The following is a 57,671-nucleotide window of genomic DNA, read 5'->3' as shown; positions in this document are numbered from 1 at the left end:
AGCGACAGCGCGTTGCGGATGCCCGACAGTTCGGCATGGAACTCCTGAAACATCGACAGCAGCGAGAGGGCCCCATTCGGCGCCTCGTCTGCTTGCGGTCGCGTCATCAGGGCGATGGTCATGCTTCGTCCGCCGCAGTGGGGATGAACAGAAGGATGTCGCCCGGCCTTGACGTGGCCGTCCGGTCCAGCGGATTGACGATCAGCAGCATCTCGCCGGCCTTCACATACTCATCCTCGGCGATGCGGAACAGAACCATGTCGCGGCTGGTGGCAAATCCCGCCGCCTCGTCCGGCATCAGGGCGGCGCGCATGGCACCGCGCAGGCGGTAGGACAGCAGTTCCTCCACCCGCCCGTCGGGCACGATCAGGGCGGCATCGATCCAGGCGGAGACATCGTCCGGCCCCTGCCCTCCCTTCATGCGCAGGCCCACGACCAGGCCCCGGCCCGTCAGCCAGGCCTCTTCGATCCGCAGCTTGAACCCATCTGCGACGGCCTGGAAACTGACGGCGGAGAAGGCCTGCGTCACCAGATCGACGACACCGTCGATCTGCGCCAGCAAGGCCCCGATGCAGCCACCCGGATTATCATGGTCATAGGGTTCGGTCAGCGGCGGCGCCATGGCGGGACGCAGCACCGCCGTATGGCCCGCCACATTCTGCAACGCCATATACAGATCGAACGGATGCACCTGCGGTAGGCGCAGCAGGGTTTCCAGCGCCGGCAGACCTGCCACCAGACACATGACGGTGAACCGTGCCTCGCCCCGGTTCACCTCCTGCCCCTGGCTTTCGGCGACATAGGTCGCCTTTTCCCGCAGCTTCGCCACCAGTTCACGGCATTCGCGCGACAGCGGGTCATCGGGTTCCAGGGCCGGGGTCGGCGGCTGATAGAGGGTCAGCTGGAAGCCCTGGTTGCGGAATTCGATCTCCGCGATGGGCAGATGCGTATGGCGCGGCGGCACATCATCGGCCAGCAGCAGGCGGGGCAGCGGCCGCAGGCGCGGAACCGACACTTCCTGCTGGCCCGTATTCTCATCCACCACGCTGCTGTCATAGGACGCCCAGCGGGCCAGATTGTCGCGCGGCTTGGCGGCACCCGGATGATATTCCGGCACCACCAGATGCAGGCGCTGCGGCACCCGCAGCTTGTCCTTCACGGCGGCCAGATTGAAATCCAGTTCCGCCTCGAACCCGTCGGACCAGACCAGAAGCCCGTCGGGCAGCACCGCCTCCAGCGCGATGATGCGGAACCGGCCCGCCGCCAGCTGCGCCCGGTCGATCTCCAGCCGCGTCACGCCATAATGAAAGGGCGACAGGCGGCGCAGGTGATAGGCCAGCTGCGCCTCGCCATGCAGCCAGGATTGCTGGAGATGCTGCGGCGACAGCAGCATGCCCTCGTGCCATTGCACGGGATCGGGAACAGGCTGGCTCAAGCGCTTTTCGTCCTTGGCCATGATCAATTTCCTGCTTCCACGGAAAAGGCGCTGCGGCCCAGGCGGGCCACCGGGTTTTTCAACCGGTCGATGCGGGCGCGGTGCGTGCCGGGGGTCGGATAGGCGGCGAAGACGAAGGCGCCCACGGCATCCTCTTCCTCACCGGTGACCGTGTATTGAAGGGTGCGCTGCGGGGAGAGTTCGAAGGAACGCACCCGCACACCGGTGGGCAAGGCCAGCATGATCTGCGACTTGTCCTTGAACCATTGCGCCGATGCCAAATTGGAAACAGCGGCCAGCGCATCCTCATCCATGGCAAAGACCAGATCGACGGCGACAGGCGCGTCGGCATTGGCGTCCATCGCCGCGGAAATCTTCACCTGCTGGGTATCAATGGTCGGTAATCCGCTGCCGCACCCGCCCAACGAGAGGCCGAGAATCAGGATTACCGCCGTCGTCGCAGCTTGTGTGAAAGACCGGCACCGGGCAGCGGTCAAAACCACAGCAATCCCCTTGTCGCCCATTCGGGACTATGGCTTCCGACCTCTCCGGAAGCGGTAATTCATAGTACCCCAATGAAATTCTGAATCTCCAGAATATTGGCGAAACAAGGGGTTCGCGCGTTCAACCTAAGGCCGTCTCAGGCGGGGTCCTTGGGCGTGGTTTTCGACTTGGGCTTCAAGGTTTTGATGGTTTCCATCAGTTTCTGCCCCAACACCTTGATTTCCTCACGCAGAGTCCGCAGCAGACGTTTTTCCATCGCCTGCATGGCATCGGCCTGACGGCGCTGCTCCTCGGCCAACTGGCCGATCTTTTCCATCAGCTCCGCATGATTTGGGGCGGGAATCGGAGAGGTTGTGGCGGAAATCCTAGGTTCTGTGCTTGCGACGACCGAAAGCCTGGGAGGGTTGACCGCAATCGGCAGCGGCTCTACCGCTGCGCGAATCGGAGGGTCGTCCAACCAGACCTGAATCGTAGCATATGAGACTGAAAGCGCATCGGCGATGCGGCGATAGGACCATCCCTGCTTACGCAGCCGTTCGGCGATCTCACGCCGGCGGCTGACGGTCGCATGACCATCCACCTTGACGCCATTGGCCTCGGGCAGGCCGGCGACGATGGTGATATTGCCATTGGTGCGTTCGCCCATGGATCAGGGTCCATTCCATATCGGCGCACCCGTGGCGCGCCTTTGGCATCGTATCAGAAACAGACCGATGACCGCAGCCAAAGATCGCAGAAAGGCGATCATGCCTTCTGGCAGTTGGCCTTATCCTCGCTCAACCCCCGGCAGATCAGGCCGGTGCTGGTCTTGAAGCTGTTATCCGGGTTGCGGCGCACGGCGACGCGGTTGGAAAACTGTACCCATCCAGCGCTGCCCCAATGGGACCGGATGCCGTTGGAGAAGGCCAGGGTCCCATCCGGAAACTTCACGACGGAGGTTCCGTCCTTGAAGGTGATGCGATCCCTATCCAGGGTCACCACCTGCTTGTTGGAACAGAGCACCATTTCCTCCGTCCCCTGCTGGCGCGTACAGACCAGCGGTTCATTGCCGCCCGCCAGCACCATCGCGAAGATCGTCACTTCCAGCACATTTAACGGCATCGCCGCCTCTCCCCCTCTGCACCCCTGGGGCCACTATCCTAAATCCGGGCCAGAATGAAAATACGCCGGAAGGGGAAGAGGGTACTGCCATCGGCCTCCACCGGATAGGCATCGCGCAGGGCAGCACCATAGGCCGCATGGAAGGTTATCGCCTGATCGGGCGGCAAACGGCTGGTCACCGGCAGCAGGGCCGTGGCCGACACCCATTCCAGTACCGGATCATCGCCTTCCAGCACCTGCAGGTAATCGCTGTGCCAGATATCGATGCTGCGGCAATGCGGGTGCAGGACGCGCCAATATTCGTCAGGCCGCAGCACGGTGCCATGGTCCAGCGCGCCCGCCAGGGCCTCGCGCCACGGTTCCCGCCCCGCCAGACCGGCCAGCAGCCGGTGCGACGGGGCCGCGAAATTGTCCGGCATCTGCACCGCCAGCACCCCGCCCGGTGCCAGAAACCCCGCCAGCCGCGCGAACAGCCTGGGATGATCAGGTAGCCAATGCAGGGCGGCGTTGGAAAAGATCAGGTCGGGCGGTGCGTCGGGCTGCCATTCCCCGATATCGCCCTGCCGCCAGAACACGCGTGAGGCCGCGCCCGCCGCCTTGGCCAGCATGGCGGCATCGCTATCCAGACCGGTGACGGTGGCCGCCGCAAACCGGTCGGCCAGCTGCCGCGTCAGATAGCCGGTGCCGCAGCCCAGATCGGTGATGGTGTCGGCCATGATGTCGGGAAGGGCCGACAGAAGGTCCTGCCCCGGTCGTTCGCGCAGGGCGCGATAGCGTTCATAGAGATCGGGGTTCCAGGCCAAGGCATCCTCCCGCTTCGCATCAGGCCGCCATGGTGGCGCGAAGCGGGAGACCCGGCAAGCACTCCCGAATGCTCAAGCCGCCGCCGCTTCCGCCACGGGCATCTGACGCGCCAGATGCGCGCCCAGGCGCAGGGACAGGGCCACGATGGTCAGCGTCGGGTTGGCCCAGCCGGAGGTGGGGAAGATTGAGCTGCCGGCCACGAACAGGTTCTCCTTGCCCCAGACCTTGGCATTGGCATCGACCACGCCGGTGGATGGATCGGCGGACATGCGGGTGGTGCCGATATGGTGATGGCCGCCTTGAAGCACATCATGATGGTCGCCATCATCCGCACCCGTGGGCCAGGCATCGGTCCCGTCCAGCAGCCAATTATCCAGGGTGATACGCCCCAGGCCGGTACGGGCCAGTTCCGCCCCCACCAGTTCGGTGACGGCATGGGCCGAGCGCTTGTCCAGCGGCGACAATTGCCAGTCCAGATCGGCCCGGCGCTGTCCCAGCATGTCGCGCGCCTGCGACAGGCGCACGCGGCTGTCGGGATTGGGCGCCTGCTCGCCGCGCACCAGCAGATAAAGCGCCTTGGGCTGCGCGATCAGGGCGCGGCGGCGGACATAGCGGCGGAACAGGTTGCCCGGCACCGTGGGCAGCACGGGCAGCAGCCGCATCAGGTTGCGCCCCGCCCCTTCCGGCCACCATTGCCCCTTCTTCCAGGCGGCGTTCAGTTCGGTGGCCGCATCCGTCACGCCGGCCAAGGACCGGTAATAAAGCGCGATGGAACTGTTCAGCACGCCCAGTTCCGCCTGCTTTTCCGCCGACAGGACCAGGGAGGGGCAGAGCGGGGGCATGTGGCGCGGATAGGTGGTGCGCAGCTGTTCCAGCAGCCGGACCGGATTGTCGGTCTGCACCCGCGCCGTCCGGCATTTGGGATGCTCCATGAAGAAGCGGCCGACCAGATCGCGGCCATTGCCGATGCCCGCCTTCTCCACATCGGTGGAGGCCAGAAGCAGGCGCGCATTCTCGATCCCGCCGGCGGCCAGCACATAATGGCGGGCCCGCACCCGGTGCCGCACGCCCGATGGCGTTGCCAGACGCAGGCCGGTGACACGGCGGGCGTCGCCAGCCACATCGATATTCACCACGGTGCCACGCAGCAGGGTGCGCACGCGCGGGCTGGCCTCCAGCTCGGCGCGGAATGCCTCCCCGAACCGTTGCGCCTTCATGCGCCAGAACCGGGTCTGCACCAGGGCCGGATCAAAGCCGGGATCATCCAGCCCCGCCTCCAGCCACAGATCGTTGAACTTCGCCTCCCCCACGCCGCACAGTTCGGCGGCCAGCTGGTAATCGCCGGCCAAGTCCGTCGCGGTCACGGGCCAGCCACTATGCGGGACCCAGGCACGGCGTTCGAAATCGATGGGGTCCAGCGGCACGCAGCGCCCCGACCACGTCGCCGTGGTCCCGCCCAGCACGCGGTTGCGCGTCACATCCAGCGGGTAATAGGGCAGGCCCACATTCTCCCCGCTGTTCAGGCTTTGCAGTTCCGCCTCCAGCGTCGGTCCGCCGCTTTCGATCAGGCAGACATCGGTGCCCGCGCGGGACAATTGCAGGGCCAGCGCAATGCCGGCGGCACCCGCACCGACGATGGCGACATCGGCGGCGAATTCCTGGTCGGGCGGCAGGGACAGCAGATCGATCAACATGATGGCACGTCCGGGTTGGCTCTATCCTGTTGTTTACGCGCCAGCACCGGCCTTATTCCCTGCGTTGCCAAAATTTTTGCGGCAGCGCAGCATGACACCCCATCCCAGGAAAATTTTGCACGGCGCGGGAATAGGTGGGGCCAAGCGGCGTATATGCTTGAAACACCGCAAACCAAATGATGGGTCCCTGGCCGTGCTTCCCGATATCACCCGCCATATACCGGCCCTGCGCCGCTATGCGCTGGTGCTGACCCGTGATCCGGGGCAGGTGGAGGATCTTGTCCAGGAAAGCCTGGCCCGCGCCCTGGCCGGCAGCCGCACCTGGCGGCCCGGATCGGACCTGCGCGCCTGGCTTCTGTCCATCACCCACAATACCTTCATCTCCGGCTGGCGGCGCGAGCAGGTGGCGCGCACCGGCCTGGAACAGGGGGCGGAGCTGGTGCCGGCACCCATGGCCGCCGCCCTGCCCGACCTGCGGGTGGAGGCACGGCAGGTGGTGGAACGGCTTCTGGCCCTGCCCGATGGCATGCGCGAAATCCTGTTGCTGGCCGTCGTGGAGGAGATGAGTTATCGCGAGATCGCGGATATGCTGAACATCCCGCTGGGCACCGTCATGTCCCGGCTGGCCCGGGCCCGGCAGGCCCTGCGGCAGCAGGCGGGCGACGGCCCCGCCACGCCCGCCGAACGCCGTGCATCCTTCAAGCTGGTGGAGTAGGCCGATGCATCCGTTCGACCCGATCACCGAGGATGACCTGAACGCCTATATCGATGGCGGCCTGGACACGCGCCGCCGGGCGGAGGTGGAGCGCTGGCTGGCCCAATACCCGGACGAAGCGGCGCGGGTGATGGCGGAGCTGGGCGATGCCGACCTGCTGCGTGAGGGGCTGGGCGACAGCGGCTTCAGCACCCCGCCGGATGGGGAGACACGGCATCTGGCCGGGCGTCTGCGCCGCCGCCTGATCTGGCGCGGGGCGGAGCATGTCATGCAACGCGCCCTGGTCATCGTCCTGTGTCTGGCCGCCGGTTATGGCATCAGCTGGCTGCCCATCGGCGCACAGCACTCGGCAGAGGCGGCCCATATCGTGCCCCTGTTCGCGGATGAAGCGGCGGAGGCCTTCCGCACCGCCATGAAGGAAGTGCGCACCGACCAAAGCTTGGCCTATCCCACACCCGAGGTGCCGGCCCGTCTGGCCGCCATCGATGCGGCCCACCCGCTGCCCATCCCCGATCCGCCCAGCCAGCGCTGGCGTCTGCTGGGCGCGCAGCTGGCGGCCTGGGACCGGGGCGACGCGGTGCAGGTCTTCTGGCGGCACGAAACCAAGGGCACCGTCATGCTGTTCGTGACGGAGGACGGGGTGGACCCCGCCGAACCGGCCATGGCCCCCACCCTGGGCCATACGGAGGAAGGCGACGTCATCTATTGGCGCTCCGGCCCCTATCTCTACGCCCTGCTGGGCACCGCCGACACCAAGGCCCTGGAACGCCTCGCCAACCTGATCGCCCGGCCCAGCCCGCAATGATGGCGGGGATTGGCCCCTTCCAAAAGTATGATAAATAGGCGCAAACTGAATGGTGGGGCTCCCAATCCCCCGCCCTACCCGTGCCTATTGCTGATGGAACCGCAATGATCCCCGCCCCGTTTCAGACCCTGGTGCGTGTTGCCAAGGATACGCCCGGCGTGCCGGTGACCCTGGCCGATTTCAACCCCACCTTCCTGCCGCGTTTCTTCGCCTTCGCGGCAGAAAAGGCGCGAGGGCGCTATGCCTTCTGTCTGGTCAATCCAATGGGCCGCGTGGTGCTGTCCTACGCCGACCCCTGTACTGTCCTCACCGCCGACCGCACGGCCCTGGGCAAGGCCATGACCGCTGTCCAGATCGGTTATGGTTCTGACATCTGGGGCGATGGTTTCAACCCGCAACTGGCCGGCATGCCGGGCCTGTGCGCCTATAAGGGATCGCGCGCCTTGCTGGTGCCGGCGAGCCCTTATCCGCTCTATCTTGGTTGCCTGGGTGTCAGCAGCGGTGCTGCCGGCGATGACGACCCGCTGTGCCAGATGCTGGCCGATTTCATCCTGACAGAAGCGGCACGGGGGCCGGGCAGCGTCGTGGCGCTGCAATAGCCTCCCCACGACCTAGAACCAGCCCGAAACAGGCCCCGCCCCCGAAGCGGGGCTTTTTTTGCGCTCGGCAATCGCGTGGCCCACCTTCCCGCTTTTCTAATTATGAAATTTGTTTTATTTATTCTTCCCGCCGCCCCATGCACCATCGCGCACCAGGGGCCGGACAAAAGCAGCCCCGCGAAAGGGGCCGATCCATGGGAAGGAAAAATCAATGAAGCAGGCAGTTGTCCGCCGTCACGTCCGCGCCGCCCTGTTGACAGCGCTGGCGCTCGGTTTTGCCACCCAGGCTGGATGGGGACAGGCGCATCAGGGGCTGGGCGGTTCCGGTGGCCTTGGACCCGGCGGCTACGGTCCCTTCGATGCACAATTCCCCGCCGGCGGCGACGGTCTTGCCAAGCCCAAGCTGGACGAAAAACAAAGCCCCGGCGCACCGGTGCCGGCGAACGCACCCTGGACGCTTTATGGCTGGGTACAGGCCGAAGCGGCGGGCAAGGGCCTGTCGCTGTTGGGCGGGTTCGCCACCGCCGACGGCACGGCCCCCGCTTGGTTCCTGGCTTTGTCCGATGGCAAGCCGGCGGTCGTGGCGGGGTTCAAGACCATAAGTGGCGGCAAGGCACTGTCCCCCGGCCAATGGGCCTTCCTGGCCGCCAGCTTTGACGGGGCCAAGGTCCGGCTCCATGTCGATGGACGGGAAGTCGCCTCGGGCGATGCCGCCACCCCGGCGGCCATGGCGCAGTTCATGCTGGCCCCGCGCCGCAGCCGCACCGCCGCCTTCGTGCCCGCCGGCACCATGCCGTTCGCGGGCCGTCTGGCCGGCTTCTCTGCCCTGCCCCGCGCCCTGTCGGCCAGCGATATCAAGGCCCTGGGCGGCAGCGCCCCCGCTATCGACCTGACCAATTTCGAAACCGGCGCCCCCAGCTGGCCCGTGCAGGTGCGGCAGATGTATGGGCAGGTGGCCCCGCAGGACCCCTGGACCCGGCCCAAGGCCAAGACAGGGTTCAGCCAGCCTGTCGCCAAACCCATCATCGATACCCCGGCCCTGGCCTCGCTGGGCAATGGTGAATGGGTGCTGGGCGCCTGGAAGCTGGTGGAGGCGCCGAAGCTGCGCGATGGCGGCCCCGCCCTGTCACGCCCCGGCTATGATGCCAAATCCTGGTATGCGGCGACGGTGCCGGGCACGGTGCTGACCACCCTGGTTGATCGCGGCGTCTATCCCGATCCTGACTTTGGCCTGAACAACCTCGCCATCCCGGAAAGCCTGAACAAGCAGGATTACTGGTACCGCAGCGAATTCACCGTCCCCGCCGATCAGGCCGGCAAGCGCCTGCAATTGTCCCTGAATGGCGTGAATTATCAGGCGGAAGTCTGGCTGAACGGGCAGAAGCTGGGCAGCATGAAGGGCGCCTTCATCCGCGGTCGCTTCGACGTGACGGGCATCGCCAAGCCGGGCCAGGCCAATGCGCTGGCCATCCGGGTCAGCCCCCCGCCGCGCCCTGGCCTGCCCCATGAGGAAAGCCTGACCTCCGCCGTGGGGGAGAATGGCGGCATCATGGCCCTGGACGGCCCGACCTTTGTGGCGTCCGAAGGCTGGGACTGGATACCGTCGGTGCGTGACCGCAATACCGGCCTGTGGCGCAACGTCACCCTGTCGGCCACGGGCGATGCCCGCCTGGGCGATACGCAAGTCATCACGTCCCTGCCCAAACAAGATAATTCCGTCGCCGATATCAGTGTCAATGTCCCGGTGGAAAACCTGTCAGGTCAGCCTTTGTTGGCCAGCGTCACCGCCAGCTTTGACGGGATCAGCGTCACCAAGCAGGCGACCATTCCCGCCGGGGGCGGCACCATCGCCCTGTCGCCCGCCGAATTCCCGCAATTGTCGGTGAAGAACCCGAAACTCTGGTGGCCCAACGGCTATGGCGAGCCGGCCCTGCACCAGATGAAGCTGGCGGTGTCGGTCAATGGTCAGCCATCGGACAGCCAGGAACTCCGCTTCGGCATCCGCGAGGTCACCTACGAATTCTCCTTGATGGATCAGAAGGGCGCGCTGCGCCGGGTAGAGGTCGACCTGACCGACGCCCATTCACGCGGGGAGAAGATCATCGACGTCACGCATGAGGGCATCCGCAAGGTGCCCGACGGCTGGGCCGCCTCGCTCTATCCCGGTGCCGAAAACTCTCCCGCGGTAAAGCCGGTGGACGCCGCGGAACTGTCGCCGCACATGGTGATCAAGGTGAACGGTGTGCGCATCGCGGCACGCGGCGGCAATTGGGGAACGGATGATTGGCGCAAGCGGGTGGCCAAGGACCGGCTGGAACCCTATTTCCGCCTGCACCGCGACGCGCATGTGAACGTCATCCGTAACTGGGTCGGCCAGAATACGGAGGAGGAATTCTTCGAACTGGCTGATGAATATGGCCTGATGGTGCTGAACGATTTCTGGGCCTCGACCCAGGATTATCAGCTGGAGCCTCAAGATGTGCCGCTGTTCATGGCCAACGCCACCGACACGGTCCGCCGCTATCGCAACCATCCCTCCATCGTCCTCTGGTTCGGGCGCAATGAAGGCGTGCCGCAGCCGATCCTGAACGAGGCACTGGACACCATGATCCGGGCCGAAGATGGCACCCGCCACTATACCGGCTCGTCGAACCGCGTGAACCTGGCCGGCAGCGGCCCCTATAATTACCGCGAGCCCGACAGCTATTTCACCGAACATGCGCAGGGCTTCTCGGTGGAGGTGGGCACCCCCTCCTTCCCCACCATGGAATCCCTGCAGGCCGCCATGCCGGAGACGGAGCTGTGGCCTATTTCCGACAGCTGGGCCTATCATGACTGGCACCAGACCGGGAATGGCGCCACCCAGACCTTCATGGATGCCATCAGCGCCAAGTTCGGCCCCGCCAGCAGTTTGGCGGATTTCGAACGCAAGGCGCAGATGCTGAACTATGAGGGCTACCGTGCCATCTTCGAGGGCATGAATGCCGGTCTGTGGACCAAACATTCCGGCCGCATGCTGTGGATGACCCAGCCCGCCTGGCCCAGCACCATGTGGCAGATCCTGTCCCATGATTACGACACGCACGGCGCCTTCTACGGCATGAAGAAGGCCTCTGAACCGGTGCATGCGCAGCTGGACCTGCCCGACCATCGCATCACCGTCGTCAATAATACCCGTGATGGTCTGTCGGGCCTAACCCTGACGGCCCGCACCCGTTCCTTGTCGGGCAAGGCGCTGGGCGACCGCACCGCGACCCTGGATGCCGGGGCCGGCGCTGTCGCCCATCCCTTCACGCTGGACCTGAAAGGCCTGCTGGCCACGGAAAAGCTGGTGCTGGTCAGCCTGGAACTGACCGATAAGGCCGGCAAGACCTTGTCGCGCAACGATTATTGGGTCGCCGCCGACACCGCCTCACACCAGCGCCTGAACGAGCTGCCCACCACCCCCGTCACCCTGTCCGCCAAGGGCAAGGTCGGGGCGAATGGGGAGGTGGCGCTGGATGTGACCCTTTCCAATGGCGGGAACAGCCCGGCCCTTCTGGCCAAGCTGACACCGCAGAAGGCGGGCGGGACCCGCATCCTGCCGGCCTATGTCAGTGACAATTACGTGACCCTTATGCCGGGTGAGACGCGGCACATCGCCGTGACCTACCCGGCCAGTGCCGCGGGAACGGGCGCACCCACCCTGTCCCTGCGCGGCTGGAATATCCAGCCGGCCAGCGTCAGCGTGACGATCACGCCCTGACGCGCTTTGACGGGGCCCGGCCTTCCATCCCGGTCGGGCCCCGCTTTTTTTAAGGATTCTGCTGTCCCTGCGGGGACCTGGAGATGTTGTTTCGATGATCAGGATCGGTGTGGATTTCGGCGGCACGAAAATCGAAGTGGCCGCCCTGTCGGAGGAAGGGGAATTCCTGTCCCGTCTGCGGGCCCCCAATCCCGGCGCCTATGATGCCGCCATCGAGACGGTGCGTGACCTGATCGCGCAGACAGAGGCGGCCATCGGCCCCGCGACCAGCATCGGGCTGGGCGTGCCGGGCAGCGTCAATCCCGCCACCGGCCTGATGCGCAACGCCAATTCCACATATCTGAACGGGCGCGACTTCGCCTCCGACCTGTCCGCCGCCCTGGCCCGGCCCGTGCGGCTGGCCAATGATGCCAATTGTCTGGCTTTGTCTGAGGCGGTGGACGGCGCCGCCGCCGGCGCCGCTGTCGCCTTTGCCATCATCATCGGCACCGGCTGCGGGGGCGGGCTGGTTGTGAATGGCAGGCTGGTGGAAGGGGCCAATGGCATTGGTGGCGAATGGGGGCACATGCCCTTGCCCTGGCCCACGGCGGCGGAGCTGCCGGGTCCCGATTGCTGGTGTGGGCAGCGTGGCTGCCTGGAAACCTGGGTATCGGGTACCGGCCTGCGCCGGGACCATGCCAGTGTCACCGGCCACGACCAGCCCGGCGAATGGATCATCGAGGCGGCACGCCGCGGCGATGCGGGCGCCAAGGCGGCACTGGACCGCTATATCCACCGGCTGGGCCGCTCCATGGCGGTGATCGCTAATATCGTCGATCCGGATGTTTTCGTGCTGGGCGGCGGCCTGTCGAATGTGGCGGAGATCTATGAGGGCCTGCCAAGGGTCATCGCCGCCCATGTCTTCTGCGACACCTGGAGCGCGCGGATTCTGCCAGCCCGCTGGGGCGACAGCTCCGGTGTGCGGGGTGCCGCCCGGCTCTGGCTTTCCTGACAAAAAGGCAGGTATCCCATGACCCGTTCCCTCGCCTGTGATCAGGCCACCCTTCGTCGCGACCGGCTGGTGGCCTGGCTGGTCGACCATGCCTATCCGCTTTGGTCCCGGAAGGGACAAGGACCGGATGGCAGCTTTCATGAAAAGCTGGATCAGGGGACGGGTCATCCCGTTCCCGGCGCCCGCCGCGCGCGGGTACAGCCGCGGCAGGTCTATGCCTTTGCCATGGCGCCATCTTTCGGCTGGACCGGTCCCGCCACCGATCTGGTGCGCCGGGGCCTGGATGCCTATCTGGCACAGTATCGCCGGCCCGACGGCCTGTTCCGGGCCTCCGTCACCATGGATGGCAGACCGCTGGATGACGGCCCGGCGCTCTATGATCAGGCCTTCACCCTGTTCGGGCTGGCGGCGGTCGCACCGGTCTTGGGCGATATTGCCCGTCTCCATGGCGTTGCCGTGGGCTTGCGTGATCTGCTGATCGCCCAGTGCCGCTATCAGGGCGGCTTCACGGAGTTGCCGCAGGGCACGCTCCCCTTGCAATCAAACCCCAACATGCATCTGTTCGAAGCGGCCCTGGCCTGGGAAGCGGTGGGGGGTGACACAAGCTGGACCCGCATGGCCGACGGCATCGCCGAACTGGCGCTCAACCATTTCATCGATGCCGATACGGGTGCCTTGCGCGAATTCTTCGACGCCGACTGGCACCCGGCACCCGGTGTGGCGGGCCGCATCGTGGAGCCGGGGCATCAGTTCGAATGGGCCTGGCTGCTGCTGCGCTGGGGCCAGGCACGGCAGCGGAACGATGCGGTGCAGGCCGGCCTGCGACTTTTGGAGATCGGAGAAAGACACGGTGTCGATCCCGCCCGCAATGTAGCTTTCAACAGCCTGCTGGATGATTTCTCCATCCATGACCATACCGCGCGCCTCTGGCCGCAGACGGAGCGGCTGAAGGCCGCCGTGCTGGCGGCGGAAATCATGGGACAGACCGATTTCTGGACCCTGGCCAGCCATGCCGCCGATGGTCTGCTACGCTATCTGGACACGCCGATACCGGGCCTGTGGTGGGACAAGCTGTCTGCCGATGGCCTCTTCACCGATGAACCGGCCCCGGCCAGCAGCTTTTACCACATTGTCTGCGCTGTGGCGGAGTTCGACCGGGCTGTGCGCGCCGTAGGCAACTAAAGTATTTATGTAAGCGAACAACAAAAAGCCCCGGTGGATTTCTCCAGCGGGGCTTTTGATCATAAACTTGGATGCGGGGGCGCGCCTCGACCGATGGCATGACAATTTATCCGTGAACATTTGACCCGGTAATTCATCCTCATGGTTATCACCTTATGCCCGGATTGGGGCTGGAAGCGGACGGACAGGTTTTGGCGAACGACCCGCGCAGAGCTGACACCCGTAACGCGCTGGCTACAACTGGGCCGCTGGGCGCCCGGTCGCTTTCGACGCAGCAGGGAGCTTTGCCTACTTCAAATAGTATCTTTGCCAAGCCCCCATTTGGAATGCGAGCGGAAAGCTCCACTTTCGGCACAGCCGAACGCGCGGTGAGATTAGGCCATCAACAACCCTGGGGGGTAGACGTGCATTTGGCGGAACTCAGGATCAGGAACTTCAGGCGAATCTCGGACGCTACGCTGAAATTCCGGCCCGGCATGAATGTCATCGTCGGCCCCAACAACATCGGCAAGAAAGCAGTGGTAGATGCGCTGCGAGCGTTATTGGCGGGCGCTGACGATCCCTATCCGAGTGAATAAATTGTATCGGAAAGGCGTACTTAATGTGGCGTTCATCCCTCCCGTATTGAAGCTCCAAGCCGCCGCCAGCTTCTGACATCGGCGGCCTGGCCTCGATGAATATCTCGAACCGGCTCAGCAGCCAAAGTCGTCGAACGCAATCCGGTCGCGGGGAATGCCCAACCTGTGGAGCACCTCCAACGTCGCCTTCAGCATGGCTGGCGGACCACAGACCAGGAAGTCGCAGGATCGCAGGTCGCGGTGGCGGGCCAGGTACTGGGCCCGGACAGCCTCGTGCACCATGCCTCGGTGCCCATGCCAGTCGTCACCGGGGGTCGGCTCGGAAAGCACGACGTTCCAGGTGAAACCGGTATGTTCCTGCTGCAACCGTTCGAATTCCTCCCGGTACAAAATGTCCTTCACGGAGCGGGCACCGTACCAGTAGGTGATCCGGCCCTTGCAGTCCTTGCGGAGCAGTTCGTCACGAATGATCGCCCGCAGCGGGGCCATACCGGCCCCGCCCCCGATCGCCACAATCTCCCGGCTGCCTTCCCGTGCCGCAAAGTTGCCGTAGGGGCCGAAGAACCGGACCTCGTCGCCGGGTTGAAGTCCGAAGACATAGCTTGATCCGGCGCCGCATGGGATCGCGGCCGGATCGGGGGAGGGCATGAAGCGCACGTTCAGGACGATCTCGTTCAGCAACTCGCCTGGGTGGGTCGCCATGGAGTAGGACCGGCGAAGGCCGCCCTGGTGACTGATGGCCTCCGGAACGGCCAGTTGTCGCCAGTCCGCCCGCCAGCACTCGGGTACGCCGAACCGGTCCGGTCCGGTGCTGTAGGCCGGGATCGCCAGTTGGATGAACTGGCCGGCACGGTAGGTGGGCATGGTCCCAGCCTTCATACGCAGCCTCACTTCCTTGATCGTGGGGCTGAGGAAGCGGGTGCCGGCGACCTCCGCCCGGAAGCCTTCACCATCAAGCGCCTGGTCGGGAACCGTGACGGTGCTGCCGGGCACGACCTTGTGCCGGCAGGCAAGGCGGCAGCCTTGCTCCAGGGCACGAAGGGGGATGTGCTGGCGGTCGGCATCGCCCACCGGCGCACCGGCAAGGGTGACCTGGCACAGGCCGCAACTGCCGCCGCCGCCGCAATTGGACGGCAGGGTGATGCCCGCACCGGCAAGAGCGTCGAAATAGGACGCCCCTTCCGGCAGCGTCAGCGCCCGGACGGTGCCCGACGCCGTGCGCAGCGAAACTGGAACGCCCTGTCTGCGCAGCCGGCGCGTCACCCGCGATGGTTGGAAATCCTGCCGTCCGAAACTGTCATAGACCAGGAACAGGCCGGTGACCGCCAGCCATGCCGTAGCGACAGCGGCCAGGATGATCAGGGGGTGGTTGAAGCTTTCCCGCTCCCCGTAATCCATGATGTGCAGCATCCAGGCGATGTCCCAGAGCCGCCAGGCATCATTGCGCCGTTCCAGCAGCCGCCCCGTTTCGGCAGAAATATAGAGCGTGGTGTTGTCGGCATCGGCAAAGGCGACGCGCCATATCGCCCCTTCATGTTTGCGGGTTTCCAGGTTCGGCCCGGCCAACCATTCCACGCCTGCGACAGGGGCAGCACCGGCATAATCAGCCGTCGCGACGCGGCGTGCCACGTCCTCAGTTACAGACACGCGCGACCCATCGCGGGCCGAGAGGAGGTGAACGCCTTTGGCGGTGTGAACCTCATAGACGAAATCGTCCAACAGCGGCCGCAGGCGCAGGGCGACGACCGCGCTGCCGGCAAGGTGCGACCGAACGTCCGCCAATGGCAGAAAAGGCGTGTCCGTCGGCAGAAGCAGCGGTGCAGCGGCCCGGCGAGTGTGGTCGCCCATGACGTCGTGATGGTTGATCAGGGCCATTGTCGCGCCGCTTGCCGCCCATAGCGCGAACTGCAAGCCGATCAGCAGGCCGACCCATTTGTGGAACCAACGGAGAGTCTGAAGCATCAACGCCTCCCCATCTGGGCCATGGTCGCCTTGCGGCGACGAAAACTGTAGAAGAGCAGCCAGATACCGCTGCACATGGCGACGACGGCCGTCAGCGTCGCGACCCGCAGCAGCGTGTTGTTGACGTCCTCGCGCTCTACATAGTCCATGATGTGGAACATCCAGACGAAATCGAAGAGCCGCCAGAGATTGTGCCGGCGTGCCAACAGGTCCCCGGTCGTTGGTGACAGGTAGAGGGTATGGTCATTCCAGCCATCGAACCGCACCTGCCAGACCGGCGCGGCCCGGCCCCGGATTTCCGATGGCGCCTCCGGCAGCAGGCTGGCCGACTGGATGTCCGAACGGCCCGCATAGAGGCCGAGTGCCACCTTGCGCGCCGCCGCCTCGTCCAGGGGTGGGTTCTCCACCCCTGTGACCGCACTCACCAGTACGGTGCTGGCGGACCGTTCGACCACGTAATAGGGCTGGTCCAGCAGCATCTTCAGCCGCACGCCGCGGACATCGCCGTACGTGTGGCGGATATCGTCCATCTCGACGCGCACCCGGTCCAGCGGCAGGGGTGCCGCGCCATGCGGGCGGATGAAATGGTCACCATGGATGATCTCGATCGGAACCGCGACCATGTACAGGCCGCTGACCGCCCAGATCACGGCCTGGATGCCGATCAGCAGGGCCAGCCACTTATGTGTCTTCCTGGCAATGGAAGCCGGATGCATTCACGCCTCCAGGGACGTTTTGGGGTAATACCAGATCCCGGTGAGTAGAACTCATCGGGATCAGGTAAGGCGGCGACTGCCGCCGCGCGCCTCGGGGCGCGTAGCCAAGCCAACGGATGTTGGCGCCGGCGACTGAGGTCCTGGGGATCGGTTGCGATCACCGGGACATGGTACAATAGGGGGGCGCGGCTGACGCCGTGCGCCGATACCGGGTCAGAAGTTGTACGTCACGCGCACGTATCCGCGGCGACCGAGGAGGTCGTAAGTCATGGTGTCGGTATTGCCGTCCGTCCAGCTTTGGATGAACGGTGCATCCCGGTCGAACAGATTGTCGATACCGATTGCGATGCGGGCGCTATCCATTACCGAATAGCCGGCTTGAATGTTGTGATAGAAGACATTCGGCGTCCGGTAGCCGATCGCCGTCGGCGCGGCGTTGAAGTCCGTCGCCTTGCCGATCCATTGCACGGAGTAGGTGGCGTTCCACTTCTCGTCCGACACAGTGCCGCTGAGATTGGAGCGCCAATGCGGGAAGCCACCATTGCCGCCGCCAATGAACCCGTCGAAGATGATCGGTGCCGCACCCTGGAACGGGGTGATGGTATATTTGTCGAGATAGGTGGTGTTCCAGTCGATGACCACACCCAGATCGGCCAGATCGAACTGGTACAACAGGCCGACATCGATGCCGCGCATCTTCTCCCGACCCGTGTTCACCGGCTGGGCTGACAGGTAGTTGATCTCGCCGGTCAGGGTGTTGCGGGTGAAATGCTGCGCCCCGCAGAACGGGTGGGTGAGGCCGGCAGAATTGTAGCAGACCGACAGCTTGGTGGAACCGGGGATGGACCTGATGGCATCCTTGATACGGATGTCGAACAGGTCCGCCGTGACGGTCAAACCCTCGACGAAGCCGGGCTGGAGCACGGTGCCGATGGTGAAGCTGTCGGATGTCTCCGGCTTCAGGTTGCTATTGCCGCCGACGGTGGTCAGCACCGTGTTGCCAAGCTGACGGAAGCCGGCGGGAACGCCGCTGGCCCGGCAGTTGGCCGCCACGACGGAGCCCGACGGCAAGGACGAATAATTGCTGCACGGATCGGTCGTGGTCAGGTTGCCCTCTGACACGCCGCCGAACAGCTCCGGCACGTTGGGGATGCGGAACGCGGTTCCATAGGTAGCGCGGAACCGCAGGCCGTCGACCACCTGCCAGTCCAGGCCAGCCTTGTAATTGTCGGCGCTGCCGAACAGGTCATAGTCGGAATAGCGGGCGGCCGCGTTCAGTTCAAGCCGCTGGGCGAAAGGCAGGTCGGCCAACAATGGCACCTGCAGTTCCAGGTAAGCCTCCTTGGCTTTCACCCGACCGGCGATCGGATCCTGCTGGTTGGTGTTGGCGATGCCCAGAACAGTCAGCGCGTCAGGGTCTCGCCATCCCTTTTCCTCCCGGTAGACGATGCCGGTGGCAAAGCCCAGGTCGCCCGCCGGCAGTTCAAGCAACGTCCCCGTCAGGTCGAAAGTGCCGCTGATCTGCTCGTTCCCGCCGCTGTCGCGGCTGGTATAGAGGATATAGTCCAGAACCTGCGGGGTTAGGTCGCCCACCCCCAGATAGTCGCCGCATGGAATGGCGGCACCGGCAGCACTGCTGCAGGCGCTGGCGTTCAACGTCTGACGGACACGATCCAGGTTAGCAATATTTGTGGAACCGTCCACGCCCTTGTTGCGTCCCCAGTTGAAGGCGGCTTCCCAGCGCCAGCCGTTCCCCAGCGTCCCGTCCAGGCCCAGCACGGTGCGCCAGGTATCGACGTCCTGGTAGAATTCGCGCGGTCCCGGCTCCACCAGACGCCGGCCCTGGATGACCAGCGTCTGCCCGGTCGGGTTGGTGGGATTGTTCGCCGCTACCGTCAGGTTACGCAGCGTGCCCGGCGTGGCGATCTGGTTGGACTGCCGGTTGGTGAACATCAGCTCGCTGAACAGGCGCACATCGTCTGACACGTTCAGGTGCCCGAACATGCTCGCCGATACGCGCTCGATCGGGTTCACCGCATTCAGGAAGGGGTTGGAATTGAAATTGTGCTTGGCGCTGGAATAGGGCTCGTAGAAGTTCCCGTTGCCGCCGGGCGTCTGGTTGAAGTTGATGCTCTGGCCGTTGGGCAGCAGCGCCCGACCGCCGGCGGTGGATGAACTGCCGACGCAGACAAGCTGCCCGCCGCTCTCTCCCAGGCCGCAGGGCTCCCGGTCGGCAAGGTTGACGGAGCCGGACTTGGCGTAGCTGAGTGACGTAACGATGGAACCCTTGTCGCCGGACACCCCCCATGTCAGGTCCGCACTCTTCTCCTCCCCATCGCCTTCGTCGGTGATCCCGTACTTAGCCGAAACCTCGACCCCGTTGAAGTCGGTGCGGGTCACGATGTTCACCACGCCGGCCACGGCATCCGCACCATAGATGGCGGATGCGCCGTCCTTCAGCACGTCAATGCGCTGAATGATCGATACCGGGATCGTGTTCAAGTCGGGTGCGGAGTTGGCGCCGGTGCCGCCGGCCACCACCCGGCGACCATTCAGCAGAACCAGGGTGCGGTTGATACCCAGACCGCGCAGATTGACCTGCGCCGTGCCATAGCCGTTATTGGCCCAATAGGCGTTGGTCTGGTTGCCGGCAAAGCCGGCGCTGGACGGCAGCCTCTGCAGCAAGGTCTCGATGCTGGTCACGCCCGTATTCGCGATGGCCTCCTGCGTCAGCACGGTTGCCGGGCCCAGGCCGGTAATGTCCTGCCGCGCGATGCGGCTGCCGGTGACGACGATTTCTTCCAGCGTCTGCTTGCTGTTCTGCGCCATGGCCGGCACCGTCATGACGCCCGCGGCCAGCGCGGTGGCAAGAAAAAGGTTCCCCGTGAAGTTCTTCATTTGATGTCCCCGTTCCAGGTCGGGCACGGACCGGCAGCCCGTTCTTTGGGGTGCCGGCAATGTCCTTGCCCGTAGAATTGGATGTCTGTCCCCCATGACCGGTGGTCCCCGCCGCGACCGTGATGGCCGAAGCGGAGACGACCCGGCAGTCCCCGGCCCTTATTGTCTTGTTATGATCGGGGCATTTCCGTGGATCGGGCCATACCAGGGCGGAACCCGTCCCTTCGCGCACCGGGTTGCGATGCATCGAACGGGCGGACCATCCGTGGATGACTGCCGAGAACTGGAAATGGAGGAATGTTGGCAGCAAAGGCCTGAACCGGTGCCGCCAGGGCACACCGGTCCTATGCTCAGGCCGCTACAGGCGGTCTGAGGTCGGGCGCATGCCCAATGCCGGCAGGCACGTAGCCTGCCACCGGCTTCTTCACGTCACCCGTTACCGTGACGGACAGCGCCGTGTCGCTGGAAGGAAGGCCCGACAGCATGGTGAGGCAATGGATCACGCCGCAACAGGCGCCGCCGCCGGAACAGTCGGTCGGGCAGGCATCGTCCGACATCGCGTCCGCCGCCGAAAGGCCCGACATGGCCATACCGTGGCGGGCCGTTTCGGATTGTCCTTCCACCTTGACTTGCCCATGCGCCGCCACAACGGTCGCACCGTCCTGAACCGACCGGGCCTGAGACGCGTTGGAAACGGCAAAGACCAGCGTCATGGTCAGGGCGAAGAACCCCACCAGGCACAGTCGCCGTATTGTTTCCAACTGATCCACCAAATCATGCCTCCGGCAGGATCCGATCTCGGTTATCTTTGTATGCTAAGTACGGAAGCAATGACCGTCAAGCGCTACATCGACCGAAATGTCGAAGCTTTGGGAAACGGTTCTGGCGGCGGCGGAGCAAGCCGCCAGAACCGTTTCCCCTTTCCCAGCCTATCTGAATGACCGCAGGCGCAAGGCGTTGCCCACGACGGACACCGAACTCAATGCCATCGCGGCGGCGGCAATGACCGGACTGAGCAGGAAGCCGAACAGCGGGTACAGGACACCGGCCGCCACCGGCACACCCAGCGCATTGTAGATGAAGGCAAGGAACAGGTTCTGCCGGATGTTGCGCATGGTAGCGCGGCTGAGCGACCGGGCCCTGGCGATGGCCGCCAGGTCGCCTTTCACCAAGGTGACACCAGCGCTCTGGATCGCGACATCCGTGCCCGTTCCCATCGCGATGCCGACATCGGCCTCGGCCAGAGCGGGGGCGTCGTTGACCCCATCGCCGGCCATCGCCACCACCCGCCCTTCGGCCTTCAGGCGCCGGACGATACTGTTCTTGTCCGCTGGGCTGACCTCCGCCACGACCTCGTCGATCGCCAGATGCCGCGCAACCGCTGTCGCCGTGGTCTTGTTGTCGCCGGTCAGCATCACCACCCGGATGCCATCGGCGCGCAGTGCCTTCAGGGCGTCAGACGTGGTGGGCTTGACGGGATCGGATACCGCGATGATCCCGGCCGGGCGACCGTCCACAGAAGCGAACATGGCCGTGGCCCCGTCGGCCCGCAGTCTTTCCGCTTCCTGGGAAAGCTGGCCAAGGGATACGCCCATTTCCGCCATGAGCCGCGCATTGCCCAGGACGACGCGACGCCCCGCGGCCACGCCCGTCACGCCGCGACCGGTCACAGAGCTGAATTCCGTAACCGTCGTCAAGGCCGCGCCCTGTTCGGACGCGGCGGCCAGGATGGCAGCGGCAAGCGGATGTTCGCTGCCTTGCTCAAGGCTGGCCGAAAGCGACAGCAATTCCAGTTCACTGAAGCCTTCGGCCGGCACCAGGGCCGTGACCTTGGGCTTGCCGATGGTAAGCGTGCCGGTCTTGTCCACCACAAGCGTATCGACCTTCTCCAGCCTTTCCAGTGCTTCGGCATTCCTGATCAGGACCCCCTCGGTCGCCCCGCGCCCGACCCCGACCATCACGCTCATCGGTGTGGCCAGACCCAGCGCGCAGGGGCACGCGATGATGAGCACCGAAACGGCGGCCACCAGCCCATAGGCAAAGGAAGGGCTTGGCCCCCACATTGCCCAGGCGGCGAAGGCAAGCAGGGCGATCAGGATCACCGCCGGCACGAAATAGCCGGAAACCGCGTCCGCCAGCTTCTGAATGGGCGCGCGGCTGCGCTGTGCGTCGGCGACCATCTGCACGATGCGTGACAGCATGGTCTCGGCCCCGACCTTGTCGGCCTGCATCACCAGTCCGCCGGTACCATTGACGGTTCCACCGATCAGCTTGGCGCCCGGTTCCTTCTCCACGGGGATGGATTCGCCCGTCACCATGGACTCATCCAGCGACGACCGTCCCTCGATGACGATCCCATCAACGGGCACCGCTTCGCCCGGCCGCACTCGCAGCCGGTCACCGGGATTGACCTGCTCCAGGGGGACCTCCTGGTCCTGGCCGTCAGGGGTCAGGCGTCGCGCGACCTTTGGCGCCAGGTTGAGCAAGGCCTGGATCGCGCCGCCGGTCTGTTCACGGGCGCGCAGTTCCAGCACCTGCCCCAACAGGACAAGAACCACAATCACCGACGCCGCCTCGAAATAGACGGCCACCGAGCCGTCCACATCGCGGAAACCGTCGGGAAACACCTGGGGCGCCAGAATGGCCGTGAGGCTGTAGAGGAAGGCCGCACCAACACCCATGGCGATAAGGGTGAACATATTGGGGCTGCGAGCGAGGATCGATGCCCAGCCACGGGCAAGGAACGGCCATCCCGCCCACAAGACGACCGGGGTGCCCAGCGCGAACTGCAACCAGCTGTTCAGCGTTGGCGACAGAAGGTGCGCCAGGCCCAGGCCCGGAATATGCCCGCCCATTTCCAGCAGCAGGATGGGGGCTGTCAGGACGCCGCCGATGACCATTCGGCGCTGCATGTTCCGAAGTTCCTCACTGGGTCCGGCGTCGGGCGCCGCCACCTCAGGCTCCAGCGCCATCCCGCAGATCGGGCAATTGCCCGGACCTTCCTGTCTGACCTGCGGGTGCATGGGGCAGGTGTAGATCGCCTTCTTGCCCGGCGCGGTCGCCTGTTCCCCGGTGCCGCGCAGATAGGCACCCGAATCCTGCACGAACTTTTCCTGGCAGCGGGAGGAGCAGAACCAGTAGGTCTTCCCATCCTGTTCAAGCCGGTGCGTCGCCGTTGCAGGGTCGACAGACATGCCGCAGACGGGGTCTTTCTCAAGCACAGACCCCGCGCCATGGGACGCGTGGCCATGGTGGGAATGACCGCAGGCCGCGTGGCTGTGATGTGGAGCTCTGCTTTCGTCTTCTTGCATCATGACCTCCTACAGAGAGTAGGTACAATCCGTCGGGTGGATTTCCCGCCCTGCCTTAACAGGGTGCGAAAAAGGCTTTCGCGTCGCGAGGGTGGGGAATTTTCGGCAAGATTAGGAAAATTCGAAGCAAGATACTGGTGGTATCTTACGAGGATTTGACGCGAGATTGCCGAAAATAACCCGACCGCAGCAGCGAAATGGTTTTTCCGCACCCTGTTAAAGGGGGGAAGACAGCTGGACACCCCCGCGTGGTTTGGGGCATCCGACCGCGTCTGCCCTAGAACCAGAAGCGCACGCCCGTCACGAGGGCGACCTGGCTGGCCCTTTCCCCCTCGTCCCGCGCGATATCCGCCGCGTCTCCCAGCTTGCGTTCCCACTGGACGCCGACGTAGGGGGCGAACTCCTTCACGAACTCATAGCGAAGGCGCAGTCCCAGACCAACGTCGTTGACGCCTCGGCCGACTCCGAGCGCCTCCACCCTCTGCACCGCGACGTTCAGTTCCACGCTCGGCTGGAGGATCAGCTTCTGGGTCAGGAGCAGGTCGTACTCAGCTTTCAGCCGGCCGGACACGTCCCCGTCCTCGCTGACGAAGGCTTGCGCCGTCACGTCGAAGAAGTAGGGTGCAATGCCCTTCATCCCGACCACACCGTAGGCGGTCCCGGGCTGGGGCCGGACGTCGTAGCGGACACCGGCCTGCACGTCCCAGAACTCGGACGTCATCCGGCTGTAGAGGAGCTGGAACTCCGCCTCCTCAAGGGCCCCGCCGTTGGGCTTGCTGCCCTCCGTCATGAACCAAAGCCTCTCCATGTCCCCACCGGCCCAGCCTTGCGCTTCCCAATTCACGGAATCGCGCCCGTCTACCCAGCGGCGCTCGACCTGGTCGACTTTGAAGGTGCCGAACAGCGGTGCCTCATGCTCCGAAGCACGGTGCTCGACATAGTCCTCCTCGGCCTGGGCCGTGGTGGCCGGCAGGGCCAGGATCCCGACCGCGAGCGCGGCCAATCCCAATCGCATCAGTTTCTCTTGCATTTGCCACTCCACGGTCAAAGGCTGGCTGTTTTCGGTTCGACGATGAATCTCGTCATCATTCCAGACGCCATGTGGAACAGCAGATGGCAGTGGAACGGCCATTCGCCGGGCTCGTCCGCCGTCAACTGCACGGATTTGGACTGTCCGGGCGGCACCAGCACGACATGCTTCCTCGGCATGCGGTCGGACTGCCCGTTCTCCAACTCCATGAACATGCCATGAAGATGCATGGGGTGCGCCATCATGGTCGTATTGACGAACTTGATGCGCACCCTGTCGCCGTAGGCGACGCGGATGGGTTCGCCCTGGTCGAACTTCATGCCGTTCAGGGTCCAGATGTAGCGTGACATCATGCCGGTGAGTTGGACCTCGATCTCGTGCGTCGGCTCCCGCAGGTCCTTCGCCTTGGTCAGAGACTTGAGGTCCGCGTACGAGAGGGCCTTGGTGCCCGGGGGCGTGCCGGCATCTCCCCAGCCCACGGCGCGGCCGGGCTCCGCCGAAGCCGGCTTCGCCTGGTCCATCCCCGCCATAGAGCCATGGTCCATCCCGGCCATGCTCGGCATCGAGCCACGGTCCATGCCTTGCATTCCCGCCATGGCGGACATGGAACCATGGTCCATTCCCTGCATCGCCCCATGGTCCATGCCAGCCATGGAGCCCCCGCCCATGCCGGCATGGGCCATGCCCATGTCCGCCATGGTCAGGATGGTGCGGGGCCGGCGCTCTGGGATCTCCCCCTCGGCGCCTTCCACGGTCGCGATGGTCGCCCGTGCATAGCCGCTGCGGTCGATGGGTTCGGCAAAGAAGGTGAAGGGCTTGTCCCCCGTTGGCATGACGACGACGTCGTATGTCTCGCCGACGCCGAACCGGAACTCGTCCACCTTGACCGGCATGACGCTCTGCCCGTCCGCCGCCACCACCGTCATGGGAAGGCCGGGTATCCGCACGTCGAAGATGCTCATCGCCGAGCCGTTGATGATGCGCAGGCGTATCCGCTCGCCCGGCCTGTAGACCGCCGTCCAGTTGTCTTTCGGGCCCTTGCCGTTCACGAGGAACTGGTAGCCGGTGACATCCGCTAGGTCCGTCGGATCCATGCGCATGTCACCCCAGTCCTTCCGGTCCTGGATGGCGGCGCGCCATCCGTCGCGGCCGGCATCGGACAGGAAGTCCGACAGCGTGCGCTTGCCCTTGTTGTAGTAGCCCTCGCTGACCTTCAGCTTGTTCAGGACCGCCACGGGGTCCTCCGCGGTATGGTCGGAAAGCAGGACGACCAGGTCGCGGTCGGCCCTGACCGGGTCGCGGTCCGCAGGGTCGATGATGATGGCGCCGTACATGCCCTCCTGTTCCTGGGCGGCAGAGTGGCTGTGGTACCAATAGGTACCGGCCTGCCGCAGCTTGAAGCGGTAGGTGTAGGTCTCCCCCGGTTTGATTGACACGAAGCCGTTGAAGCCGGGAGAGCCGTCCATGACGCCCTGCAGCAACAGGCCGTGCCAATGGATGGAAGTGGGCTCATCCAGCCCGTTGATGACCCTGACCACCACCTCCTGGCCTTCGCGCCAGCGGAGGATGGGCGCCGGTACCGTGCCGCCGATTGCGATGGCGTCGGTGGTCACCCCGTCCACTGTTATGCGCGTCCGCTCGACGGCCAAGTCCAGTGTCTGGTCGGCGGAAGCAAAGCTGACCCGGCCGGGGAAGACGGTCACGACCCCCGCCATGCCCGCCACTCCAGCGAGGCGCAGGATGTTGCGCCTGGAAAGCGTTGTTGGATTGTTCATTTTCCGCCTCCGATCACTTCTGGATGACGATCTTGCCGGCCATGCCGGACTCGTAATGGCCCGGGATGTTGCAGGCGAACTCCAGGGCGGCGTCCTTGGAGAAGGTCCAGGTCAGCTCCTTCGTCTGCCCCGGGCCAATCAGCACGCTGTTGGGATCGTCGTGCTTCATCGGTGCCATGTCACCCTTGGAATGGCCCATCTTGGAATGGTCCATGCCCGACATCTCGTTCATCCCGGTCGGGGTCAACATGCCCTGGTCCGCCATCATCTCCATTTCCTTCTGGTGGGCGGCGTGCATGTCCGTCGTGCCGATATTGAACTCGTGCAGCAGTTCACCCTTGTTGGTGATCACGAAGCGAACGGTTTCGCCTTTCTTCACCTCGATCTTCTCGAGGTTGAAAAGGTTGTCGACGGTCTCGATCCGGACCGTCCGGGTGGCCTTCGCGGCCTCCCCCGGCTGGCCGATCTCGACGGCATGGGCGTGTCCGGCCTCGCCGACGCCGGCCATGGCGCCCCCCGTGATGCCGATGATGCTGACCCCAGCCAGAATGGCGGCGACGGCGTGCGCGATGCGGAAGTTGACGTTCATCTTGGAATGTCCTGTCGATCTGCCGGCCTCCTCGGAAACGATGGAGTCCGGTCGTGGGCCTGGCGAAGACGCTCTTCGCCTTGAAAAGTCGTGTGCATGGATGACGCTGGCGAACATTCCTGCGGAAGCGGCGGCACGACGTGCGGCACGGCATCGCGGAAGTGGACGGGCACGAAGGCGCTACGCCCCGGCATGGAGCGCTTGCAGTCGGGGAACCGATCATAAATTCGCTTTTCAGTCCCGTGCAGCCTAAACCGCAAGCAGGCTATGCCCTTTGCCCAAGCGCGTCACTTGGGTAGGCGTCAGGCTGCCAGCCTCGGCGGGCGCAGCATGGGGGAGACGGAACGGCCCTTGACGAGGTCGTCGACGACCGGCAGCAAATCCGCCAGTTGCCAGCCGGCATAGCTGAAATCGATCTCGTGGGCCGTCAGTATCGATTGGCCACAGGCCACGACGCAGCACCCCGCCTTGGACGCCTTGGACGTCGCGTCGCCGTGATCGGCGTACTGTGCGTATTCCTGCGCATCGTGGCATTCGGCGGTCGACCCTGCGGGCACGTCCATGGCATGCACCGCCGGCGACATGTGCGCCATCGCGGTCGCGCCGCCAAAGCCCGATAGTCCCCCCCATCCTACAAGGAGGCCGATCAGCAACACAGCAAGGGTGCGGGCGATGGACATCTGGAGGACGATACCCTACGAGTTGCAACTGCGACCGGCGCGCGGGCAGCTGCTGCATGCAAGTAACATATATATGGCCGAACGCAGCCAAGGCGCAAGGTATTTCTTCGTCTGGACCTAGAGAGTTGGGTGAACAATTTTTCATGAAATCTTTTCCATCCCAGTAAAAGGAACACAGTGTAGTTTTGGCCCCACACTATCCGAACGTATACAGGCTGGCTTCTACATGCTAAATATCATCGGAATGAGTCCCGTTATCGAGGCAGCGGCACCCGCGTTTCCCTAGAGGACCATCACGCAACGACCTCGGTTGGCGAGTTGTTAATAGGAACAGTGAAGTTGCGGCTGGCGTGTTAAAGTCGACGATGGTGATGGGGCAAGTCCGCTGCTGGATTGCGGCATTCGTCCGGAAGAAGACCAGCCCATCGCACTCGATAACACAGAGTTGCAGTGACGTACTGCTCTTGCCAACCGCAAAGGGCTGTGGGAGGGTTGGAGCATGAAGCTCTGGACCGCCCTTTGCCGCCTGCTATCGATCCTGACGGTGGCCGGCCTGATGACCGCTTCGATGGCGCCGCCGTCGATGGCGACGGCGGGCACTGCTTATCCTTCCGTCACGGACATGGCCTCCCTGCCGGACGACATGCCCTGCTGTCCCGGCGGGAACCAGGCGCCCGACTGCGGCAAGGCCTGCCCGCTGGCCCTCCTGTGCCTGGGCATGGGTGTCGCCCAGGCCCCGGCGCCGGGTTCGATGATCGCGCGGCTGGACCCCATCGCCGTGATGCTGCCCGGCTGCGACAGCGCCTATCGCAGCCGCGCGGCCCCACCGCCCCGCAAGCCGCCCCGCCTCTGAGGTTCATCGCCGGCATCGATTGAGGCCGGTTAGCCGATCCCGTGCGGGCCTATGCCCCGCGCGGCCCTTTCCGATGGACCTTGGAAACTCCGCGATGATCTCGCCCCTGATGAGGCGGGCCGCCGGCCCGCTCACCCTCGCCGCCATCCTGGCGGCGGGAACCGGCGGCTATTGGGCCGGGCGGCAGGACGCCCCGCCGCCGACCGCTGCCGGCACCGATGCTCCGGCCCGGCGCATCCTCCATTACCGCAACCCAATGGGCCTGCCCGACACCTCGCCCGTGCCCAGGCAGGATTCCATGGGCATGGATTATATCCCCGTCTACGCGGACGAGGCGGACGAGACAGGTACCGTCACCGTCTCCACCGCCAAGCGGCAGCGGACGGGCGTGCGCACCGACATCGCCGTGGAACGGGTGGTGGCCGAGCCCCTGTACGTGCCCGGCAGGGTGCAGCTGGACGAGCGGCGCGTCACCGTGCTGGCGCCGCGCGCCGACGCCTTCATCGAGAAGGTGGCCGATGTGACGACGGGCGGGCGGGTGGCGGCGGGCCAGGTGCTGCTGCATTTCTACGCGCCCGACATCGCCGCAGCGGCGGCCCTGTTCCTGGGCGAGCTGAATGGCGGCGCCACGCGCGGCGGCGCCCGCCAGCGGCTGGCCAACCTGGGCGTCCCGCCAGAGACCATCGCCGAGATCGAGCGGACGCGGCAGGTGCCGTTGCCCATGACCTGGCGGGCGCCGCGCGACGGCGTCGTCGTGCAGCGCAACGCGGTGGAGGGGATGAAGGCCGCGGCGGGCGACGTGCTGTTCCGGCTGGCCGACATTTCCGGCCTCTGGATCGTCGCCGACGTGCCGGAGGCCAGGCTGGGCGAGCTGCGCACGGGCGCCACCGCCAGCATCCGCCCGCGCGGCCTGCCGGGACGGGTGCTTCAGGGCCGGGTGTCGGTGATCTATCCGCAGGTCATGGCCGACACCCGCACCGTCCGCGTGCGGATCGAGGTCGCCAATCCCGACGGCGCCCTGCTTCCCGACATGTATGCCGATGTCGAGATCGCCACCGGCGACGGCATGCCCGTGCTGGCCGTGCCCGACAGCGCAATCATCGACAGCGGCCGGCGGCAGACAATCATCCTGGACAAGGGCGACGGAAGGTTCGAACCGCACCCCGTGCTGCCGGGCCGGCGCGGCGGCGGCTATATCGAGATCCGCTCCGGCCTTGCCGCCGGCGACCGGGTGGTAACGGCCGCCCATTTCCTGATCGACGCCGAAAGCAACCTGAAGGCCGCCCTGGACGGCATGCGGGACGGGGAGGCCACGCCATGATCGCCCGCCTGATCGCCTGGTCGGCCCGCAACCTGCTGCTGGTGCTCATCGGCACCGCCTTCACGGTGGCCGCCGGCCTCTACGCCCTGAAGACCCTGCCGCTGGACGCCATCCCCGACCTCTCCGACGTGCAGGTCATCGTCTATACCGATTATCCCGGCCAGGCGCCGCAGGTGGTCGAGGACCAGGTGACCTACCCGCTGAGCAGCGCCATGCTGACCGTGCCCCGGTCCAAGGTGGTGCGCGGCTTCTCCTTCTTCGGGGTGTCCTTCGTCTATGTGATCTTCGAGGACGGCACCGATCCCTATTGGGCGCGGGCCCGCGTCCTGGAATATCTGAACGCCGCCGCCCCCCGCCTGCCCGAGGGGGTGAATCCGGGCCTGGGCCCGGACGCCACGGGCGTGGGCTGGGTCTACCAGTACGCGCTGGTGGCGCGGGAGATGACGCTGGCCGAGCTGCGGTCCTTGCAGGACTGGGTGGTGCGTTTCCCCCTGTCCCGGGCCAATGGTGTGGCGGAGGTGGCCGGCATCGGCGGCTTCGTCAAGCAGTACAGCATCATCGTGGACCCGCTGAAGCTGCGCGCCCAGGGCGTCACGCTTTCCATGATCCGCGACGCGGTGCAGGCCAGCAACCGCGATGTCGGCGGCCGCACCCTGGAACTGTCGGAGGTCGAGTTCATGGTGCGCGGGCGCGGCTACCTGCGCTCTGGCGACGACATCGCCGACATCGTGCTGCGCAGCATGGGGGGCGTGCCGCTGCGCATCCGCGACGTGGCCCGCGTGGAGATCGTGCCCGACGAGCGGCGCGGCATCGCCGAGCTGAACGGCGAGGGCGAGGTGGCGGGCGGCATCGTGCTGCAGCGCTTCGGCGCCAACGCCCTGACCGTCATCGACAATGCCAAGGCCCGCCTGGGCGAGATCGCCGCCAGCCTGCCCGACGGCGTGGAGATCGTCCCCGTCTATGACCGCTCCCGCCTGATCAAGGCGGCCATCGACACGCTGAAAGGCACGCTGCTGGAGGAAAGCCTGATCGTGGCCCTGGTCTGCGTGGTCTTCCTGCTGCATCTGCGCAGCGCCCTGGTCGCCATCCTGATGCTGCCGGTGGGCATCCTGATGGGGTTCGCCGCCATGCGGGCCATCGGCCTGGGTGCGGACATCATGAGCCTGGGCGGCATCGCCATCGCCGTCGGCGCCATGATCGACGCCGCCATCGTGATGATCGAGAACGCCCACAAGCACCTGGAACACAGCCCGCCCGACAAGCCACGCACCCAGGTGCTGGTCGAGGCGGCGACCGAGGTGGGACCGGCCCTGTTCTTCAGCCTGCTGGTCATCACCGTCTCCTTCCTGCCCATCTTCACGCTGGAGGCGCAGGAGGGCCGGCTGTTCGGCCCGCTGGCCTTCACCAAGACCTTCGCCATGGCGGCGGCCGCCCTGCTGTCGGTGACGCTGGTGCCGGCGCTGATGGTGCTGTGCGTGCGCGGGCGGATCGTCCCGGAGCATCGCAACCCCGTCAACCGCCTGCTGGTCCGGCTCTACCGGCCCGTCATCGCCGCCGTGCTGCGCGCCCGCGGCACGACCATCCTGCTGGCCCTGCTGGTGCTGGGTGCCAGCGTCTGGCCGGCCCGCCAACTGGGCTCTGAATTCATGCCCGGCCTGGACGAGGGCACGCTGATGTACATGCCCACCACCCTGCCGGGCCTGTCGGTGACCAAGGCGGCGGAACTGCTGGCCATTCAGGACCGCATCATCCGCTCCTTCCCGGAGGTGGCGTCGGTCTATGGCAAGGCCGGTCGCGCCGCCACGGCCACCGACCCAGCCCCGACGGAGATGTTCGAGACCATCATCAACCTGAAGCCAAGGTCCGAATGGCGGCCCGGCACCAGTATCGACAGCCTGAAGGCGGAGATGGACAGGGCGCTGCAATTCCCCGGCGTGTCGAACGCCTGGACCATGCCCATCCGCGCCCGAATCGACATGCTGGCCACCGGCATCCGCACGCCGGTGGGCATCAAGCTGTTCGGTCCCGACCTGGCGGCGATGGAACCCATTGCCCGCCGGATCGAGGCGGTGCTGCGCACCGTGCCGGGCACGACCAGCGCCTATGCGGAGCGGGTGATCGGCGGCTATTACCTGGACATCGTGCCCGACCGCCAGGCGCTGGGCCGCTATGGCCTGACCGTCGGCGACGTGCAGGATGTGGTGGCCACGGCGCTGGGCGGGGCCATCGTCACGACCATGGTGGAGGGGCGGGAGCGCTACGGCGTCTCCCTGCGCTATCCGCGCGACCTGCGCGACAGCCCGGCCACCATCGCCACGGAGGTGCATGTGCCGCTGCCGGGCGGCGGGTCGGTGCCGTTGGGGGAGGTGGCCGCCATCCGGCTGGACCGGGGCGCCACTTCCATCCGCACGGAGAACGGCCAGCTCGCCACCTATATCTATGTCGACATGGCCGGGCGCGACCTGGGCTCCTATGTCGCCGATGCGCAGGCCGCCGTGGCCGGCGCCGTCACCCTGCCGCCCGGCTACATGATCGGCTGGAGCGGGCAGTTCGAGTATCTGGAACGGGCCGAGGCACGGCTGCGCATCGTCGTGCCGCTGACGCTGCTGGTCATCTTCCTGTTGCTCTACCTGAATTTCCGGGCGCTGACCGAGACGCTGATCGTCATGCTGTCCTTGCCCTTCGCGCTGGTTGGCGGGGTGTGGCTGATGTGGTGGCTGGGCTTCAACCTGTCAGTGGCTGTGGCCGTGGGCTTCATCGCGCTGGCCGGCGTGGCGGCGGAGACGGGCGTCGTCATGCTGATCTATCTCGACCAGGCCCTGGCCGCGATCAGGGCCGAGCGCGCGGCCCAGGGCCTGGCGCTGACCCGCGAGGATGTGCGCGATGCGGTGATGCGCGGGGCCGTGGAACGGGTGCGGCCCAAGATGATGACGGTCACCGCCATCATCGCCGGCCTGCTGCCCATCCTGTGGAGCGACGGGGCCGGATCGGAGGTGATGCGGCGCATCGCCGTGCCGATGATCGGCGGCATGATCTCCTCCACCCTGCTGACCCTGGTGGTGATCCCCGCCGTCTACGGGCTGGTCAAGGGGTGGCGGCTGCCGGGAGCGGTGGGGCCTGACGGGGTGAACTGAAGCTCCTGCTAAGCCAAGAGAGGCCGGAGGATGCCATCCGTCGGGCAACCGTGCTTGTCGACCGTGTGATCGCGAACCTTTACGACGACCGTACAGGCTGCCTCATTGTGGATGTATCCCAGACGGGCCAGAAGTTCCGCATCGACATCTAGGGGGAGGTAACAAGGGTACCATAGACATGATGAAGCTGTTCTGTTTTGCCCCCGGAACCAGCAAACCAGCCGCCTTGTAAACCTAGAAGAGGAGACGACGTCAGAGGATTACCGTATCTATACAGTTCTCACAGATCGAGGAGCTGCCTGACAGCGCGACCGTATTGCTTGAAGTTACAGAATTGTGAGCGCCCGGCTCCTGCCCAATTCCCTACGACCAAGTCGATTTGGCGAACGGCGGCTTTCAGGCTCCACCTCGCTGCTCTCGAATGACCAGAATGCGGCGCAAAGCGGTCGCGTTGGTCGGGCTTCGCTAAACAGGTTAATGATCCGACATCTCACTTTTATTGCAAGCTGCTCTCCCCTTTCTGTGCACCACATGGCCACACACCACGCAAAGATGGGCATGGGTTCAGTGGAAGGAAGCGTAGCCGGTCCATCGGGTAACTGACGCCTCGGCGACCTGCATCTCATCGTCAGGATGGTTGTATCGGTAAATCGTCAAGGCAACTTGATAGGCGTGCAGGTCGGGCACGCCGCTGTCCTGCATGCGGCGATAAGCCTGTTCCACAGCATGACGGCAGCACATACACGATCCTCCATATGCGGGCATTCCCGCAAACACCGGTTACCGGGGATGGTCTATAGGAGCATAAAGGAGCGGCAGGCGCATTGACACATCCCCTCCAGGGGGATAGGTATGTGATATGAGCCATGCCAACAACCCCGATATCCTGAACCGCCTCAAGCGGGCGCAGGGTCACCTGTCCAAGATCGTCGAGATGGTCGAGGAAGGCCGCGATGCGCTGGTCGTCGCCCAGCAGCTGCAGGCGGTTCTGAAGGCTGTGGACAAGGCCAAGACCGTCCTGGTCCTGCATCATATCGAGCATCATCTGGAGGAGGCCACCGGCCCCCTGCCCAAGGAGGCGCGTGAACGGCTTGCCGGAATTGCGGAGATAACAAAGTACCTTTGACGACAGTTTCACCCGCCTCCAGCGCCAAAATCGGATTGGCCCGGATGCGGCGTTGAGGTTACGCTTTCCCATCGCCCCTGTCCCGACAACCAGCCGTTTGCATAATGCACCGTATCCTCAGCCTGCTCATGACCCTGATGCTTTGCCTCACCGTGCTGCACACGGGCGAGACCATGGCGCATGGGGTAGCGGAGGCGATGGAGCATCACCACGCGGACGGACAAGGGGACAAGCAGGCGGACCATGGACGGCAGGTGGAGGCGGCGGAGACCGGGCCACACGCCGACTGGTTGCATCATGCTCATGATGCAACCGGCCATCTGCTGGTCGTCGTGCCAGCCATTTCAGATCTGGTGAAGCCGCCGATCCAGCGCGGCCATGTCCGCCTGCCGGCCTATTTCACGCACCAGAGTGCTTATATCCGCATTGATCGTCCGCCGCGCGCGGCTTGAACCCCGGTTCCAAGCCCTGACCCGCGATTTGATTGGCCCCCGAACATCGGGGTGCCGAGGACGATACCCATGCCCAGAGCCATCCCGCTCCGGTCCGGCATGGCCGCGACGATGTTGCTGCTCGCAACCGTCGCCGGCCCGTGCCTGGCCCAGGAGGCACCCGCCTCCGTTCCCTATGCCGCCGATCCGGCGGCCAGCCCTGTCGGCATCCTGACCCTGCGCCAGGCGCTGGCGCTGGCGGCGAACACCCATCCGCGTCTTGCCGGCCACCGCTTCGCCCTGGATGCCGCCACGGCCCGCCAGGATCATGCGGCGCTGCGCAACCCGCTCCAACTCGGCATCGAGGTGGAGAATATCGGGGGCACCGGCGGCACCCGCTTCATCGGCGACACCGAAACCACCCTCAGCCTGGGCACCGTCCTGGATCTTGAGGACAAGCGCGGCCGGCGCATGGACGTGGCCCGGCAGGAACGCGCCCAGGTCCTGTCTGAACAGGATGCCGAGAAGATCGACATCCTGGCCGAAGTGACGCGCCGCTTCACCGATGTCGTGGTCAACCAGGAACTGCTGACCCTGGCCCGCCGCCAGGAAAACATGGCCGGTCGCGCCCTGGATGCCGCCGGCACCCGCGCGAAGGCCGCCAAGGCCCTGCCAGGCGAGGTGGCGCGCGCCCAGGTTTCCGTCACCCAGGCAAGGCTGGTCCGCCTGCGGGCCGAGCAGGAACTGCGTTCGGCCCGGCTGCTGCTGGCCGAGGCCTGGGAGGATCGCGACCCGCGGTTCGAACTGGCGGCTGCCAAGCTGCTGGACCTTCCCGAGCCGCTGCCCGTCTCCACCATTCAGGCCAGGATGGAGCGCAATCCCGACCTGCTGCGTTTCGCGTCGGAGCGCCGCACGCTGGAGGCCCGTACCCTGCTGGCCGAAAGTGCCCGCACACCCGACCTGACGGTCAGCGCCGGCATAAGGCGGCTGGAAGGCCAGAACGGTCAGGCCTTCGTCATGTCGCTGTCCATGCCGCTGGGGGCCGCCAGCCGGGCGGAACCTTCTATCCGTGAGGCCAGGGCCGCCACCAGCCTCGCCCTGGCCCGCGAACGGGCGGCACGCACCAGCCTCTACAACATGCTGGCCAGCCTGCATGCCGGGATGGAACGCGCCCGCCAGGCGCTCCGGCTGTTGCAGGAGGAGGCGACCCCTAAAGCCCGCATCGCCATCGCCGATATCGAGGAGGGCTACAAGGCCGGCCGCCTGTCACTGCTGGAGCTGACCGAGGCCAACCGGCAATTGGTGGAGCTGGAACAGGCCATGATCAACGAAGCCGCCGACTATCACCGGCTCGCCATCGAAGCCGAACGCCTGACCGGCCAGACCCTTGCCCCGCAGGACTGACAGAATGACCAAGACAAACAAGCTCAAGCAGACCCTGCTTGTCGCCACCATCCTGGCCGTCGGCGGTGCCGCCGGCCTGTGGCTGCTGAACCGCCCTGCGGACATCCATGCCGAGACTGGCCATGCAAAAGCAGAAGGCGACTACGAACGTGGCCCCCATCGCGGCCGCATGCTGCGCGACGGGCCGCTGGCCCTGGAACTGACCGTGTTCGAGGATGGCGTGCCCCCGCATTACCGCGTCTATGCCTATGTCGAGGGCAGGCCGGTGGCCCCGCAGAGCGTGGGCCTGACCGTCGCCGTGACGCGCCTGGGTGGCAAGGTGGACCGGTTCGGCTTCAAGCCGGAACAGGATTACCTGACCGGTGACGCTGTGCTGGCCGAACCGCATTCCTTCGACGTGCATGTCGTCGCCAACCAGGGCGGCAAGCGCCACGAATGGAAATTCGCCTCCTACGAGGGCCGCACGCGGATCGAGGCCGCTGCTGCCGAAGCGTCCGGCATCAAGACGGAACCGGCCGGTCCCGCCACAATCAATGAGGTGGCGGAAGTCACGGGCCGCATCACCTTGAACCTGGACCGGTCGGCGCGCATCGACGCCCGCTTCCCCGGTCTGGTGCGCGAGGTACGCAAGCTGCCCGGCGACAAGGTGGAAGCCGGCGAAGTGATCGCCACCATCGAAAGCAATGAGAGCCTGCAGACCTATGCCGTGAAGGCCCCGGTCAGCGGCACCATCCTATCGCGCGACGTCAATGTCGGGGCCGTCACTGGCAGCGGCCCACTGTTCGAGATCGGTGACCTGTCCAGCGTCTGGGCCGACCTGCGCCTATTCCCCGCCGATGCGGCGCGGGTAAAGCCGGGCCAGCCGGTGCGGCTGACGACCGGCGACGGGACGATGGTGACCGGCACCGTTCAGCCTATCCTGCCCCTGGCCGATGCCGGCAGCCAGACCCTGGTCGCCCGCGTTGTCCTGGACAACGCCGAACAGAAGCTGCGGCCGGGACAAGTGGTCAATGCCGCCATCACCATCGGTTCGCGCGAAGTGCCGCTGGCAGTGAAGGTCGCCGGCCTTCAGGCCTTCCGCGACTTCACCGTGGTCTTCGCGCAGGTCGGCGACACCTACGAGGTCCGCATGCTGGAGCTGGGCCAGCAGGATGGCGACTGGATCGAGGTGCTGGGCGGCATCGAGCCCGGTGAACGCTATGTCAGCGAGAACAGTTTCCTCATCAAGGCCGACATCGACAAGTCCGGCGCCAGCCACGACCATTGAGGAGCCGGACCATGCTCGACACTCTCATCAGATCCGCCATCCGGCAGCGCTGGCTGGTGCTGGCCCTGACCTTCGGGCTGGCCGCCCTGGGCGTCTATAACTTCACCCGCCTGTCCATCGACGCGGTGCCCGATATCACCAATGTCCAGGTCCAGGTGAATACCGAGGCGCCTGGCTATTCACCGCTGGAGGCCGAACAGCGCATCACCTATCCGATCGAGGCCGCACTCGGCGGCCTGCCCCACCTTTCCTACACCCGCTCCATCTCCCGCTATGGCCTGTCACAGGTGACGGTGGTGTTCGAGGATGGGACGGACCTCTATTTCGCCCGCCAGCTGGTCAATGAACGACTGCAACAGACCCTGGCGCAGCTTCCCGGGGGGATCGAGCCGACGATGGGACCCATCGCCACCGGCCTGGGCGAGATTTTCATGTACACGATCAGCGCGCGGGACGGCACGACTCGGCCGGACGGGCAACCCTGGACGCCCGCCGATCTGCGCGAGGTGCAGGATTGGGTGGTCCGACCGCAATTGCGCAACATTCCCGGCGTCACGGAGATCAACTCCATCGGTGGCTTCAACCGCCAATATCAGGTGTCGCCCGACCCGCGGCGCATGCAGGCACATGGCGTCACAATGGCTGACATCGTGCAGGCGCTGGAGCGCAACAACGCCAATGTTGGTGCCGGTTACATCGAACGAAACGGCCAGCAGTACCTGATCCGCGTGCCGGGACAGGCAACGGGCACGGAAGACCTCGCTTCCATCCTGCTGGACCGGCCGGCGGGCGTGCCGCTGCGCATCCGCGACGTGGCCGATGTCGGCTTCGGGGCAGAACTGCGCACGGGGGCCGCCACCCAGAACGGCAAGGAGACCGTGCTGGGCACCGTCTTCATGCTGGTGGGGGAGAACAGCCGCGACGTCTCCCGCCTGGTCGCCGCCAAGCTGGAGGAGGTGAAGGCCAGCCTGCCCGCCGGCATCGTGGCCGAGGCTGTTTATGACCGTACCACCCTGGTTGATCGCACCATCGCCACCGTGGAGAAGAACCTGGCGGAGGGCGCGCTGCTCGTCGTCGTAGTGCTGTTCCTGCTGTTGGGCAATATCCGCGCGGCCCTGATCACGGCGGCGGTCATCCCGCTTTCCATGCTGCTGACCATCACCGGCATGGTGCAGACTAAGGTGTCGGGCAACCTGATGAGCTTAGGCGCGCTTGATTTCGGCCTGATCGTCGATGGCGCCGTCATCATCATCGAAAACTGCCTACGCCGGTTTGGTGAGGCGCAGCACCGGCTGGGCCGGCTGCTGACGCGCGAGGAACGGTTCGACCTTGCGGCATCCGCCACGTCGGAGGTGATCAAGCCCAGCCTGTTCGGCATCATCATCATCACCGCCGTCTATCTGCCCATCTTCACCCTGACCGGGGTGGAGGGGAAGATGTTCCATCCCATGGCGGCCACGGTGGTGATGGCCCTGACGGGGGCTTTGGTCCTGTCGCTGACTTTCGTGCCCGCCGCCGTCGCCCTGTTCGTCACCGGTCGGGTGGCGGAGCAGGAGAATGCCGTCATGCAGGCCACAGGTCGCCTTTACAACCGGATCCTGCATATGGCCATCGGCAACCGGGTGCCCGTACTGGTGGCCGCCGCCATGCTGGTGGTGCTGTCCGGCATCGCCGCATCCCGGATGGGGACGGAGTTCATCCCCAACCTGGACGAGGGCGACATCGCGCTCCACGCCTTGCGCATCCCTGGCACCAGCCTGACCCAGGCTGTCGGCATGCAGACGGTGTTGGAGGCCAAGCTGAAAACATTGCCGGAGGTCGACCGGGTCTTCGCCAAGATCGGTACGGCGGAGGTAGCGACCGACCCGATGCCACCCAGTGTCGCTGACACGTTCGTCATGCTGAAGCCCCGCGACCAATGGCCGGATCCGGGCAAGACTAAGGAACAGCTGGTGTCGGAGATGGCGGCTGCCGTCGCCACGGTTCCCGGCAACAATTATGAGTTCCTGCAACCGATCCAGATGCGCTTCAACGAACTGATCGCCGGCGTGCGCAGCGAGGTGGCCGTCAAGGTCTATGGCGACGATCTGGATAAGCTGACGGAGATCGGTGCCCAGATCGAGAAGGTCATCACCGCCATCCCCGGTGCGGCAGATGCCAAGCTGGAACAGGCCACCGGCCTGCCGGTACTGAGCATCATGCCCGACCGCGCCGCACTGGATCGCTACGGCATCAACATCGCCGATCTGCAACAGGTGGTGCAGACGGCACTGGCCGGACAGGTCGCCGGCCAGATATTCGAGGGCGACCGGCGGTTCGACATCGTCGTCCGTCTGCCGGAAGATATCCGCACCGATCTGGACCGGTTGCGCCTGCTGCCCGTCCCCATGCCGGCGGTCGAAGGCGGCTCGGCCGTGGCGTATCTCCCCCTGGGCGAGTTGGCCAAGGTGGAGATCGGCCTGGGTCCCAATCAGATCAGCCGGGAAAATGCCAAGCGCCGCATCGTCGTCACCACCAATGTGCGTGGCCGTGACCTTGGCTCCTTCGTGCAGGAAATCCAGCGCACGGTGGCGCAGAACGTGACCGTGCCCGAAGGCTATTGGGTGGAGTATGGCGGCACGTTCCAACAGCTTACATCCGCGACCCAGCGGCTGCAGGTCGTGGTGCCGCTAACCCTGCTGGCCATTTTCGGCCTGCTGATCATGGCTTTCGGGTCAATGCGTGATGCTGGCGTGGTGTTCAGCGGCGTGCCGCTGGCGCTCACCGGCGGCGTGGCGGCGCTGGCCCTGCGCGATATCCCGCTGTCGATCTCGGCTGGGGTCGGCTTCATCGCGCTGTCCGGCATCGCCGTGCTGAACGGCGTGGTGATGGTGACCTTCATCCGCAAATTGCTGGATGACGGCATGGAGCTGGAGGCCGCCATCAGCCAGGGCGCACTGGCCCGGCTGCGACCGGTGCTGATGACCGCCCTGGTCGCCGGGTTGGGCTTCATCCCCATGGCCTTCAATGTCGGTGCCGGCAGCGAGGTGCAGCGCCCGCTGGCCACCGTGGTCATCGGCGGCATCCTCTCCTCCACCCTGCTGACTCTGCTGGTTCTGCCGGCCTTGTACCGGCTGTGCTACCGGACACGAAGAAATGACCACGCATCGGCACAGGCCACCGTACCGCAACTTTCCTGATCCCCAATGGAGGATGTCCATGAAGACGAGGATCGCACCATTCCTGCTTGCCCTGACCTTGGCGGGCTGTTCAAGCGGCACAGACCTGCCAAGCAGGACAGTCGCCGACAGCACATGCGAAAGCGGCCAGCGTCTCCAGAAGATCGCTCCCCGGCTGCCGGGGATCAAACGGTATGGGGTGCGCTGGCGTGATGGCGATTGCCTCCTGACGGTAGCGCAGCCCATGAAGGAGGTCAGGTAAAGCCATGCCCCCTCCGCCCTTGCATAGCCAGGGGCGGAGGGGGCATTCCGTCGATTTGATCAGTTCGCAGAGCCTATGCCGTCGCCGGACCAGATCCGCGCGGCAATCATCGTTGTCACGGTGGCCAGCACACCCAGCACCGCGCAGGCGATCCCCAGCCCGCCGGTCGCGCCCAGCCAGCCGGCCAGCGGGTATGTGGCCAGCCAGCAGGCATGGGAGAGGGCAAACTGCGCCGCGAAGATGGCCGGTCGGTCGCCGGCTTCGGCGGAGCGGCGCAGCAGCCGGCCCGACGGCGTCAGCACGGCGGCGTTGGCGGCACCCAGCACGAACCAGGCCGGCATCAGCACCAGGAAAGGAGACTTGCCGTCCGCCGCAATGACGCCGCTGGCCAGGATCGCCGCCAGCATCAGCAGACCGCCGGTCAGCACCCAGGCACCCGCCAACATGATGGTCCGGTCCGTCACCCTTTCCAGCAATCGCGGCAGCAGGAACGCCATGGTTATGGAGCCGGCGCCATAAGCGGCCAGCACCATGGCCACGTCGGAATCCGTCCCGCCCAGCAGGCCGCGCACCAGCACGACCGTATTGACGATGACCATGGCGCCGGCAGCGGCGACGGTGCCGTTGAAAGCCAGCAGGCCGCGCAGGCGGGGGGTGCGCAGGTAGATGCGCATACCCCGCGTCGTCCGGTCATAGATGCCGCCCCTGTCCTGCCCAGCCTTGGGCCTGGCGAGGCTGGTCGATGCCACCAGCAAGGCCGATCCGATGAAGCCGACCACCGTGCCCGCGAACAGGTCGTGGTATGTGGCGACCGTCAGCAAGGCCGCCGCCAGGGTCGGGCTGGCAAGGCTTTCCAGATCGTATGCCAGCCGCGCCAGCGACAGGGCCTTGGTATATTCGGCCTCCTCGGGCAGCACATCCGGGATCGTGGCCTGGAAGGTCGGCGTAAAGGCGGCCGACGCCGATTGCAGCAAGAAGATCAACACATAGATCTGCCAGATCTCGGTGACGAAGGGCAGCGACAGGGCGATCACCGCCCGTACCAGATCCATGGCCACCAGGAAGCTGCGCCGGGGCAGCCGGTCGGCGAAGGCGCCCGCTACAGGCGCCACCCCGACATAGGCCACCATCTTGATGGCCAGGGCCGTGCCCAGTACCGCCCCGGCATCGGCTCCAGCCAGATCATAGGCCAGCAGCCCCAGGGCCACGGTCAACAGCCCGGTACCCACCAGGGCCACGACCTGTGCTGCGAAAAGATGCCGGTAGGTCCGGTTCAGCAAGGGAGAAAGCACGGGATTTCTTCCAGGGTAGGCGGGCTAAGCGCAAGCACGCATGATGAGCAATATGCTATCCCCCTGGAGGGGATATGGCAAGCACACCTCAAACCCGACATGGTTGACCGGTCCCCGGCCATCGGCTATCCCTGCTCCAGGTTCGGCGGCGCCCTTGGGAACGCCCGATCCGGCTTGGCGTCCCCCTCTTGACGGTTGGTGGCAACGAGATGTCGCGGCACCCTTTGCTCAAGGCCTTCCGGCTCATCGCCTTTCTGGCGATGGCAACGGGTATCCTGTCGCTCGCCCATCATGGCAGTGCCGCCCATCTTCCCCGTGTGGCCGTCGCCGAAATCGAGCATCACGGCCATTGGCATGACGAGGATGGCTTCGAGGTCTGGGATGACCATGCCGCGGCCCATACCCACAGCCATAACGCCGGCGACCATTCCCATGTGGCCATGACCGGCGTGGCACCGCCCGGCAGCGTCGCCCCCGTCATGTTCCGTACCGACTGGCAGGGTGGGGTTGCCTCGCCCGCCTATAGCTCGCCGCTCTATTCGCTGGACCGCCCGCCCCGTTCCGTCCTGTCCGCATGATCATGGCCGCGCGCTCGCGCGGTCGCCTGTATCCATAGACAACGGAACCTCAACCCATGAACGGGCTTCCATCGAAGGCCGGACGGCATGATGCCGTCTTGCGGCCGCGCGCCCTGTTGCTTGCGTTGCTGGGCATGGTGCTGATCTTCGGCAACGGAGATGCGCTGGCCCATGCCGTCACGCAGGGCGACAAGGGCTATATCCAGGAAATCACGGGCGTACATCTCCTGCCCTTCCTCTATCTCGGCGCCAAGCACATGGTGACCGGCTACGATCACATCCTGTTTCTGTTCGGGGTGATCTTCTTCCTCCACCGGCTGAAACATATCGGCCTCTATGTCAGCCTCTTCGCCGTGGGCCATTCCACGACGATGCTGCTGGGCGTCCTGTTCGACACCAATGTCAACGGCTACCTGATCGACGCCATCATCGGCCTGTCGGTGGTCTACAAGGCGCTGGACAATCTGGGCGCCTATCAGCGCTGGCTGGGCTTCCAGCCCAACACCAAGGTGGCGACGCCGGTCTTCGGCCTGTTCCACGGGCTGGGGCTGGCCACCAAGATCCGCGAATATGACGTCTCGCCGGATGGGCTGGTCCCCAACCTGCTGGCCTTCAATGTCGGGGTCGAGATCGGCCAGCTTCTGGCCCTGGGCGCCATCCTGATCGTCATGGGCTATTGGCGCCGCACCGCCGGCTTCTGGCGCCATGCCTATACCGCCAACGTCGCGATGATGACCGCCGGGTTCATGCTGATCGGGTATCAGCTGACCGGCTGGGCCATCTCGTCCTGAGAAAGAGCCAGACCATGTACAACACCAACATCCCCACCCAGGCGGAGCTGCCGACCTCCGGTCAGCTCCTGCGCTCCACCGCCATCGCCCTGGTCACCGCGGCCATCCTGCTGGTCACCGTCGTGCTGCCGTCGGAATACGCCATCGACCCCACTGGCATCGGCAAGCTGCTGGGCCTGACGGAGATGGGCGAGATCAAGGCCGAACTGGCCGCAGAGGCGGAAGCCGACGCCAAGACCGACCGGGAGCAGGCCGCCCCCCAGCCCGCTTCCGCACCGTGATCCGCTGATAGCAACCCTGATGCAACCCGACGCGCCGGCATGCCCGCGAGGCAGGGCGCGGCCCCTGGAACATGAAGGAATGAACCGATGCTGAAGCCGTTTCTGATCGCCGCCGGCCTGTGCCTGCTGCCCGTCACCGTCCTGGCCCATGCCGACCATGTGCATGGCGAGGCGGAGCATGATGGCGACGAGATGACCCTGACGCTGGCCCCCGACAAGGGTGCCGAGGTCAAGGTGGAGATGAAGCAGGGTGCGAAACTCCAGTTCTCCTGGAAGGCCGACGGCGGGGTGGTGAATTTCGACACCCATGGCGAATCCTTCGCCGCCCCCGACAAGGTCCATTCCTATGAAAAGGGCCGTGGTGCTGCCAGCGGTGAAGGCGAGATCGTCGCGGCCTTCGACGGCCATCATGGCTGGTTCTGGCGCAACCGTGGTGACAAGGACGTCACCATCACGGTCCGCGCCACCGGCGACTACACCAAGTTCAAGCGTGTGATGTGACGAGCTGGCCGGCGGGCTCCTCCGCCCGCCGGCCTTACAATGGCTTACCATCGAAATAACATTCATCAGAATGATTTAATGTAAAGCTTCCAGGCCCATGCTAAGAGGCGGGATCGCAAGTCTCTGCCCGCCGCCCTTTCCCCAGGGCCGTCCCGAGAAGGAAGCCCCATGCATCCGGAAGATCGCCAAGAGCATTGGCAATCCACCTACCAGACGAAGGGCGAACAGGAAGTCAGCTGGTTTCAGGATAGTCCCGAACCTTCGCTGGGCCTGATCGAAGGCTGCGCCGTGGCACCGGACGCCATTATCGACATTGGTGGCGGCGCTTCGCGCCTGATCGATGCGCTGCTTCACCGCGGATACCGGGATGCGACGGTGCTGGATCTGTCATCGTCGGCCTTGACCGCCGCCAAGGCCCGGATCGACAGCACAGGCGACCATGTGCAATGGATCGTGGCGGACGTCACCAAGTGGGAGCCGGATCGCACCTACGCGGTTTGGCACGACCGGGCCGCCTTCCATTTCCTCACCGCCGCCGCGGATCGCGAGGCTTACATCGCCCGTCTCTCCCAAGCCCTGAAACCCGGCGGCCATGCCATCATCGCGACCTTCGCCCCGGACGGGCCGGAGCGTTGCAGCGGCCTGCCGGTGGTCCGGTACGATGCCGACAGCCTGGCCGAAACGCTCGGTCCCGCGTTCCAGCTGACAGGCACGCAACGGCACCTGCATGCCACGCCCTGGGGCTCCACGCAGTCCTTCCAGTTCAGCATCTTCCGCCACCAGCCCATTGCGAGGTCCTGATGTCCCCGATCGGCGGCAGCCTCCCACCCATCCTGCGCGAAAAGCAGCATGACGCGCCCTCCGCCTTCACGCCGGAAAGCCTCCTGCGCGAGGCGCGCCGGCAGAAGGACGTGCCGGATATGGTGGTGCCGGAGGTTTGCATCCTTGATCCGGACGGGGACATCGTGCGGCATCTTCATGCCACTGGCCGTTCGAGACGCACCACCGGGTGGGCCTGCTATCACAGCGAGATGTACAGTTTCGAGCAGGGAGGGCGGGAGTTCGGCATCGTCGGCTGCGCCGTGGGCGCTTCCTATGCGGTGCTGCTGGCGGAGCAGATGTTCGCTTCCGGCTGCCGCCTGCTGATCAGCATCACCTCGTCCGGGCAGATCAAGGCGCTTCGCCCCCCACCCTATTTCATCCTCATCGAACGGGCGCTCCGGGACGAGGGCACCAGCTACCACTACCTGCCCGCCTCGGACTATGCCGAGGCCGACCCCGCACTCATCGCTTCCATCGCGCGAGCGCTGTCCCGCGTGGGGGAGCCGGTGGAACGCGGAGCGACCTGGACCACCGATGCACCCTATCGTGAAACCGCGCAAGCCATCGAGGCGGCGCGTGCGCAGGGCATCCTGGCCGTCGAGATGGAGGCGGCCGCGCTGTATGCCTTCTCCCGCGCCCGCGGCAAGCCCGTGCTGTGCTTTGCCCACGTCACCAACCAGATGGGTCAGACCGGGGATTTCGAAAAGGGCGAAGCAAATGGGGCCGTCGCCTCGCTCGCCCTCGTCCATGCCGTCGCGGAGGCGTGGAACCGGTGACGGCGACGGACACCGGAAGTCCATGCATGCTTGCCCCATGGTCGCAACCATGCTACCGGTCATTCAATCAATTCCAAGATTGATCTATCGACGAGGTCAGCTTGTCAACCTCAGGACCCAAATTCCAGATTTTCGAGAAGCTGGCGGAGGTGGCACAGGCCATCGCGCACGCCAATCGGCTGGAACTGCTGGATCTGCTGGCGCAGGGCCGCCGCTCGGTGGAGGAACTGGCGGGCTTGTCGGACCTGTCCGTCGCCAATACATCCCGCCATCTCCAGATCCTGCGGCGCGCGAACCTCGTAGAGACCGAACGGAACGGAAAGCACATCCATTACAGCCTTGCCAATGACGGAGAGGTCGTCGGGCTGATGCGGGCGCTTGGCCAGGTGGGGGAGCGCAATGTCGCAGAGGTAGGCCGCGTGATCCGGGACTACTTCCATGCCCGTGACCAGATGGAAGCCGTGTCGCGCGAGGAATTGCTCAGCCGCATGGACGACGGCTTGGTCACCGTGCTGGATGTACGGCGCCAGGACGAGTTCGAGCGCGGGCATCTGCCGGGCGCGCGCAACATTCCGCTGGCCGAACTGGCCAGCCGGCTGGACGAGTTGCCGAAGGATACGGAGATCGTCGCCTATTGTCGCGGCCCTTACTGCGTCCTGTCGTTCGAGGCCGTCGCGGTTCTGCGCGAAAAGGGATACCGGGCCGCACGCCTGGAGGACGGATTCCCAGACTGGAAAGTGGGCGGCCTGGCCGTGGAGATCCACAGTCCGGGCTGAGGTTCGCCGGCGGGTTCCATCAGGTGAACCCGGAAGTGGTTGCGGTGGTGACGGCCCCGGTGGGCGTGTCCGGCGCGGTCTTCCTCACTCCCTGTAAACCAGCAGCCGCAAGGCGTTGAACACGACCAGCAGCGTCGATCCCTCATGCATGGCGACGGCGGGGCCGATGCCCAGTCCCAGGATGGTGGCCGGCACCAGCAGGGCCACCACGCCCAGACTGGCGAAGACGTTCTGACGGATGATGGAGCGGGCCTGTCGGCTGAGGCCGATGGCGAAGGGCAGGTGCGACAAGTCGTCGGCCATCAGGGCCACGTCGGCCGTCTCCAGCGCCACGTCCGACCCAGCCGCCCCCATGGCCACGCCCACCGAAGCGCTGGCCATGGCGGGGGCGTCGTTCACGCCGTCGCCCACCATGGCCACCGGCTGTTCGGCCTTCAGCGCCCGGATGGTTGCCACCTTGTCCTCCGGCATCAGGTCGCCCCGCGCCTCGCTCAGCCCCACTTCCGCCGCGACGGCGGTGGCCACGCGCTGGTTGTCGCCGGAGATCATGACCATGCGCTGCACGCCCAGCGCCCGCAGCCGGCGCATCGTGTCGACCGCCGCCTTGCGGGGCGTGTCCATCAGGCCGACGACGCCCAGGTCGCGATCGCCACGCCGCACCACCATGGTGGTGCGGCCCTTCTCCCGCAGATCCTCCACCGCCGTCGCCGTGGCGGCGGAAAGCGGGGCGATACCGTCATTGCCGAACATCTCCGCCTTGCCGATCAGCACCTTCTCGCCGTCGAGCATGGCGCTGACCCCGCGTCCGGTCAGGCTGTCCAGGCTGCCGGCCGCAGCCACCGGCCGCCCCGCCAGCCGTTCCTTGCCATCGCGCACGATGGCACGGGCGAGGGGATGGTCGCTGAGGCTCTCCACGGCGACGGCCACGGCCAGCAGGTCGGCTTCCGCCACGCCCTCGGCCGTGATCACATCCGTGATGCGGGGGCGTCCCTCGGTCAGGGTGCCGGTCTTGTCGAAGGCGATGGCGGTGACCGAACCCAGGGTCTCCAGCGGCCCTCCGCCCTTGACCAGCACCCCGCCCCGCGCGGCGCGGGCCACGCCGGACAGCACGGCGCTGGGCGTGGCGATGGCCAGTGCGCAGGGGCTGGCCGCCACCAGCACCGCCATGGCGCGGTAGAAACTGTCGCGGAACGGCTCGTCCACCACGACCCAGGCGAACAGCAGCAACACGGCCAGCCCCAGCACCGCCGGCACGAAGAAGCGCTCGAACGTGTCGGTCAGACGCTGGGTCGGTGATTTCTGGCTTTCCGCCTCGCTGACCAGCCGGACCAAGCGGGCCAGGGTGCTGTCGTCGGCGCGCTTGGTGACCTCCACCTCCAGCGAGCCGCCGCCGTTGACCGTGCCGGCGAAGACGCGGGTGGCTGCCGTCAGCCTGTCCAGATTGACGCGGGCCTCGGCCGGATCGGCCACCGGCTGCTTGTCAACGGGTATGCTCTCCCCTGTCACGGGGGCCTGGTTGACGCTGCTGGTGCCGGCGATGACGAAACCGTCGGCCGGCAGGCGGGTGTCGGGCTTGACGATGACGATGTCACCGATGGCCAGTTCCTCCACCGGCAGTTCGATCACTTCCCCGTCCCGGCGGACCATGGCCGTACGCGGGGCCAGTGCCGCCAGCGCCTCCATGGCGCGCTTGGCGCGGCCCATGGCGTAATGTTCCAGCGCATGGCCCAGGCTGAACAGGAACAGCAGCAGCGCGCCCTCCGCCCAGGCCCCCAGCGCCGCGGCGCCGGCGGCGGCCACCAGCATCAGCGTGTCGATCTCGAAACGCTTGTTCCACAGGTTCTCCAGCGCCTCCCGCCCCGTGAACCAGCCACCGAAGACATAGGCCGCGATGAACAGGGCGAGGCTGATCCAGCCGGGCGCCCCAGGCATCGCATATTCGAGAAGGACGCCCAGGCCGAGGGCGGCGCCGCACAGGAGCGAGAAGACCAGTTCCGTGCGGGAGCCAAAGATGCCGCCATGGTCATGCTCATGGTCGCCGCCGGGCTTGTGGTCATGCGCGCCGGCTTCGTGCCCGTCACATTCGTGCGATTGTTCCTGCATGATGCTCTCCTCGCCGGCTTTGGCGGCGCGTCTTCGGATTCAACCGCTTACCAGATGGTCCAGGGCCAGTCCCAACAGGAGAAGCGCGCCCATGATGGCCAGCGCCACGCCATCATGACGGAGGCGCTTCGTCCGCTTCCGCCGGAGCATGGCTTTCTCCACCGCAGCCGGACGTGCCTGCCGCCCGCCGATCAGACTGGAGCCCCTGGCAATCTCCCTCCGCGAGGGCCTGATACGACGCCCCATCGGACATGCTCCCCAAATGGGAAAGCCGGCAGCGTTGGCCGCGCCGCCGGCTTCCCGACCCTCAATGGCCGTGACCGCCCAGCTCGAACTTGGCCTGGCCGCTCTTGCCGGACTTGGTGCGCAGGCTGACGACAATGTCGGCCCCTTCCGGCACCGCACCCTTGGCTTCCAGCTTGTCACCGGCCGCCTGGAGGACGAGGGTTCCCTTGCGGGCAGCGCCTTGCGTGAACAGGACGCTGGCCTGGGCACCGTCGACCGGTGCCAGGGCACCCGTCTTGCCATCGAGCAGGTAGAGGGTGACGGTGCCGTCGCCCACGACCAGTTCGGCGTCCTGCCCGCCCACTTCCTTGACGATGCCGCCATGCGGCCCCTTGGCGGTGTGGTCGTGGCCATGGCTGTCCTGCGCCATGGCAGCGGCGGGCAGCAGGCAGAGGCTGGCGGCGATCAGAAACGGCTTCAACATGGTATGTCTCCTTCAGGGTTGGGGCCCCGGCGCCCGCAGGCAACCGGGGCTGTCGTCGATTAGGATCGGAAAATGTCAGGCGGTGGGGTGCGGACCCGGTGCCGTCGGCACGGGCTCGTCCTCCGCCTCCCCGCTCACGACCGGTCCGGCGAAGCGGCGGTAAAGGGCAGGCAGGACCAGCAGGGTCAGCAGCGTGGCGGTGATCAGGCCGCCGATGACGACGGTGGCGATGGGCCTCTGCACCTCCGCACCCACGCTGGTGGACAAGGCCATGGGTACGAAGCCCAGGCTGGCCACCAGAGCCGTCATCAGCACGGGACGCAGTCGGGTCTGCGCCCCTTCCCGCACCGCATCCTCCAGGCTTTTCCCGCCCAGGCGGAGTTGGCGGATGTAGGAGAGCATGACCAGCCCGTTCAGCACGGCGATGCCCGACAGCGCGATCATCCCCACGGCGGCGGAGATGGAGAACGGCATGCCGCGCAGGAAAAGGGCCAGGATGCCGCCGGTCAGCGCCAGCGGCACGCCGCTGAACACCAGAGCCGCGTCCCGCGCCGACCCGAGAGCGCTGTAAAGCAGCAGGAAGATCAGGGCGAAGCAGGCCGGCACCACGATCGACAGACGCTCGCGCGCCGCGATCAGGTTCTCGAACTGCCCGCCCCAATTGACCCAGTAGCCAGCGGGCACCTGGACCTGACCGGCTATCTTGGACTGCGCGTCCAGGACAAAGGAGCCGATGTCGCGGCCGCGAACATTGGCCTGCACCACGATGCGGCGCTTGCCGTTCTCGCGGCTGATCTGGTTCGGTCCCTCCGTGAAGTTGAAGCGGGCCACCTCGCCCAGCGGCACCGTCCGCATGGCCGGCCCGCCCTCGTCCCCGGCGACCTCGCCCGACAGCGGAATCGGGATGGAGGCCAGCGCCACCGGATCGTTGCGCAATGCATCCGGCAGGCGGGTGACAATGTCGAAGCGGCGGTCGCCCTGATAGACCATGCCGGCCTCGCGGCCGCCGATGGCCATGGCCACCACCTCCTGCACGTCGGCCACGGACAGGCCGAAGCGCGCCGCGCGCGCCCGGTCGACCTCCACATTCATGAAGGAAGCGCCGGACACCTGTTCCACCCGCACGTCGGCCGCACCATCGATGCCCCGGACCACACCGGCGATCTGGTTGGCCGTGGCCAGCAGCGTGTCGAAATCGTCACCGAACACCTTGATGGCGACGTCGCCGCGCACGCCGGCCAGCAGTTCGTTGAAGCGCAACTGGATGGGCTGGCTGACCTCATACACCTGGCCGGGCAATGATCCCACAGCCTTCTCCAGCCGCTGGACCAGTTCCGCTTTTGACAGGCCGGGGTTCGGCCATTGGTCACGCGGCTTCAGCATCACGAACATGTGCGAGATGCCGGGCGGCATGACGTCCGTTCCGATCTCGGCCGTGCCGGTCTTGGAAAAGGCGAAGGCCACCTCCGGGAACGCGGTCACGGCCTTCTCGATCTCCAGCTGCTGGCCCGTCGCCTGGGCCAGGTTGGTGCTGGGGATGCGGAAGGCGTTCAGGGCGACGTCGCCCTCATCCAGCTGCGGGATGAATTCCTGGCCCAGTTGAGTGAACAGCACCAGGCTGCCGGCAAACAGCAGGGCGGCCAGTGCTACCATGCGCATGGGCGCCTTCAAGGCCTTGTCCAACAGCGGCCGGTAGGTCTCCCCGGCCTTCCGGATGATGGCGTTTTCCTTCTCCTCCACCTTGCCCGAGACGAAGATGGCGATCAGCGCCGGAACCAGGGTGAGCGACAGGACGAAGGCGGCGACCAGCGCGATGATGACGGTGAGCGCCATCGGCTGGAACATCTTGCCTTCCACGCCGGTGAAGGTCAGCAGCGGCAGATAGACGACGATGATGATGGCCTGGCCGTAGACCGAGGGCTGGATCATCTCCTTGGCGGCGATGCCCACCTCGGCCAGCCGCTCCTTCAGGGTCAGGACCCGGCCCAGATGGTGCTGCCGCTCCCCGAGCCGTCGCAGGCAGTTCTCCGCGATGATGACGGCACCGTCGACGATGAGGCCGAAATCAAGTGCGCCCAGGCTCATCAGGTTGGCGCTGACCCCGGCCTCCAGCATGCCCGTCGCCGTCATCAGCATGGTGACGGGGATGACGAGCGCCGTGATCAGGGCCGCGCGGATATTGCCCAGCAGCAGGAACAGCACCGCGATGACCAGCAGCGCCCCCTCCGTCAGGTTCTTGGCCACGGTCTTGATAGTGGAATTCACCAGGTCGGTGCGGTCCAGCACCGTCTTGGCGACGATGTCGGCCGGCAGGGAGCGGCGGATCTCCTGCAGCTTGGTATCCACGGCCGCCGCCACCGTCCGGCTGTTCTGGCCGATCAGCATCAAAGCCGTGCCGACCACCACCTCGCGGCCATTCTCGCTGGCTGAACCGGTGCGCACTTCCTGCCCCGTCTGGACCGTGGCGACGTCGCCCAGGCGGACAGGCACGCCGCCGCGCGTGGCGACGACCACCTCTGCGATCTGCGCCGCCGTGGAGATGCGCCCGTCGGAGCGGACGATGAACAGCTCGCCATTGCGTTCAAGCTGTCCGGCACCCAGGCTCTGGTTGGCGCGCTCCAACGCCTCGCCCAATTCGGCGAAGGTCAGCCCGAAGGAGATGAGCCGGGCCGGATCCGGCATGACATGGTACTGGCGGACAAAGCCGCCGATCGTGTCGATGCCGGCAACGCCTGCCACGCCCTTCATCTGCGGGGAGACGATCCAGTCCTGGACCGTGCGCAGATAGGTGGCGCGCTCGGCCTCGGACATCAGCTTCTCGCCCTCCGGGGTCAGGTAGCTGCCGTCGGGCTGCCAGCCTTGCTTGCCAGCCTGGGCCTTCTCCTTGGCGAACGGCGCATACTCCACCGTCCACATGTAGATCTCGCCCAGGCCCGTGGAGATCGGGCCCATCGTGGGTGTCAACCCCGGCGGCAACTGCTCCTTGGCCTCGGTCAGGCGCTCGCCCACCTGCTGGCGGGCGAAATAGATGTCCACCTTCTCACCGAAGATGGCCGTCACCTGCGACAGGCCGTTGACGGAGATGGAACGGGTGTTTTCCAGCCCGGCGATGCCGGCCAGGGCCGTCTCCACCGGATATGTCACCTGCTGCTCGATCTCGAACGGCGACAGGGCCGGGGCAAGGGTGGTGATCTGGATCTGGTTGTTGGTGATGTCGGGGACCGCGTCGATGGGCAGGCGCAGGAGCGACTGCACGCCGAATGCGGCGGCGACCGCCACGAGCAGCACCACAAGGAAGCGGCGCTGGATGGCGAAATTGAGGACGCGTTCGATCATGCCGCCGCTCCTCAATGCGCGTGGGAATGTTCGGCGGCGCCGCGCGACGCTTCCGATTTCAGCAGGAAGGTGTTGCCCGTCGCCACCTGGTCGCCGGGGAACAGGCCGAAGGTGATCTCGGCGGCGGCACTGTTGCGGCGGCCGATTTCAACGGCCCGCGCCTGGAACCCCTCCTCGTTGCGCACGAAGACGACATTCTCGCCGTTCAGGGTCTGCAGCGCCGATGCCGGAACGGCGACGTCCGCCTTTTCCCCGCCGGCGACGATGGTGCCGGTACCGAAATCACCTGGACGCCACTGCCCTTCGGCATTGTCCAGGGCCGCCACCACGCGGGCCGCCCCCGTCTGTGTCTCCAGCGTGGCACCGGCCGCGATGACCGTGCCCTGTGCCGTCCGGCCGTCCTGGCCCTTCAGCGTGACAGACTGCCCCTCGCGCACCTGCGCCAAGTCGGCTGCGTAGACCGGCAGTTCCACCCAGACCTTGGACAGGTCGGCGATGGTGAAGATTTCCTTCTCTGCCGCCGCCAATTCGCCGCGCACCAGCTCGCGCCGGGTGATGCGGCCGGCGATGGGGGCGCGAACCTCCAGGCGGCTCAGGCTGGAAACGCCTTGCCGCGACAGGTCCGCGATTTCCGCCGATGTGAGGCCCAGCGTACCAAGGCGCTGGCGGGTGGCGTCCAGGGTGATGCGGCTGGTCTCAGCATTGGTGCGGGCGTCGAGATAATCCTGCTCCGCCGACACCTTCTTGCGCCAAAGGTCTTCCTCACGCCGCAGCGTCGTGGCGGCCAGCGCCTCCTGCCGCTGGGCGGACATGTATTCGGCCTTGGCGTCGGCCAACTCGCGGCTGTCCAGGACGGCCAGCACCTCGCCTGCCGTCACCGGCTCGCCCAGGCGCTTGCGCACCTCTATGACGACACCGGGAACCCGTGTCGTGACATGGGTCATGCGATCGGCGTCCGCCACGACGGTGCCCATCACCTGGATTTCCCGGGAAACCTCGGCCGGACCGGCGGCCACGACCTTGATGTTGGCTTTTTTGATCTGTTCGGCCGTGAGGTGGATGGCGCCTTCCTCATCCTCATGCCCTTCCTCGCCCTCGCCGCCATGGCCGTCCTTGCCGGATGCCAGTTGGGCGGTGGGCTTGCCGTTGCCGCTGAAGGTCCAATAGCCGATGCCGGCGACAGCCAGGGCCAGGACCGAGACGCCGATCAGGATGTTCTTCTTGTTCATGGTGTCACCTCTCCGCCCTCGGCGGTCGCGGTCAGGCGTTCAAGCTCGGCCCGCGCATTGTGGAAGCCCTGGAGCGTGTCGATGAGGTTGCGCCGCGTATCAAACAGCGTGCGCTGCGCCTCAAGCATTTCCAGGTATGAGAACTTGCCTTGCCGATAACCCTCCTGCGCGGCGGCGAAAGCCTGCTCGGCGGTGGGAATGATCTTTTCCTGCAAGGCTGCAGCCGTATCGCGCGACGCGTCCAGGTTGGCGCGGGCGACGGTCACGCGCCGCTCCTGGTCGATGCGCTCGGCCGCCAGGTCCGCCTCGGCGGCAACCACTTCGGCGCGCGCCCGTTCGATGGCGCCGCGGTTCTGGTCGAACAGCGGGATGGGAACGGAGACGCCGACTAGGAAGGCATTGTCACGGCCCTCCCGGAACCGGCGAAAGCCACCGGACACCGTCACATCGGGAATGGCCTTGGACCGTTCCACATCAAGCTCGGCGCGGCTGCGCCGCAGTTCGGACTGACGGCGCAGCAGCTCCGTGGACTCCGCCGCCGTTTCAGCAGCCGTCGCGTCGAGCCGTCGGAACCAGTCCTCTTCCAGCTGGAGACCGGCCTGGCCGATGCCGGTAAGTCCGGCCAGGACCTGACGGGCCGCCCCGGCCCGGCGCTTGGCCTGCTCCAGTTCCAACTGAGCTTGGCGCCGCGCGATCTCGGCACGGCCGAGTTGGATCGGTGCTTCGCGGCCGGCCTCCAGCCGCGCCTGGGTGGACCGCTCCACCTCCCCGGCCAACCGCAACTGCTCGTCGGCCAGGGTCACGGCGGCATCAGCGGCGACCGCCTCGGTGAAAGCCTGGCGCACGTCTCGGACCAGGTCCAGCTTCGCAGCCGCCAGGTCGAAGCCGGCGGTGGACCGGGCGGCCCGGGCCGAGCCAACTCGAGCCCCGCGCTTGCCGCCCAGCTCGATCGTCTGGGACAGGCTGTAGGTGGTTTCCGTATTCCCATAGCCGCGATAGGGGCCGCTGCCCTTGAAATTCTCGAACTCGACCGAGATTTCGGGGTTGGGCAGGACGTCGGCCTGATCGACCGCCCCGCCGGCGGCCCGCAGGCGTGCGGCGGCCGCAGCGGTGCGCGGCGCCACCTCCAGAGCGCGGGCGATGGCCGTTTCCGGCGTCAGGACGGATGGGGATGAGGGGGAAAGTGTGGAGGGTTCGGCGGCTTGGGACTGTTGTGCCCCGGCCGTCGGCGCCCAGGCGAAAACCATCGCCAAGGCGGCTGCGACGTGCGTGCGCATGGATGCTCCGCGTGCGGACAAGCGAATGGCGGGCGGACCCAAGGGGTCATCACCCAGACGGAATTCGGCTTGTCAGGCGCGCGGTGGTTCGTCAGGCAGGGTCGGATCGGCACTGGCCGGCGGAAGTGCAGGGTCCATCGCGTAGCGGGTCTGCTCCCACACCACAGGCTCGGCAACGCGGGTCGCGCGTGCCCGATCAGCCACATGCATGTGGCTGCAACCATGATGGTAGTCGACATGCGCCTTGCCGGCCGGGTGGCTGCTTTCGGCAGCCACCGTCTGGACGTCACAGTTCCCGATGTCCGCGGCATGGATGCCTGGGGCATTGAACAGGAATGCCGCGAGAAGCAGCAGGACGGTCAGGAAACGCATGGACCAGAAAATAGGTGCAGGTCCCGGCTCTTGCAAGCCTGTATTTTGCGTAATCGGATAGGATGCGGAATGCGATTGCTTCCCGTCCGTTTCCGGGCATAGGCTTTGCGGGTCGCGTCGATCCCTCATTGGGGCCTCCAGAGCAATGCGCCGCATCGTTTGCGCCATCCTGTCCCTGATGCTCGTCTTCACCGTCGTCCATGCGGCGGCGGCAATGGCGTTCGATGTCGGCGGGCCTGCCGTCGAGGCGTCTGCGTTCCATAACCGCGATGAGGATGGGGCTGGCGCGCGGCATTCCCCGGAACACGCTGCCGAGGAGAATGGGGTGTGCCTGCACCGCTGCCATGATGGCGGCCACCATCTCCTCATCGTGCTGCCGGCGCAGGCAGCCTTGGTTTCCCTCCCGCCAATCGGCGGCGGGGGAGCGGTGCCGGCGCGGTTCACACTGCCAGAGAACAGCATCCGCATAGACCGCCCGCCAAGGACAGCCTGAGGCCCAGGCCGAGAAGCCGTCCATCCGCGCGGCATGCCGGACACGGCTTGCCGTACATACCGCGTCCACGCGCCGCGACTGCCGCCGGCAACCGGCTGCATGCCGCGTTCCCGAACCCGATAGGGGAAAAACCATGAAGACCATGACGACCATCGTGCTTGCCGCGATGTTCCTGGCCGGATGCTCGTCCGGCCCCGACACGCCGACGCGTACAGTTACCGACAGCTCCTGTGAAAGCGGACAACGCCAGATGCAGGTAGGCACACGCCCGACCGGCCATAAATGGCACAGCATCCGTTGGCGTCGAGGCGAGTGCGCGCCGGTATCGCCCTCGCAGCCGAAACCCGGAATGTAGGGACAAGGCGCTGGCGGTTTGCCGGCACGGTCGCCGCCAGCGCCCTTCCGGTTCCGCCGGTCCAGCGCATATGGCCGCGGCAATTTCATCAGGATGCGGAAGATTCAGTCTTGTCCCTGTAGGAACTACAGGCTTTAGGCTCATACCTGATCATTCGCGCGGACGAACCGCTGCCGAGCCTGACAGGAGGAAACATCATGGAAGACAACCGACAGCCACAGCCGCATCCCTGGCCAACCCTTTCCCTGAAGGTACCGCCCTTGGCTCTGGTCCTTCTCGCCGCGCTGGCGATGTGGTTGCTGCCACCGATAACAGACCTGCCACGCCCCACCGACCCTTGGCAGGTCTGGCTGTGCGCGGCGCTCGGTTGCCTGGGGATCCTGATCTGCCTGGCCGGGGTTTTGGCCTTCCGCCGCGCCCGGACCACTGTCAACCCCATGCACCCGGATACGGCTTCATCGTTGGTGATGCGCTGTTGATTTCCACGCGGAACTGACCCGGGATGGCGGCTTATTTCCATTGAGAAATGACCCATGTGACCCTTCCCCCGGCGCATTGAGCGACGGGGGGCACAGGAGTGATCCACATGGGACTTTTGAATGTCATCCGCCGTTTGGCCTTGCGTGAGAAGGTGGCGATCCGGGAGATCGCGCGCCGGACCAGTCTGTCGCGGAATACCATCAAGAAGTATTTGAACGCCGGGACGATCGAACCGAAGTTCTCAGTGCCGGAGCGACCCAGCAAGCTGGACCCGTTCGCCGACAAGTTGGCAGGCTGGCTCAAGGCCGAGGCTTCCACATCGCGCAAGCAGCGCCGAACCTTGAAACATATGCACGCCGATCTGGTCGCGCTGGGGTTCACCGGTTCTTATAACCGGGTTGCGGCCTTTGCCCGTGAATGGCGCGCGGAGCGGCAACGCGAGCAGCAGACGACCGGGCGCGGCGTTTTCGTTCCGCTGAGTTTTCGCCCCGGCGAGGCCTTCCAGTTCGACTGGAGCGAGGATTATGCCATGCTGGGCGGTCATCGTACCAAATTGCAGGTCGCGCATATCAAACTGGCGTACAGCCGGGCGTTCCTGGTCCGCGCCTATCTACTGCAAACCCATGAAATGCTGTTCGACGCCCATTGGCATGGCTTCCGCGTCTTCGGCGGCGTGCCAGGGCGCGGCATCTACGACAACATGCGCACGGCGGTGGACCGCGTCGGGCGTGGCAAGGAGCGCCAGATCAATTTGCGCTTTCTGGCCATGGCCAACCACTATGTCTTCGAGCCGTCGTTCTGCAACCCGGCGTCGGGCTGGGAGAAAGGGCAGGTCGAGAAAAATGTGCAGGATGCACGGCCACGGCTGTGGCAGCCGACACCGGATTTTCCCGACCTGGCCGCGCTGAATGTCTGGCTTGAGCAGCGCTGCCTGGAGCTGTGGCAGGAGATTCCGCATGGTCGTCTCGTCGGGACCCTTGCCGATATCTGGGCGGAGGAACGGTCCACGCTGATGCCGGTGCCGCTCCCGTTTGACGGGTTCATTGAGCAGAGCAAGCGCGTCTCACCAACCTGCCTGATCAGCTTCGAGCGCAACCGCTACAGCGTGCCGGCCTCGTTCGCGAACCGGCCCGTCAGCCTGCGGGTCTACCCGGACCGGCTTGTTGTCGCGGCCGAGGGCAATATCCTGTGCCAGCATGAACGCTGGATTGACCGATCCCGTCAAATGCCCCGGACAATTTATGACTGGCGCCATTATCTGGCGGTGGTCCAGCGTAAGCCCGGCGCATTGCGCAATGGTGCCCCCTTCGCGGACCTGCCGTCGGGGTTCCGGCGATTGCAGGATCAGATGCTGCGGCGTCCCGGTGGTGATCGCGACATGGTCGATATCCTGGCCCTGGTCCTGCAGCACGACGAGCAGGCGGTGCTGG

Annotated in this window: 49 protein-coding genes (1 of these 49 running past the window's edge); 25 read left to right on the top strand and 24 right to left on the bottom strand. The window is 65.8% G+C overall.

Annotated elements, in window-relative coordinates:
• The 7 genes from ACODSP_RS02675 to ACODSP_RS02645 all read right to left on the bottom strand — a co-directional run.
• Positions 1-122: the 5' portion of a DotU family type IV/VI secretion system protein gene (locus ACODSP_RS02675; protein ID WP_488964089.1), read on the bottom strand. The gene continues 745 nt to the left of window position 1, outside the view; only the first 122 of its 867 coding nucleotides appear in the window; its start codon is at positions 120-122; the stop codon falls past the left edge of the window.
• Positions 119-1,456 (bottom strand): type VI secretion system baseplate subunit TssK, encoded by a 1,338-nt coding sequence (tssK, locus tag ACODSP_RS02670; RefSeq protein ID WP_488964088.1) that lies wholly within the window; start codon positions 1,454-1,456, stop codon positions 119-121. The genes ACODSP_RS02675 and tssK overlap by 4 nt, the downstream gene beginning before the upstream one ends.
• 2 nt (positions 1,457-1,458) lie before the next feature.
• Complete coding sequence (locus ACODSP_RS02665; RefSeq protein WP_488964087.1) at positions 1,459-1,815, bottom strand: hypothetical protein; 357 nt, start codon at positions 1,813-1,815, stop codon at positions 1,459-1,461.
• Positions 1,816-2,075: 260 nt separating this feature from the next.
• On the bottom strand, positions 2,076-2,585 hold the full coding sequence (locus ACODSP_RS02660; protein ID WP_488964086.1) for a helix-turn-helix domain-containing protein: 510 nt from the start codon (positions 2,583-2,585) through the stop codon (positions 2,076-2,078).
• A gap of 98 nt (positions 2,586-2,683) precedes the next feature.
• The gene (locus ACODSP_RS02655) at positions 2,684-3,040 is read right to left on the bottom strand and encodes a hypothetical protein (protein WP_488964085.1); all 357 of its coding nucleotides are present in this window, start codon (positions 3,038-3,040) and stop codon (positions 2,684-2,686) included.
• Positions 3,041-3,078: 38 nt separating this feature from the next.
• Entirely contained in the window at positions 3,079-3,843 is a 765-nt protein-coding gene (locus ACODSP_RS02650; RefSeq protein ID WP_488964084.1) for a methyltransferase domain-containing protein, read from the bottom strand.
• 72 nt (positions 3,844-3,915) lie between these two features.
• Positions 3,916-5,538 (bottom strand): FAD-dependent oxidoreductase, encoded by a 1,623-nt coding sequence (locus tag ACODSP_RS02645; RefSeq protein ID WP_488964083.1) that lies wholly within the window; start codon positions 5,536-5,538, stop codon positions 3,916-3,918.
• Positions 5,539-5,731: 193 nt separating this feature from the next.
• Between ACODSP_RS02645 and ACODSP_RS02640 the strand changes: the two genes are divergently transcribed.
• The 7 genes from ACODSP_RS02640 to ACODSP_RS02610 all read left to right on the top strand — a co-directional run bounded on the left by ACODSP_RS02640 (position 5,732) and on the right by ACODSP_RS02610 (position 14,153).
• Complete coding sequence (locus ACODSP_RS02640) at positions 5,732-6,253, top strand: sigma-70 family RNA polymerase sigma factor (RefSeq protein WP_488964082.1); 522 nt, start codon at positions 5,732-5,734, stop codon at positions 6,251-6,253.
• A 4-nt stretch (positions 6,254-6,257) separates the two neighbouring features.
• The gene (locus ACODSP_RS02635) at positions 6,258-7,058 is read left to right on the top strand and encodes an anti-sigma factor family protein (RefSeq protein ID WP_488964081.1); all 801 of its coding nucleotides are present in this window, start codon (positions 6,258-6,260) and stop codon (positions 7,056-7,058) included.
• 104 nt (positions 7,059-7,162) lie between these two features.
• Positions 7,163-7,657: a hypothetical protein gene (locus ACODSP_RS02630; RefSeq protein WP_488964080.1), complete on the top strand. Its 495-nt coding sequence runs from the start codon at positions 7,163-7,165 to the stop codon at positions 7,655-7,657.
• A 211-nt stretch (positions 7,658-7,868) separates the two neighbouring features.
• Positions 7,869-11,402: a glycosyl hydrolase 2 galactose-binding domain-containing protein gene (locus ACODSP_RS02625; protein ID WP_488964079.1), complete on the top strand. Its 3,534-nt coding sequence runs from the start codon at positions 7,869-7,871 to the stop codon at positions 11,400-11,402.
• A 94-nt stretch (positions 11,403-11,496) separates the two neighbouring features.
• Positions 11,497-12,393, top strand: a complete 897-nt coding sequence (locus ACODSP_RS02620) for an ROK family protein (protein WP_488964078.1) — start codon at positions 11,497-11,499, stop codon at positions 12,391-12,393.
• An 18-nt stretch (positions 12,394-12,411) separates the two neighbouring features.
• Complete coding sequence (locus tag ACODSP_RS02615; protein WP_488964077.1) at positions 12,412-13,575, top strand: AGE family epimerase/isomerase; 1,164 nt, start codon at positions 12,412-12,414, stop codon at positions 13,573-13,575.
• A gap of 155 nt (positions 13,576-13,730) precedes the next feature.
• The gene (locus tag ACODSP_RS02610; RefSeq protein ID WP_488964076.1) at positions 13,731-14,153 is read left to right on the top strand and encodes an AAA family ATPase; all 423 of its coding nucleotides are present in this window, start codon (positions 13,731-13,733) and stop codon (positions 14,151-14,153) included.
• Between the two features lie 114 nt (positions 14,154-14,267).
• On the opposite strand, the gene nqrF is transcribed toward ACODSP_RS02610, so the two are convergent.
• The 9 genes from nqrF to ACODSP_RS02565 all read right to left on the bottom strand — a co-directional run bounded on the left by nqrF (position 14,268) and on the right by ACODSP_RS02565 (position 27,114).
• The gene (gene nqrF, locus ACODSP_RS02605; RefSeq protein WP_488964075.1) at positions 14,268-16,115 is read right to left on the bottom strand and encodes an NADH:ubiquinone reductase (Na(+)-transporting) subunit F; all 1,848 of its coding nucleotides are present in this window, start codon (positions 16,113-16,115) and stop codon (positions 14,268-14,270) included.
• Positions 16,115-16,831, bottom strand: a complete 717-nt coding sequence (locus ACODSP_RS02600) for a PepSY domain-containing protein (protein WP_488964074.1) — start codon at positions 16,829-16,831, stop codon at positions 16,115-16,117. The genes nqrF and ACODSP_RS02600 overlap by 1 nt, the downstream gene beginning before the upstream one ends.
• Positions 16,832-17,044: 213 nt before the next feature.
• Positions 17,045-19,729, bottom strand: coding sequence for a TonB-dependent receptor (locus tag ACODSP_RS02595; protein ID WP_488964073.1), 2,685 nt, complete (start codon positions 19,727-19,729; stop codon positions 17,045-17,047).
• A gap of 350 nt (positions 19,730-20,079) precedes the next feature.
• Positions 20,080-20,502 (bottom strand): hypothetical protein, encoded by a 423-nt coding sequence (locus ACODSP_RS02590; protein ID WP_488964072.1) that lies wholly within the window; start codon positions 20,500-20,502, stop codon positions 20,080-20,082.
• A gap of 156 nt (positions 20,503-20,658) precedes the next feature.
• A complete protein-coding gene (locus ACODSP_RS02585) occupies positions 20,659-23,040 on the bottom strand; it encodes a heavy metal translocating P-type ATPase (RefSeq protein ID WP_488964223.1) in 2,382 nt (793 codons plus the stop codon).
• A gap of 277 nt (positions 23,041-23,317) precedes the next feature.
• Positions 23,318-24,070, bottom strand: a complete 753-nt coding sequence (locus tag ACODSP_RS02580) for a copper resistance protein B (RefSeq protein ID WP_488964071.1) — start codon at positions 24,068-24,070, stop codon at positions 23,318-23,320.
• Positions 24,071-24,084: 14 nt separating this feature from the next.
• Complete coding sequence (locus ACODSP_RS02575) at positions 24,085-25,845, bottom strand: copper resistance system multicopper oxidase (RefSeq protein ID WP_488964070.1); 1,761 nt, start codon at positions 25,843-25,845, stop codon at positions 24,085-24,087.
• Between the two features lie 13 nt (positions 25,846-25,858).
• Entirely contained in the window at positions 25,859-26,434 is a 576-nt protein-coding gene (locus ACODSP_RS02570; protein ID WP_488964069.1) for a cupredoxin domain-containing protein, read from the bottom strand.
• Positions 26,435-26,736: 302 nt separating this feature from the next.
• Positions 26,737-27,114, bottom strand: a complete 378-nt coding sequence (locus ACODSP_RS02565) for a hypothetical protein (protein WP_488964068.1) — start codon at positions 27,112-27,114, stop codon at positions 26,737-26,739.
• 499 nt (positions 27,115-27,613) lie between these two features.
• On the opposite strand from ACODSP_RS02565, the gene ACODSP_RS02560 reads away from it, so the two are divergent.
• From ACODSP_RS02560 to ACODSP_RS02550, 3 genes are all read left to right on the top strand, one after another.
• Complete coding sequence (locus ACODSP_RS02560; protein WP_488964067.1) at positions 27,614-27,967, top strand: hypothetical protein; 354 nt, start codon at positions 27,614-27,616, stop codon at positions 27,965-27,967.
• 94 nt (positions 27,968-28,061) lie between these two features.
• Positions 28,062-29,288, top strand: a complete 1,227-nt coding sequence (locus ACODSP_RS02555) for an efflux RND transporter periplasmic adaptor subunit (protein ID WP_488964066.1) — start codon at positions 28,062-28,064, stop codon at positions 29,286-29,288.
• On the top strand, positions 29,285-32,422 hold the full coding sequence (locus ACODSP_RS02550; protein ID WP_488964065.1) for an efflux RND transporter permease subunit: 3,138 nt from the start codon (positions 29,285-29,287) through the stop codon (positions 32,420-32,422). Before ACODSP_RS02555 ends, ACODSP_RS02550 begins: the two co-directional genes overlap by 4 nt.
• A gap of 564 nt (positions 32,423-32,986) precedes the next feature.
• Here the strand turns inward: ACODSP_RS02550 and ACODSP_RS02545 are convergent.
• Positions 32,987-33,163: a hypothetical protein gene (locus ACODSP_RS02545; RefSeq protein ID WP_488964064.1), complete on the bottom strand. Its 177-nt coding sequence runs from the start codon at positions 33,161-33,163 to the stop codon at positions 32,987-32,989.
• A 118-nt stretch (positions 33,164-33,281) separates the two neighbouring features.
• Here ACODSP_RS02545 and ACODSP_RS02540 point away from each other — a divergent pair, with 118 nt between their 5' ends.
• From ACODSP_RS02540 to ACODSP_RS02520, 5 genes are all read left to right on the top strand, one after another.
• Positions 33,282-33,548 carry a metal-sensing transcriptional repressor gene (locus ACODSP_RS02540; protein ID WP_488964063.1) on the top strand — a complete coding sequence of 89 codons (267 nt, stop codon included), beginning with the start codon at positions 33,282-33,284 and terminating at the stop codon, positions 33,546-33,548.
• A gap of 128 nt (positions 33,549-33,676) precedes the next feature.
• Positions 33,677-34,000, top strand: coding sequence for a hypothetical protein (locus ACODSP_RS02535; protein ID WP_488964062.1), 324 nt, complete (start codon positions 33,677-33,679; stop codon positions 33,998-34,000).
• Positions 34,001-34,069: 69 nt separating this feature from the next.
• Positions 34,070-35,383, top strand: a complete 1,314-nt coding sequence (locus ACODSP_RS02530; protein ID WP_488964061.1) for a TolC family protein — start codon at positions 34,070-34,072, stop codon at positions 35,381-35,383.
• A 4-nt stretch (positions 35,384-35,387) separates the two neighbouring features.
• Positions 35,388-36,650: an efflux RND transporter periplasmic adaptor subunit gene (locus tag ACODSP_RS02525; protein WP_488964060.1), complete on the top strand. Its 1,263-nt coding sequence runs from the start codon at positions 35,388-35,390 to the stop codon at positions 36,648-36,650.
• A gap of 11 nt (positions 36,651-36,661) precedes the next feature.
• Complete coding sequence (locus tag ACODSP_RS02520) at positions 36,662-39,829, top strand: efflux RND transporter permease subunit (RefSeq protein WP_488964059.1); 3,168 nt, start codon at positions 36,662-36,664, stop codon at positions 39,827-39,829.
• 300 nt (positions 39,830-40,129) lie between these two features.
• On the opposite strand, the gene ACODSP_RS02515 is transcribed toward ACODSP_RS02520, so the two are convergent.
• Complete coding sequence (locus ACODSP_RS02515; RefSeq protein WP_488964058.1) at positions 40,130-41,362, bottom strand: MFS transporter; 1,233 nt, start codon at positions 41,360-41,362, stop codon at positions 40,130-40,132.
• 209 nt (positions 41,363-41,571) lie between these two features.
• On the opposite strand from ACODSP_RS02515, the gene ACODSP_RS02510 reads away from it, so the two are divergent.
• From ACODSP_RS02510 to ACODSP_RS02480, 7 genes are all read left to right on the top strand, one after another.
• A complete protein-coding gene (locus ACODSP_RS02510) occupies positions 41,572-41,940 on the top strand; it encodes a hypothetical protein (RefSeq protein ID WP_488964057.1) in 369 nt (122 codons plus the stop codon).
• A 56-nt stretch (positions 41,941-41,996) separates the two neighbouring features.
• Positions 41,997-42,731, top strand: a complete 735-nt coding sequence (locus ACODSP_RS02505) for a HupE/UreJ family protein (protein WP_488964056.1) — start codon at positions 41,997-41,999, stop codon at positions 42,729-42,731.
• A gap of 14 nt (positions 42,732-42,745) precedes the next feature.
• Complete coding sequence (locus tag ACODSP_RS02500) at positions 42,746-43,012, top strand: hypothetical protein (protein ID WP_488964055.1); 267 nt, start codon at positions 42,746-42,748, stop codon at positions 43,010-43,012.
• An 87-nt stretch (positions 43,013-43,099) separates the two neighbouring features.
• Positions 43,100-43,513: a hypothetical protein gene (locus ACODSP_RS02495; protein ID WP_488964054.1), complete on the top strand. Its 414-nt coding sequence runs from the start codon at positions 43,100-43,102 to the stop codon at positions 43,511-43,513.
• Positions 43,514-43,681: 168 nt separating this feature from the next.
• Positions 43,682-44,314, top strand: coding sequence for a class I SAM-dependent methyltransferase (locus ACODSP_RS02490; protein ID WP_488964053.1), 633 nt, complete (start codon positions 43,682-43,684; stop codon positions 44,312-44,314).
• Positions 44,314-45,111 (top strand): nucleoside phosphorylase, encoded by a 798-nt coding sequence (locus tag ACODSP_RS02485; RefSeq protein WP_488964052.1) that lies wholly within the window; start codon positions 44,314-44,316, stop codon positions 45,109-45,111. Before ACODSP_RS02490 ends, ACODSP_RS02485 begins: the two co-directional genes overlap by 1 nt.
• A gap of 101 nt (positions 45,112-45,212) precedes the next feature.
• Positions 45,213-45,887, top strand: coding sequence for an ArsR/SmtB family transcription factor (locus tag ACODSP_RS02480; protein WP_488964051.1), 675 nt, complete (start codon positions 45,213-45,215; stop codon positions 45,885-45,887).
• An 84-nt stretch (positions 45,888-45,971) separates the two neighbouring features.
• Here the strand turns inward: ACODSP_RS02480 and ACODSP_RS02475 are convergent, their stop codons facing one another.
• The 6 genes from ACODSP_RS02475 to ACODSP_RS02450 all read right to left on the bottom strand — a co-directional run bounded on the left by ACODSP_RS02475 (position 45,972) and on the right by ACODSP_RS02450 (position 54,913).
• Complete coding sequence (locus ACODSP_RS02475) at positions 45,972-47,990, bottom strand: heavy metal translocating P-type ATPase (RefSeq protein WP_488964050.1); 2,019 nt, start codon at positions 47,988-47,990, stop codon at positions 45,972-45,974.
• A 307-nt stretch (positions 47,991-48,297) separates the two neighbouring features.
• Positions 48,298-48,699 (bottom strand): hypothetical protein, encoded by a 402-nt coding sequence (locus tag ACODSP_RS02470; protein WP_488964049.1) that lies wholly within the window; start codon positions 48,697-48,699, stop codon positions 48,298-48,300.
• A 75-nt stretch (positions 48,700-48,774) separates the two neighbouring features.
• Complete coding sequence (locus ACODSP_RS02465; RefSeq protein WP_488964048.1) at positions 48,775-52,035, bottom strand: efflux RND transporter permease subunit; 3,261 nt, start codon at positions 52,033-52,035, stop codon at positions 48,775-48,777.
• 11 nt (positions 52,036-52,046) lie between these two features.
• A complete protein-coding gene (locus ACODSP_RS02460) occupies positions 52,047-53,264 on the bottom strand; it encodes an efflux RND transporter periplasmic adaptor subunit (RefSeq protein WP_488964047.1) in 1,218 nt (405 codons plus the stop codon).
• On the bottom strand, positions 53,261-54,541 hold the full coding sequence (locus ACODSP_RS02455; RefSeq protein ID WP_488964046.1) for a TolC family protein: 1,281 nt from the start codon (positions 54,539-54,541) through the stop codon (positions 53,261-53,263). Before ACODSP_RS02455 ends, ACODSP_RS02460 begins: the two co-directional genes overlap by 4 nt.
• Before the next feature lie 72 nt (positions 54,542-54,613).
• Positions 54,614-54,913, bottom strand: coding sequence for a hypothetical protein (locus ACODSP_RS02450; RefSeq protein WP_488964045.1), 300 nt, complete (start codon positions 54,911-54,913; stop codon positions 54,614-54,616).
• A gap of 145 nt (positions 54,914-55,058) precedes the next feature.
• On the opposite strand from ACODSP_RS02450, the gene ACODSP_RS02445 reads away from it, so the two are divergent.
• From ACODSP_RS02445 to istA, 3 genes are all read left to right on the top strand, one after another.
• The gene (locus tag ACODSP_RS02445; RefSeq protein ID WP_488964044.1) at positions 55,059-55,406 is read left to right on the top strand and encodes a hypothetical protein; all 348 of its coding nucleotides are present in this window, start codon (positions 55,059-55,061) and stop codon (positions 55,404-55,406) included.
• 552 nt (positions 55,407-55,958) lie between these two features.
• A complete protein-coding gene (locus ACODSP_RS02440) occupies positions 55,959-56,240 on the top strand; it encodes a hypothetical protein (protein WP_488964043.1) in 282 nt (93 codons plus the stop codon).
• Positions 56,241-56,347: 107 nt separating this feature from the next.
• The coding region (gene istA / locus ACODSP_RS02435) for an IS21 family transposase (protein WP_488964042.1) at positions 56,348-57,671 on the top strand (1,324 nt) is incomplete at its 3' end.

This window comes from Niveispirillum sp. FG156 (assembly GCF_057809555.1).
This window is presented reverse-complemented; position numbering and strand designations above follow the sequence as displayed.

What these genes read in the sequence shown, in the direction of transcription:
- tssK (WP_488964088.1), bottom strand. Translation starts at nt 1,456, where the DNA reads ATGGCCAAGGACGAAAAGCGCTTGAGCCAGCCTGTTCCCGATCCCGTG.
- ACODSP_RS02660 (WP_488964086.1), bottom strand. Translation starts at nt 2,585, where the DNA reads ATGGGCGAACGCACCAATGGCAATATCACCATCGTCGCCGGCCTGCCC.
- ACODSP_RS02655 (WP_488964085.1), bottom strand. Translation starts at nt 3,040, where the DNA reads ATGCCGTTAAATGTGCTGGAAGTGACGATCTTCGCGATGGTGCTGGCG.
- ACODSP_RS02645 (WP_488964083.1), bottom strand. Translation starts at nt 5,538, where the DNA reads ATGTTGATCGATCTGCTGTCCCTGCCGCCCGACCAGGAATTCGCCGCC.
- ACODSP_RS02635 (WP_488964081.1), top strand. Translation starts at nt 6,258, where the DNA reads ATGCATCCGTTCGACCCGATCACCGAGGATGACCTGAACGCCTATATC.
- ACODSP_RS02630 (WP_488964080.1), top strand. Translation starts at nt 7,163, where the DNA reads ATGATCCCCGCCCCGTTTCAGACCCTGGTGCGTGTTGCCAAGGATACG.
- ACODSP_RS02625 (WP_488964079.1), top strand. Translation starts at nt 7,869, where the DNA reads ATGAAGCAGGCAGTTGTCCGCCGTCACGTCCGCGCCGCCCTGTTGACA.
- ACODSP_RS02620 (WP_488964078.1), top strand. Translation starts at nt 11,497, where the DNA reads ATGATCAGGATCGGTGTGGATTTCGGCGGCACGAAAATCGAAGTGGCC.
- ACODSP_RS02615 (WP_488964077.1), top strand. Translation starts at nt 12,412, where the DNA reads ATGACCCGTTCCCTCGCCTGTGATCAGGCCACCCTTCGTCGCGACCGG.
- ACODSP_RS02610 (WP_488964076.1), top strand. Translation starts at nt 13,731, where the DNA reads ATGCCCGGATTGGGGCTGGAAGCGGACGGACAGGTTTTGGCGAACGAC.
- nqrF (WP_488964075.1), bottom strand. Translation starts at nt 16,115, where the DNA reads ATGCTTCAGACTCTCCGTTGGTTCCACAAATGGGTCGGCCTGCTGATC.
- ACODSP_RS02600 (WP_488964074.1), bottom strand. Translation starts at nt 16,831, where the DNA reads ATGCATCCGGCTTCCATTGCCAGGAAGACACATAAGTGGCTGGCCCTG.
- ACODSP_RS02595 (WP_488964073.1), bottom strand. Translation starts at nt 19,729, where the DNA reads ATGAAGAACTTCACGGGGAACCTTTTTCTTGCCACCGCGCTGGCCGCG.
- ACODSP_RS02585 (WP_488964223.1), bottom strand. Translation starts at nt 23,040, where the DNA reads ATGCAAGAAGACGAAAGCAGAGCTCCACATCACAGCCACGCGGCCTGC.
- ACODSP_RS02580 (WP_488964071.1), bottom strand. Translation starts at nt 24,070, where the DNA reads ATGCAAGAGAAACTGATGCGATTGGGATTGGCCGCGCTCGCGGTCGGG.
- ACODSP_RS02575 (WP_488964070.1), bottom strand. Translation starts at nt 25,845, where the DNA reads ATGAACAATCCAACAACGCTTTCCAGGCGCAACATCCTGCGCCTCGCT.
- ACODSP_RS02570 (WP_488964069.1), bottom strand. Translation starts at nt 26,434, where the DNA reads ATGAACGTCAACTTCCGCATCGCGCACGCCGTCGCCGCCATTCTGGCT.
- ACODSP_RS02565 (WP_488964068.1), bottom strand. Translation starts at nt 27,114, where the DNA reads ATGTCCATCGCCCGCACCCTTGCTGTGTTGCTGATCGGCCTCCTTGTA.
- ACODSP_RS02560 (WP_488964067.1), top strand. Translation starts at nt 27,614, where the DNA reads ATGAAGCTCTGGACCGCCCTTTGCCGCCTGCTATCGATCCTGACGGTG.
- ACODSP_RS02555 (WP_488964066.1), top strand. Translation starts at nt 28,062, where the DNA reads ATGATCTCGCCCCTGATGAGGCGGGCCGCCGGCCCGCTCACCCTCGCC.
- ACODSP_RS02550 (WP_488964065.1), top strand. Translation starts at nt 29,285, where the DNA reads ATGATCGCCCGCCTGATCGCCTGGTCGGCCCGCAACCTGCTGCTGGTG.
- ACODSP_RS02545 (WP_488964064.1), bottom strand. Translation starts at nt 33,163, where the DNA reads ATGTGCTGCCGTCATGCTGTGGAACAGGCTTATCGCCGCATGCAGGAC.
- ACODSP_RS02540 (WP_488964063.1), top strand. Translation starts at nt 33,282, where the DNA reads ATGAGCCATGCCAACAACCCCGATATCCTGAACCGCCTCAAGCGGGCG.
- ACODSP_RS02535 (WP_488964062.1), top strand. Translation starts at nt 33,677, where the DNA reads ATGACCCTGATGCTTTGCCTCACCGTGCTGCACACGGGCGAGACCATG.
- ACODSP_RS02530 (WP_488964061.1), top strand. Translation starts at nt 34,070, where the DNA reads ATGCCCAGAGCCATCCCGCTCCGGTCCGGCATGGCCGCGACGATGTTG.
- ACODSP_RS02525 (WP_488964060.1), top strand. Translation starts at nt 35,388, where the DNA reads ATGACCAAGACAAACAAGCTCAAGCAGACCCTGCTTGTCGCCACCATC.
- ACODSP_RS02520 (WP_488964059.1), top strand. Translation starts at nt 36,662, where the DNA reads ATGCTCGACACTCTCATCAGATCCGCCATCCGGCAGCGCTGGCTGGTG.
- ACODSP_RS02510 (WP_488964057.1), top strand. Translation starts at nt 41,572, where the DNA reads ATGTCGCGGCACCCTTTGCTCAAGGCCTTCCGGCTCATCGCCTTTCTG.
- ACODSP_RS02505 (WP_488964056.1), top strand. Translation starts at nt 41,997, where the DNA reads ATGAACGGGCTTCCATCGAAGGCCGGACGGCATGATGCCGTCTTGCGG.
- ACODSP_RS02500 (WP_488964055.1), top strand. Translation starts at nt 42,746, where the DNA reads ATGTACAACACCAACATCCCCACCCAGGCGGAGCTGCCGACCTCCGGT.
- ACODSP_RS02495 (WP_488964054.1), top strand. Translation starts at nt 43,100, where the DNA reads ATGCTGAAGCCGTTTCTGATCGCCGCCGGCCTGTGCCTGCTGCCCGTC.
- ACODSP_RS02490 (WP_488964053.1), top strand. Translation starts at nt 43,682, where the DNA reads ATGCATCCGGAAGATCGCCAAGAGCATTGGCAATCCACCTACCAGACG.
- ACODSP_RS02485 (WP_488964052.1), top strand. Translation starts at nt 44,314, where the DNA reads ATGTCCCCGATCGGCGGCAGCCTCCCACCCATCCTGCGCGAAAAGCAG.
- ACODSP_RS02475 (WP_488964050.1), bottom strand. Translation starts at nt 47,990, where the DNA reads ATGCAGGAACAATCGCACGAATGTGACGGGCACGAAGCCGGCGCGCAT.
- ACODSP_RS02470 (WP_488964049.1), bottom strand. Translation starts at nt 48,699, where the DNA reads ATGTTGAAGCCGTTTCTGATCGCCGCCAGCCTCTGCCTGCTGCCCGCC.
- ACODSP_RS02465 (WP_488964048.1), bottom strand. Translation starts at nt 52,035, where the DNA reads ATGATCGAACGCGTCCTCAATTTCGCCATCCAGCGCCGCTTCCTTGTG.
- ACODSP_RS02460 (WP_488964047.1), bottom strand. Translation starts at nt 53,264, where the DNA reads ATGAACAAGAAGAACATCCTGATCGGCGTCTCGGTCCTGGCCCTGGCT.
- ACODSP_RS02455 (WP_488964046.1), bottom strand. Translation starts at nt 54,541, where the DNA reads ATGCGCACGCACGTCGCAGCCGCCTTGGCGATGGTTTTCGCCTGGGCG.
- ACODSP_RS02450 (WP_488964045.1), bottom strand. Translation starts at nt 54,913, where the DNA reads ATGCGTTTCCTGACCGTCCTGCTGCTTCTCGCGGCATTCCTGTTCAAT.
- ACODSP_RS02445 (WP_488964044.1), top strand. Translation starts at nt 55,059, where the DNA reads ATGCGCCGCATCGTTTGCGCCATCCTGTCCCTGATGCTCGTCTTCACC.
- ACODSP_RS02440 (WP_488964043.1), top strand. Translation starts at nt 55,959, where the DNA reads ATGGAAGACAACCGACAGCCACAGCCGCATCCCTGGCCAACCCTTTCC.